The following is a 56,207-nucleotide window of genomic DNA, read 5'->3' as shown; positions in this document are numbered from 1 at the left end:
ACAGATCGTCGCCTTGGTAGGCCTTTACCCCACCAACTAGCTAATCCGACTTAGGCTCATCTATTAGCGCAAGGTCACAAGAGAGCCCCTGCTTTCTCCCGTAGGACGTATGCGGTATTAGCATCCCTTTCGGAATGTTGTCCCCCACTAATAGGCAGATTCCTAAGCATTACTCACCCGTCCGCCGCTAGCTCAGTTACCGAAGCAACCTCGCCCGCTCGACTTGCATGTGTTAAGCCTGCCGCCAGCGTTCAATCTGAGCCATGATCAAACTCTTCAGTTAAAATCATTTTGAAGTTTTAATCTAAACTTCCAAATCTGGCTCATCAATTTTCTGACTTAAATTTCGCTCAAATAAACTTCGAGTAATTTAAACCAATCAATCAATGAAAATAATTTCGATTAATCAATCAGTAAAAATCCACACAAGTTGTTCTTCATAATCTCTTAATGATCTTCTCAACGCTTCGTCAGCATCAAGCTAGGTCGGCTATATTACGCTTTATTTCTAAAGTGTCAACTGGTAATTTAAATTATTTTAAACTTACTTTCTAAAACTCAACCCAATCAATTTCAATCAAGCCATTGTTTTATCAGAAGTTTTAATCTGCATCACCGCCGATGGATGTGCATTATAGGCCAATTATTTTAACAAGCAACCCCTCTTTTTAAGTTTTATGCGTTTTTCAGTTCGAGTGGTTATTTATTCAGCAAAAACTTCACTTTTCTACATAATATTGTTTATTTCTTTTTCTTGATCATAAAAGGTTCCGGATTCAGGACTACATCTGGCATTTTTTCTGGCTGATCATATTCTTGCCACTTCAGTGCGCGGCAGTCGATATATTCACAATAGCCGCCTTCACCTTGTTGTTGATCACCATTTATAGCCAACTGATATTGAAAACTTCCGACATAACCTGCCGCAGCCCCAAATTTAAAATCACCACGACTCTGCGCTTGTAGATGAATTGAGGTGCCATCTTCATCTTGATAGCACCATTCAAACTCACGTGGCAAATACATGCACTGACCTGTTGGGGTTTTTATTCTTGGATAAACCCGTTGAATATTAAATTGTACTTGCACATCAAATACTTGAGTTTGCTCCGTGTTCGCATCTCGCAGATAGATTCGAGATTGCAAAATTCGATTCAACACATCACGGCTTTGTAGCAATATCATTTGTTGCTGATCATTCAGATTAATCACCTGATAGCAAAAAAATGCCACAGCGAAATAAGGAAACTGGATGGAACGGGCAAACTCAAAACTGCCCAATTGCTCAATCTGGAAATGCTGATCTTTATAGCGCACACTTCCCTGACACTGACATAACAAAGACCAATGTTCTGCCAAATTCATTCGCAATTTGGTGAAATATGAAATTGTAGAGCTTGTGGTGATCTTTAAATCAAAGCTGAGTTCGCTATCTTCACGTTGCATATGAAATTGCGGAAAATGTCCTGTAATGCGTTCTTTATTGGCAAACTGAAAATACTGTGCGGTAAATACGCAATCGTGTTGTATTGAATAATGATTGGACTGCCCCACCATGTGTGGGCTGCTACTACATAAGATACTGGCCGTATCTAAAGCTGAAGTTGTAATCACATTTTCAGGGCGCAGCATTGCAGTATTTAGACTGCCCAATAAGCCGATAAAGTTGAGATAATGTAAAGGTGAAGGCAAGTTAGGAAGAATTAAGCCCTGATAGATAAACTTATAATGATGTTTTAGGGCGTGATAAGGCAGTTTGGCAGTTGCCGCAGGAGTTTGATTGAGTTGTTTGGAACGATCGAGAAAATCTTGAAACAGCTGCATATCAAACTCCTTGTGAGTTGATGCTTTTATGAAAGCCTAATTAACTCACTGCATTTTTTCTTGCCATAAAAGTGGTCACAAAACCCGAAAGCGCATAAACAATTGAAATCACTAAAATTCCTACAGGGATATTGTACGTCATGGCTGCAAGGATAAATACTGCGATTGGCAATACAAAAAACGGCACACGCTTACGGTCAAAAGTTTTAAATGAATAATATTTAATATTGGAAATCATCAATAATCCTACTGCAATAATAATCACAGCATTGATAATTTGTAGTCCAGTTTCACGAATATCATACAGTTCAGGAAAGTCCCGACCTACCCAAACCAACGACACGATAATCAGTGCAGCCAAAGGACTTGCCACACCAATAAAGTAGCGTTTATCGACCACACCAATTTGCACATTAAAACGCGCCAAACGGAATGCGGCACAAGCCGTATACACAAAGCAGGCCGCCAAGCCAATACGACCTAAATCGTGCAAACTCCAGCTATACATCAAAATCGCAGGCGCAACACCAAAAGCGAGCATATCGGATAATGAATCAAACTGTTCGCCAAATGGACTTTGAGCACCAATGGCACGTGCCACACGACCATCTAATCCATCAAACAATGCCGCTAGAAATATGGCATAGATGGCTTGGCTAAATTCGCCATTCATACTCGCAATAATGGAGTAAAAGCCCGACAGCAAGGCTGCCGTGGTAATCAGGTTTGGCCACAGATAGATACCACGACGTTTCACCTTTTGCCCTTCACGGGTATGTTCTTCTTCCACCACTTCAAATGTAATTCCGTCATGCTCAAGATCACGGGAACTATATTCTCCTTCGGGCTTGGATGTGTTTGTCATTATTTTGTGTCCTAACTGTAACCTGAACGTCAATTTAAATTTTTATTCGCCAACTAACCAACGCACTGCAGCATGTCCACCGTGTTCTTGCATACGCAAGTGTGGGAACAACCATTGCAAGGCTTCATCTGCATCTTCAGAGAATTTCCACGGTGGATTAATCACCAACAAACCACAACCGTTTAAACCCACAGGAGTATCGTCAGGCCATACACAAATTTCACAAATGAGTTGACGGCGAATCCCTGTTTTAAACATTTTCTTTTCAAAACGCTCAATCATGGCGCGGTCTTTAATTGGATACCACACCGCAAATACGCCTGTTGGCCATTTTTTATGTGCAGCTGCCAATAATTCTACCAACTGTGGGAAATCTTTACGTTCTAATTCATACGGTGGATCAATCATCACTAAGCCGCGTTTTTCTTTCGGTGGAATGACGCCCAATAAACCTTCGTAAGCATCACGCTCATGTAAACCTGCGCGCTTGTCACGAATGTTATGACGTAATTGCTGGAATACATCGCGCTGCATTTCAAAAATAGTCGCTTTATCGATGTCACGCATACCTTGTAAAGCAAACCACGGCGAACCTGGATATGCACCTTGCCCATCCACTTCACGCATTGCTTCAACCAGTTTTAAATACTGCTGTACACCTTCTGGTGCCTGACGTTTGATTGAATCATCTAGTTTCACTAAACGATGAATACCATTTAAAAATTCACCCGATTTTTGTGCAGGTGCTAAAGATAAGTCGTATTTACCCGCACCGCCATGTGTATCGACATAGCGATAAGGTTTATCTTTGGCATTTAAACGTGTCAAAATTTGCAGCAATAAAACATGCTTCATGACATCGGCAAAGTTGCCCGCATGGAAATGGTGACGATAATTCATGTTTGGTTCATTCCTAAAATCAACCGCTATTTTAGCATGAAAAAAAGTTTCATTCAGGAGCTTGTATTCCTCTAAAATAGCCAACTCTCAATTTCATCTTTTTCTGAGTATTTTATATGGACGCTACACTTCTCCCAAAGTCCTGGAATGTTGATCGAATTCTTGAAGATTTGGATCAACATGGTTTTGCAATAATTGATGATGCTTATTCACCCGAATATCAACAACAAGTTCTAGCAGAGTGTAGTCAAAATTTAGATCAATTTCGTGAAGCAGCCATTCAAAATGGTGTGGTCAGCAAAATTCGCAGTGATCATATTTTATGGATTCACGAAAATTTAAGCATTGCACAACAACATACCCAAACCCTTTTGACTTTGGCCGAACAATTCAATCAGGCATTTTATTTAGGGATTCGTGTGGTCGAAGCGCATTTTGCCAGCTACCAAGCAGGTTCTTTTTATGCCTTGCACCGCGATAACCCACAACAAAAAAATGATCGGGTGATTTCTGCTGTCTATTATTTACACCCTGAATGGCAGACAGATTGGGGTGGACAACTACGTTTACAAGACAAACATGGAGCATGGCAAATTATAGAACCACGCCCAAATCGGATTGCAATTTTCCAAAGTGATTTATTGCATGAAGTTTTGCCTGCGACACAGCAACGACTTTCTATTACTGCATGGCTACGCAGCGGCAACCAACTTTGGTAAAGATAGACCGCTTTTTTAAATTATTGGCTTTAAAACTGTAAATTTGCCCCGATGTAGAGCAAATATTGCTATCAGGAATTCACCCATGCGCAACTCGACTCAACAGCTTATTCAACGTATTGGGGAAACCGACCAACTTTTTTTACAAGGTAATACGCCTGAATTGGCATTAGAACGTGCCGATTTACGCTTACAATTGGTGAGTTTGAGCGAGTTACGCCAAGAACAGATTTACTTTTTGCAAGAAGCCATTGTGCTGTTAGAACAAGGTCGGGTTGAATTTGAAGAAATGCCAGTGACGTTATATATCAATTTGTCTTTGCATTTGGCCAAAGCCTATATGATGTATTTTGAGCTGACCCGCGATGCAAAATACGCCTTAATTACCCAACAAATTTTAAAAGCCATGACTCATTATGCACATGGAGATATTTTCTTTTTCTTGGCTTATGCCAGCGCCAGTAAAAATGAAAGTGCACTGTGTCGCCACTGGTTAGGCAAGTACAGTAAAACTGCCGAATTTGATTTGGAACTCTTACAAATTCACCCTGCCTTTAACGCCTATCAAACCGAAGTCTGGTTTAAACAAATTCTCAAAAGCAGAATGCATTAAAAAAACGCCTCGTTCTGAGGCGTTTTTAATGAAAACATATTAAATATGACGATGACTTAAACCTAAACAGCTTGTAAACGATAAGCATCTAAATGCAATTGTTGATTGAGTTCATCAATCCAAATGGCCCAATCATCGTCTTGTACCAAATGACTGATTAAAAATTCACGTTGTGATTTATTCCAAAACGGCGCTTCATGTAAATTAATATGTGCAGGTAATTGATGCGTACGTACATACAGTTCAATGGCTGCAGGGCTGCTGGCTAAACCGAGTTGGCTGAATAACATGGCTAATGATGGAGTATTTTGCATGAGCACCTTGCCCCCTTTTATTAGTTTCGTTGTAATTCCTTATTCAACCAACTTATAACACTTTGTATAAAAAACCCAGTCTTCCGACTGGGTTTGTTGTATCTTTTTGTGAGCACGCAGTTTACTGGCGCTTTTTAGATGAAAAGTATTTGATTTAACTTAAATACCGATTAAACACTCGGATGTTGATCGCTATGTAATTGCTCATTTAAGGTTTCAATCACAATGGCCCAATCATCATCTTTTTTCCAGTGACTTTGCAAAAATTGGCGCTGCCCTTCCGTCCAAAACTCAGCACAGTGTAATTTGGTTTCTGCAGGTAATTGATGCTCACGAATAAATTGATCAATTGCTGCATCGTCAGCATCTAGACCCAATTGTTGAAATAACAGTTCTAAAGTCGGTTGTTGGTCAAACATGGCATCCTCCTTTGATTCGTCTTGTACTTTTAATGACCTTAACCTGCTTCGAGCCGCAATTCAGCAGCAGCCGAGTTGCAGCATGTTATTTTTTGTACGATGCGATATACCTAAAGCATCCCACTCAATATTCTTAACACGATGACAGGCAACAAAAAAGCCAGTCAATGTAAACCGACTGGCTTTCATCTACTTAAATTAAAAGTTAGCAACCTGTTAGTTTTTCAGGCTGTAGCTTTTCATTTGGAAAGAAGATTGGGCGCAATTTCACACCAATGGCATTCCCCATAAATGCAAATACTAGCCATAACCAACCATGCACACTGCCCGAAGCAATTCCGCTAAAGTATGCGCCAATGTTACAACCGTAGGCCAAACGTGCACCATAACCAAGTAATAAGCCACCTATAACAGCCGCAACCAGTGAACGGCGTGGAATATTAAAGTTCGGGGCAAATTTTCCAGCCAAACTTGCAGCAAGCAATGCACCCAACATAATGCCAAAATTCATCATAGAGGTGATGTCATGCCACAATGAATTTGCCAATGCTTTAGCATTGCCTGACTGCTGCCAATAATCCCAAGCGCTTACATCTACACCCGCAAAAACAGCAACTTTTGCAGCCCAAACTGCAAGCGCAGAAGTCACGCCCCACGGACGACCAGCCAATACCAAGGTAGCAAAATTCAGCAGCGTTAAAATAAGCCCACCCCAAATTAACGGCCAAGGACCTTTGAGGAAACGCTTCCAACCATGGTACTGACTTTGCGGCTCGACTTCTAAACTGCCATGACGTTTCTTTTCAAAAAACACGGTTGCGGCAGCAATCACAGCAAAAATAACAAAGCTTAGAATAAGTGCAGGAATCACCCCAAAACTTTCGACAATCGAGATTGGCGCCAAATGCGGCAGATTAAACCACCAATCTAAATGCGAAGTGGCAATCAGTGAACCTAAGCAGAAGAAAAATAGCGTAACCAACATACGCGCACTGCCACCGCCTACCGTGTATAGCGTACCCGATGCACAGCCACCCCCAATTGCATGCCAATACCAAAAATAAAAGCACCAATCATGACCGACATCGACACAGGATTGACATTGCCCTTGACGGGATTGCCAAACAACTCACCTGCACCTAAAGCAGGAAAGAACAAAAACACCGCCAAGCCCAGCATAATCATTTGAGCCCGCAAACCACGACCACGACGTTCTTTAATAAACACACGCCAGCTAGAAGTAAAACCAAAAGAGGCGTGATACAACGTCATCCCCAAAGCACCACCAATTAAAAATAACAGTGCTTGATTTAGACCCACGATTTGATAGGCGCCGATAGTACCGACAACAAGTAAGATAAAAGCCACCCAAACCGAAACATTCGATCTATGGGCACTTGCAACAATAACTGACATGACAGAGAGAAGATTTAAAAAAGGAAACCCGCGTATTCTAAGCAATTTCCCCTACCGTGCAGGTCAATCGACCTATTTTATAGTCGCTTATCCATTCTGATATTTGATAAGCAATATGAGCTTAGCTGATGATAGGCTTTTAATTGCAAAGATAAAATCAAGCGCAAAAAAAATGCCAGTCAACTTTTAGGTTGACTGGCATCACTCCCGAAGGAGTTTTAACTTAATCTAGCAGATTAAATTATTTAATCATGTCAGCAATTGCTGCGCGTTCTTCTTCAAGTTCGTTTAACGTGAAGTTGATACGCTCACGGCTGAACTCGTCGATTTCAAGACCTTGAACGATTTTGTATTCGCCATTTTCGCAAGTTACAGGGAAACCGAACATTACGCCTTCAGGAATACCGTAAGAACCGTCAGAAGGAATACCCATAGTTACCCATTCGCCGTTTGTGCCAAGCGCCCAATCACGCATGTGGTCAATTGCAGCGTTTGCAGCAGATGCAGCAGAAGATAAACCACGTGCTTCGATGATCGCAGCGCCACGCTTACCAACTGTAGGAAGGAATACGTCTTTGTTCCATTCAGCATCGTTGATTTTGTCTTTTAAGCTTTCTCCATTTGCAGTTGCAAAACGGTAGTCAGCATACATTGTTGGAGAGTGGTTACCCCAAACTGTCATTGTTTTGATGTCAGAAACAGCAACGCCAGCTTTTTGAGCAAGTTGAGTTAACGCGCGGTTGTGGTCAAGACGTAACATTGCTGTGAAGTTTTTCGCTGGAAGATCTGGAGCAGATTTCATTGCGATGTAAGCATTCGTGTTCGCTGGGTTACCAACAACTAGAACTTTAACATCACGGCTAGCAACTTCGTTAAGTGCTTGACCTTGACCAATAAAGATTTCACCGTTTACTTTAAGAAGGTCAGCACGCTCCATACCAGGACCACGTGGACGAGAACCAACCAATAACGCGTAGTCAGCATCTTTAAATGCCACTTTAGGATCATCAGTACCGATCATGCCAGCCAATAATGGGAAAGCACAGTCGTCAAGTTCCATCATTACGCCTTTAAGCGCAGCTTGAGCTTTCTCAAAAGGAACTTCTAATAATTGAAGGATAACTGGTTGGTCTTTACCCAACATTTCACCGCTAGCGATACGGAATAATAGGCTGTAACCAATTTGACCAGCAGCGCCAGTAACGGCAACGCGAACAGGTTGCTTCATGTAATTATCTCCAATTGAGAGGATAGTCAATGCGATTAAATAGCTGTTCTATCTAATCTTAATAATCATAAACGCGAAAGATTGTACTCCAATCATTCAGCGGATGCATGCAAAAGCGCATCAAATTCCACAAAAGTCTGATAGAAAATATGAATAAAATTTCTCAAAAAGCTTAAAATTCAGAAATTACAGTCACCTAGCAAACTAGTAAGAACCTTTAATGACAAACTGATTCGGGCAATTTGATTCAATCGCTGCACCGCACTGCTTATAGCGTCCTGCGGTGTTATAACAAATTTTGATTTCAGTTAAATAACTTTTACCTTGATGGTTAGAGCACTGAAAATGCACGCTTTTTGATGACATACCTGAATTGGACTTGAGAAACAAACTCCGTAGTTGTGACAATTGCACCGTCTGCGTGTCTTGGCCTGTCAATACCGAAGGCACGTTCATCCGATCTGCATTATTAATAATCATGCGAAAATACTGACTGGCATTCATGGGCACACAGCCGCCAATACCTTGCCACAATTGTATCCGTGCAGCTTCATCAGGCATGACTCGCGCCACCACTTTAGCTTGTAAAGGCGGCAACTTCGCCGATGACTGAGTGCTGCACTCACGCGCAGCAACTTCAGGATATAAGCCTTCAATATTCAGTGAGTAGCCTTCTAAACATTTACGCTTTTTGCTTTTGGTAGAATCAATCAAACATACGGCTGGAGTCATTTGAACCGACATCACATAGCCTTGCACAGGAGCTGAAAATGCGTTTTGTGTACACATGACCCAAGCTGCACCACCCAAACTGAGCAATGCAAAATGAATTGGCTGTAAAACTGTACTCATCCACATTTTCAATGCTTCAGCCCCCTAAATTCTTATACACCCAATGACTCACGCATCTATATATCAACACGCATGATCATCTAACTGTATCACTTGTAACATTTTCCTAAGGTGTATTCCGAGATGGAATATGTTGCATACGGCTACTCATTGATTGTCCACCCTGCCCCAACAGCACACCATAGTGCGTGGCATTGGTCATGACATGTTTCACATAGTCACGTGTTTCCAACAAAGGAATGCTTTCAGTATATTGGTCTGCCGCAATTTGCTGAAACTCTGGCTGCCAACGGCGTGCACGATTTGGCCCGGCGTTGTATCCTGCTGTGGCCAGCACAGGGCTATTGCTTAATTGTCTATGAATGGTCGACAAATAAAATGTGCCATAACGAATATTGGTATTCATATCACTCAGCGCGGCAGGATTATAAGTTTCACCCATTTGTCGTGCAACCAAACGTGCCGTATCGGGCATGATTTGCATCAGTCCACCTGCGCCGACATGCGAACGTGCAGTGGTATTAAAACGGCTTTCCTGACGCATCAATCCATAAGCCCAAGCAGGATCAATACCTGCATTTTGACTATGACTCACCACATAATTACGGTGTGGCATTGCATAACGGTAACTGTAGTTGTGCTTATTCACAGTACGGTCTGCCGCATAAATCGCACGGTCGTACCACCCCATATCGGTCGCACGTTTGGCAGCTGCCAAAATCAAACCATCATCCTGTCTTAAATAAGCCTGACGTACTGCCCAGTTCCATTCACGATTCACATAATTGGCGGGCGCATTAATTTCACGTAAGGCAAAAGCACGGTTAAAGTGAATATCCTGATTTAAACGCTGTAAATCATTGGTTGTCGGCTGGCTATTTACTGGAATGGCATTGTAACGCTGCCCAAGACGATCTTTTGCTAATAAGTTGTGATAATCATCGCCCTGTGCCAACTGTTTATAAATATTTTGCGCGCTGCGTTTCGATGCTGCATCACCACGTTGTTCTGAGGCACGAGCCAACCAGTATTGCCAACGGTCTTCTTGTTTCTGAGTCACACTCATGCTGTCTACTGCACGAATCACACTTTCCCATGCACCAAAGCGGATGGCCTGTCGGGCATAGATTTCTGCTTCTTCGGGGCTAAATGGCAAGCCATAACTGGCATCTAAGGCGCTTAACACTTCACGGTTGAAATTATTTTTCATCACCGTGGTGCCACCAATATAGCCTACTGCACGGTGCAACGCTTTTTGTACGGCATCGGGTGTACCCTCTGCACTCCGTTTTAGTGAAGACAAGGCCGAATCCAGATCACTGTCAGCCAAACGACCTATGGCATAAATTAAATAAGCGTGATCTTCATTGCTGGCTTTTGGGGCCGACCATAAATAATTCAGTGGATTGGCCTGAATACTGTTCAGTTGTGCCAAACTCAGATTCATACCTAAACTTTGCGCAGTCGCCAAAGCTTGCCCGGACTGCCCTGCACGCAGTTGTCCCCACAAACGCTGCTGCTTGTCTTGCTGAGTCATAATTGGACTAGAGAGCATCATTCGACCTAGACCTGTACAAGATTCAGGTTGTGAGTTCGTGGTCAACCAAACATCTTTAAATTCCGCGACCACCAAAGGATCACCCGAACGGGTACGAACTTGTGCCATGGCACAGCTTTCGGCCTGATCAGCATTACTCACATAGGCAAGCACAGGTTGTGCACTGCTAAAATCGGCCTGTTTCACTTTTTCTTCGATGTAATCGGCTGCGAGTTTTTCTGCCATCGCTGATTGTGGATGGCTCTGTGCAAACTGGATAATAGCAGTGGCAGGCTGCATACCAAGGTTGGTATTTAATGACCAATATTCAGGATAATAGCCCAATACATCATTTTGCATGGCATATTGATACTGCTGCAATAAATCGACATCACCTGAATTGGCTGCACGCAGTGCATCATTAAACTGTTCATTTGCGGCATGCGTACCCGTCATCACGGCAAGCGAAACCAGACTTAGCACAAGCTTTTTCGTTAATTTATTATTTTGTTTCATCATTTGCAGCATTCGCTTGCCTTCAGTCATTTACTTCCGCCTCGAGGTCCGCATCTCATCTTTAGGTTTAGTTTAATTAGTCTAGAACCGCAGTTGTGTTCTGTTATGTAACCTTCTGATTAGACACTATTAATCTTAGAACTCATGTTCAAACAAATTTCTTCATATTTCAATCAGCTGTTGTGCTGATTTAAGGCTGTCAGTTTAGCGTGAATTCCTGCTAAAATATGCGCCTTTCTTTTGTCTAATGACGTTTATTTTTTTAAACGATTTAGTGAACTATCTCTTAGGAGCCTACATGACGGTTCAAACCTTCATCCCCAATGGTGCCCAAGCTGCCTCAGAAAACACTGTTACCCAGCCACAGCACACCCCAGCCGACGGTTCAGTCAAAAAACTGTATATCGAAACGCAAGGGTGTCAGATGAATGAGTATGACAGTCACCGTATGGCAGACCTTTTAGGCGATTCTCACGGCTATGTACTGACCAGCAACCCTGCTGATGCCGATATTCTGCTCATGAACACCTGTTCGATTCGTGAAAAAGCGCAGGAAAAGGTGTTTTCTGAATTAGGTCGCTGGCGTAAGCTGAAAGAAAAAAATCCTGATTTGGTGATTGGCGTAGGCGGTTGCGTCGCTTCTCAGGAAGGTGACAACATTCAAAAGCGTGCCCCGTATGTGGATATGATTTTTGGCCCACAAACCTTACACCGTTTACCGCAATTGCTTGATCAACACCACGATCAGGTCGAAAAACCAAAGAAAGAAAAAATCAAACTGGTGGATATTTCTTTCCCAGACATCGAAAAATTCGACTTTTTACCTGAACCGCGTGTTGAAGGGTTTAAAGCTTTTGTGTCGATTATGGAAGGCTGTTCAAAATACTGTTCTTTCTGCGTAGTGCCTTACACGCGCGGTGAAGAAGTTTCACGTCCTTTAGATGATGTCTTAGCTGAAATTGCGACTTTGGCCGAAAAAGGCGTGCGTGAAATTAGCTTGCTCGGTCAAAACGTAAATGGCTATCGCGGTGAAACTTTTGACGGTAAAATTTGTACTTTTGCCGATTTACTGCGTTTGGTTGCCGAAGTACCTGGCATTGGACGAATTCGCTACACCACATCACACCCGCTTGAATTTAATGATGATTTGATTCAATGCTACCGTGATTTACCGCAAATGGTGTCGCATTTACACTTGCCTGTGCAAAGTGGTTCGAATGATGTGTTACAAGCCATGAAACGTAACCACACCATTGATGTGTATATCGACAAGATTGCCAAGTTACGTAAAGTACGCCCAGACATGCACTTATCTAGCGACTTTATTATTGGCTTCCCGGGTGAAACCGATCAAAACTTTGAAGAAACTTATCAGTTTATTCAAGATATGGATTTTGACCATTCTTATAGTTTTATCTACTCAAAACGTCCGGGAACACCTGCATCGGAACTCGAAGACACCACCCCTGAAGATGTTAAAAAGGAGCGTTTGGCCAAAGTTCAGCAATGGATCAAACAATCTAGTATTGATAAGACCGATGCCATGCTTGGGACGGTACAACGTGTCCTAATTGAAAATGTTTCCGACAAAGACCCGAACATTTTAGTGGGTACGGCCGACAATACACGTTTAGTAACATTTATTGGTGACCCTGCTTGGGTCGGACGCTTTGCGGAGATTGAGATTACCGAGATTAAAACTTTGAATTTAGTTTACGGTGAACTCTTGAATCTTGAGCCTGACGTGGCGTAATGTAGGAGCTAAAGTCCAATAACAGATTAAGGAATTCTCTTGACTGCAGCGATTCGACGTACAGTAACTTTTCCTGGCATTTCAATGGAACGTCTAAAAAGCATGCTCGGTGCTTATAACGGACATTTGAAACAAATCGAACAACGTCTAGACGTCCAAATTTCTCATCGTGGTGACGCCTTTTTTATAGATGGGGAAATTGATGCAGTTGAACGAGCCGAAACGCTCTTGCAACGCCTGCATGAAGAAGCGGAAAGCTCTGCACAAATTAGTGCAGACACGCTCCACATGATGATTCAGGGCAGTCAGACTGACCGTGAATTACAATCGGATGATGGGCAAGAGCATACTGGATTGGATGCTGTTTGGTTGCAAACCCGCAAAGGGCGCATTAATCCACGCGGTGCCAACCAAAAGCGTTATGTGCAACGTATTTTGCAAAGTGATATTTCATTTGGTATTGGCCCTGCAGGTACGGGTAAAACCTATTTGGCTGTTGCCTCTGCCGTAGATATGTTGGAACGCAATGAAATCCAGCGGATTCTATTGGTGCGCCCTGCGGTTGAAGCGGGTGAAAAACTGGGCTTCTTACCGGGTGATTTAACCCAGAAAATTGACCCGTATTTGCGTCCCCTTTATGATGCCCTGTATGAAATGCTCGGCTTTGAAAAAGTTGCTAAGCTGATTGAACGTCAAGTGATTGAAGTTGCACCACTGGCGTATATGCGTGGTCGTACCCTCAACCACTCTTTTGTGATTTTGGATGAAGCCCAGAACACCACGCCTGAACAGATGAAGATGTTCCTGACCCGTTTAGGGTTTGGTTCACGTGCAGTGATTACTGGTGATGTGACTCAGGTGGATTTACCACGTGGTCAGCAGTCTGGTCTGGCACATGCCTTACGTGTGATTGATAAAATCCCTGAAATTCATATTACTCGTTTCCATTCTCGTGATGTCGTGCGTCACCAGCTGGTTCAGAAAATTGTTGAAGCCTATGAAGGCTGGGACAGTGAGCAACAGCGTTTAAGTGCCGAAGCGCGTGCAGAACGTAAAGCGCGCCAGGAAGCATTAATTGCGGAAAATGATGCCGCAGCAGATGCACAGCACTAATCGCTGTGCGCTCTGCAACCTACTGAAGTATTAAGGATTCATTTTGAAATTAAGTCTCAGCCTGCAACAGGACATTCAAGCGCCTGAGCTGGTGTTAAAACGTGCCTATCTGAAAAAAGTAGTCGAAACCACTTTAAGACATATAGACACTCAAAGTGATTGTGAAATTGGAATTGCCTGTGTCGATCATGCCGAAAGTCACAAGCTCAATCTGGAATATCGCAAAAAAGACAAATCTACCAACGTCTTGTCTTTCCCAAGCGATTTACCCGATGAAATGGCACAAGTTTTGCCGAGCTTCCCTATTGGGGATTTGGTTATTTGTATTCCTGTGGTTTTGCAGGAAGCTGCAGAACAAGCCAAAACACCATTGGCGCATTTCACTCACATGTTGGTACATGGCACGTTACACCTTATGGGTTATGATCATGAAACATCAGATACAGATGCCGAAGAAATGGAAGCTTTAGAAATAGAGATTCTTGCCAAGTTGGGTTTGGATAATCCATACATGGAAAGAGATTGAATTTTAAGTTTTAGAAAATCATAAAAATAGCGGGCTAAGGCTCGCTTTTTTGTTTAAAACTACTCCCTCCCAATGGGAGGGAGAACATTCATTAGAGTCCCATGATTGCTAAATACCAGAAGAACATTGCTGCGTAAAGCAGAGAGTAGATTCTTATTACTTGTCCACAAAGTCCTCTCTCCCTTTGGGAGAGAGCCAGAGAGAGGGAAAAACTAGCGCACCTCAAACTCAGCTTCGGCAGGGTCAAAACGCCACGTTCGCACAATCCGCAATTCCGAAATATCTTTCATTTTCGCATCAAATGCACCAAAAGGTGCAGCTTTGCGTACCGAAGTTTTGGCTGCTTCATCCAACATAGCATGACCTGAACTTTCAATTAAACGAATGGCACGAATCCCGCCATTGCTGTTTAAAACTACCATTAAACGCACCTCACCCGCTAAATTCTGTGCTTTGGCCTGTTCGGGGTAATAGCGGTTGCCATAAAACTCGACTTTTTGACGGAATTTTTCCATATAGCCCGCAGTGTTGTCTTGCTTGGCCTGAATTCCATCAATGGTTTTAATTTTTTGCTGACGGCTAAAGTTTTGTTGGCGTTGTAAATATTGTGCCTCAATACTTGCAACCATGGCCGCCTTGGCCTGAAACTGACTATTCAATTCCTGCATGGCTTTTTTACGCTGATTTTCTGCCGCCTGTTTCTGCCAACTGAGCGTGGTCATCAACACTTTTTCTTCAAAGTTTAATTCACGCTGTTGCTGCATACGCTCTAAACTTTCCAATTCCTGCTCCCCTGCACTTTGTTCGGTCATGGGCGCAGGCATGTCACTCGAGATGCGATGTTGTTCACGGAATGTACCTGAACCTTGCTGGTCGGCTTGAGCTAAGAAATCTGCATCTTCAACTTTTGCATCGCTCATGCGTACCGATACCGCAATTTCCTTGACCGCAGCATCGCTTTGTTGTGGTGCAGCAAACTGCACTGCCAAAATTAATGCGTGCAGTACAGCAGCCACCAGCAACGCTGCAGCAAAAATAGGATCTTTCCACCAATCTTGCGTAGAAGGCATCAATTGAATTTTTTTTAGCATCACATTAATCCGACAAAACGTCTGATTCCCCAAGCCGCCAAATGCGGTATAAACTAAAGAGCATTATAACTTTGCTTAGTTTTTGCTTTAATGCAAAACTGCAAAGTTCATCAAAAACTGACTATTGAGCTTTAAATCTTAAAAATGGTGCAACTTATTTTGTTAAACTGCAAGCTTCTATGCCTGTATTTTTAATACAATTCGACAAAATATTTGTATCTGTAAAGAATAAATGACCGACTTGGACTGCCGTATGCAAACCCTGATCACCAATATCTCTCAACGTATCCGTCAAGTGTACCAAAAAGCTGAAGGATTTATTGAGGATGAACGTGAAATTCCATTATCTCAGGTCTTTTTAAATGCGACTTTTCAACGCTTTGTGACCGATAATGTGAAAATGTTGCAAGATCTGCACGCAGACTTACACGACGATTGGTTACGTCTTTACGCAACCCTAGATTATAACGGTTTGAATATTACTCTATCTGTCGATTTAAAATTGGTGCTGATGGAATTGAATAAAGATACTCAGCTCATCGTGTTTGAACAAATTAGTGACACGCAGGTCATTGAGGCGAGTTATCCAAGCTTTTTACATAAAATTGTGGTTAAGTGTGCTTTATTTTACTATCAAAAAATACGCAATGATGACCCTTTGGGCATGATTTTGGAAAAACTCAAAGTTATTAAAGTCAAAGATGATTTACTGCATTTAGACTTAAATCGCTGGTTAGGTAAAAACCGCTCTATCATTGATACACTCAGTAAAGTTCATGTGAATCATGCGGTATTACGCGAAGCGGAATTGGTCCTGACTGGCAACGTCAATTTGACCGCATTGTTCCGCAAAATGTCTGAAGAAAAACTAGATAATGTGGAAGACTCTCTTGCAGATACCCAAGTCACACCGCTGAAACAAAAATAAAGCGAGACTAAAACTTTGCAAGAGAATTCGTACAGAAAAACGACACTTACCGCATATTTCCTAATCTTCTCTTCATATTCAACACCTATAATGGCAGTAAGCAAGTAAATTGCATCTCCCTATTTACAGAGGAAATATCTCAGCAATGGCAAATCATGTATTGAAAAAAATGGGTATGGCAGCCAGTGTGTCTACAGCACTGTTCATGGCTGGTTTCTCTAGCCAAACATTTGCCATGAGTCCTTTCCAAGCCAGTTATCAATTTAATTACAATGGTAAGAACTTAGGTTCTGCAACACGAACTTTAAGCAAAACAGGTAACCAATGGAGTTATGTGTTTGCTGCTAAAGCTGGCGTAATCGCTTCTGCCACAGAAACTAGTCGTTTTAGTTTTAATGATGGCAAAATTGGCTCATCTAGCTTCAGCCGCAGCAGTAAGATTTTAGTTCATAACAATACCATGAGTATTAATTTCAATCCTTCGGCGAAAACTATTAACACCAAAAAGGACGGCGATACCCGTTCTTTTGCGTGGAAAGCGGGCGTGTTGGATGAGTTGAATGCAGAGCTGCAAATCCGTGAAGATTTAAAAAGTGGCGGTTTAAAATCGAGCTACTATATTGCCGACCATAGCGAGGTTGAATCACGTCGCTTTATTAAACAAGGTGCCGAAAAGATCAAAACCAATTACGGTACTTTTGACACGATTAAAGTGGTGCTAAAACACAACAAACCGAACCGTGATACGATTTTCTGGTTGGCACCTAAACTTGACTACTTGCCTGTAAAAGTCACCCACCAAGACAAAGACAAGTCTTATGGCTTATTGCTCACAGGCTATAAAGGTCCAACCAGCTAATTTAGAATATAGCGGCTGAGCACAGCATGGCAGCTATTCATCCTTTGATAAATTGTTCTTGCATTTTTTCAGGTGCTTTTTAAAATACGCTTTTGCTTTAAAAAGCACCTGCCCTTGAGGATTCTCCCGTGCATGCACTAGAACAGAAAATTTTAGCCGAAGGTATCGTTCTATCCGAAGCGGTTCTAAAAGTCGACTCTTTCTTAAACCATCAAATTGACCCAGTGATGATGCAGCAAATTGGTCAGGAATTTGCGCGTTTGTTTAAAGATGCAGGCATCACCAAAATTATTACTATCGAAGCTTCTGGCATCGCACCAGCTGTGATGGCAGGTTTAGAACTTGGCGTTCCTGTCATTTTTGCACGTAAATATCAATCTTTAACCTTAAAAGATGATTTATATCGCTCTAAAGTATTTTCATTTACCAAGCAAACTGAGAGTACGATTGCCATTTCAAACAAACATATTAGCGCTAGCGACAAAGTCTTGGTGATTGATGACTTTTTGGCAAATGGTCAAGCTGCACTCGGTTTAGCAGATTTAATCCATCAAGCTAATGCAGAAGTCGTAGGTATTGGGATTGTGATTGAAAAGTCATTCCAGCCGGGTCGTGAATTACTGCTTGAAAAAGGCTATCGCGTTGAATCATTGGCACGAGTAAAGTCTTTGGCAAACGGTACAGTTGAATTTGTACGCGATTAAGGTCGATTAAAACTGATGTTGGTTCATCATTTAAACCCGATGATCAAAGAGTGCTTAGGCGCTCTTTTTTTATGCTTTTTTTAAACTTAAACAACTCATTTACATATATTTTATTTACAAAACTGTGGTGCTACGCCATGCTGCACTTGAAATAACAGTATTTCAGCAGTCTAGTTTTTCTGATTGCAGCTCTAGACAGCACTTTTTAGATCGTCTGCGTGCATTGATGCATGCGGCATGAGCAGAAGGCAATTTACAGTCATGACACAAGACAATCCGTTGATGCAACACAGTATCACCTGTCCGAAATGTGGTTCAACTCAAGTTGAAAAACGCAACCATGAACAAAACTTACAAAAAATTGGTGGCGTATTATTAGGCTCTGCAGGTACGGCAGCAGGTACAGTAGGCGGCGCAGCTTCAGGAGCTTCTATTGGTGCGGCAATCGGTACTGCCGCAGGACCATTGGGCGTAATTATGGGCGGCACGATTGGCACGTTTGTCGGGGCAATTAGTGTGGGAATCACAGGCGGTTTTCTTGGGCATCGCTTTGGTAAAAAAGCAGGTGTAATTGTCGATCAGAATATTTTTCTGGATTTTCAATGCCTCAAGTGCAAACACCGCTTTAAAGAAAAAATTCAAACAGCCAAGCCACTCTAAGCAACCCAAATCAATTTCAAAAAAAGTGCTGCACATGGCAGCACTTTTTTGATTACATCTTTTTTTATTTTGCAGTACTGCTTGCAGAAGTCATCACAGGCTTTTCTGCCGCTAAATACTGTGCTTCCGCAGCTTGTTTTTCAATACGTTGTTCTTCTGGAAAGCTCAGACTATGCACAATTTCAGTCGCAGCAACACTCGACCATGAGTATCCTAAACTCAATAGACTTAACCCAATCAGCATCCACTTATTCATTTTCACTTTTCCTCAATCTCTCATTTTTACAGCAGTCCGTTGTGCTCAATACATCTGTCTGCACAAAAATTGCTGCGTGAACCGTGACAGAAAACTCTGCTTTTAAAGCGGTTATTAGACGTGAAAAGAAAAAAACTGAATATCACTGCAAATAGTGATTTTAAGTGAAAAGTGAACTTATTTTTAGCAGGCTCAATGCTACATAAGCCAATCGAATTTAAGAAAAAAAAGATAAAAGCGTAAAACGATATCCACATTTTACGCTTCATTTTGATCAAAAAAAGAATCTCACATGCCCTGTAATTTTTTTACCATTTCACCTAGGCGTTGTCCTTGCGCTTCACAGAGGATTTTTTCATCCTGACTCAACGCCTGATCGTGGCGTGGGCCGCTCACATGCGTTGCACCATACGGCGTGCCTCCCGTTTTCGTATTCGATAAAGCAGGATGTGCATTATGCAGTCCCATAATCATCATCCCGTGGTGAAATAATGGCGGTAACATGGTCAATAAGGTACTTTCCTGTCCCCCATGCATCGAACCCGATGAGGTAAAAACACAGGCAGGTTTATTGTGCAATGCGCCATTCAGCCAGAGACTGGTGGTTTGATCCCAGAAATATTTCATTTCTGATGCCATATTGCCAAAGCGTGTAGGCGAACCCAAAGCCAAACCTGCACAATTTGCTAGGTCTTCTAAAGTGCAATAAATATCACCTTCGGCAGGAATACTTGGCTCTGCTTGTTGCACCACTGTAGAGATATTGGGCACAGTTCTAATTTTAACGGGCATGCCACTGGCTTCTACCCCGTTGGCAATTAAATGTGCCATTTCTTTGGTAGAACCATATTTACTAAAGTACAAAACTAGAATATATGCTTGCATCATGCTAAGAAATCAGACTAAAAATGAAAACTATACGGTATTTTGCTGCTTTTTTGGTTAAGCTTAACCATGAAAACAGATAAAGATGATTAAAAAAGTTGAGACAGCCACTGTATGATCGTTGAATATTTAAAGAAACTGCCTTTTTATGACAAACAATGGTTTCAATTTGTCTTATTTGTGCTGCGTCGCTTTGAAGCAGATCGCTGCCGTGAACAAGCAGGCTCTTTAACCTACACCACCCTGTTTGCCGTTGTACCCATGCTCACTGTGTTTTTGGTGATCATCTCATCCATTAAGGCACTCGAACCCGCACGGCAACAATTACAACAATTGATTTACAGCAATTTTTTACCTAAAACCACCATCGCCTTTGATAAAGCCCTAAATGCCTTTACCGACAAATCCAGTAATTTAACTATCATCGGGATTTTGTTTTTATTTGTGACCACGGTGATGATGCTGACTAGTATTGAAACTGTGTTTAACCGAATATGGCGGGTGAAGGAAACCCGTGGCGGCATTGTAGGTTTTATGCGTTATTGGACCATTATCTCACTAGGCCCTATTTTACTAGGCAGTGCTTTTGTCATTTCCTCAACTTTGGCTTCTATGAATGTGCTGAGTAATAACTTTGCAGGTTATGAGCTCAATGGCGCATTTATTTTATGGCTGATTTCATTTGCACTGACCATTTTGGGTTTTTTTATTCTGAACTGGACCATTCCCAATCGCAGCGTACCTATTAAAGCAGCATTAATTGCAGGAATATTCAGTGCTGTTGTATTTGAATGTTTGAAAAACCTGTTTGGTTTTATTATGTCCAACTTCACCAGTTATGAAATTATTTATGGTGCATTTGCTGCCGTACCTATTTTCTTACTGTGGATTTTTCTGTCTTGGAATATTGTGCTTTTGGGTGTTGAAATTAGTTTTGCCCTGACCGCTTTTGAAGCCAGACGCGAGAAAAAATGCCACCCGTTGCTCATGTTAATGGACTTGCTGGAATTGTTTTATAAAAAGCAAATGCGCGGAGAAAGTGTCTCTGAAGCTGAAGCCTTAGATGTATTGGGACGTAATGAAATTGGGCGCTGGCCGTCTTATGTGCTGATGCTAGAACAACAAAATTTAATTAAACGTACTGAAAATGATGAATTTGTTTTGGTGCGCAATTTATCTCAGGTAGATTTTTGGAGTTTTTATTCACAGCTACCGTATTCATTGCCACGTCGTCAGGACTTGGCCAATGTCTATCCTGATGATGAATGGATGCAAAAACTTGGCCCCGTACTCAGTGAAACCGATGACTATTTGGCTGCCAAATTGTCGATTCCGCTCTCTAAGATTTTTGAAGAAAAATAATCTTGTACGCGCTCGCTAGATTTTAAATATCACCCATCTTCAAATTTAAACCCGTATTGAGCTACTAGGTTATTTGAAGATGATTTTTACATGACAACATTGCTGATGTTGAGTCTTGCTCAAGTTCATGGAAAAGCTGCAAATACTTATTTTCTTTTTAGTACTTGGGTTTTATGTTTAAACCAACATTGAGCATTCACCATCAACACCCCCAGCATGACCAAAACAGCCCCAATCATAAAACTTTGGCTCAAGCTTTCATTCAACAACCATACACCAAACAATACGCCAAATAATGGCGTTAAAAATGAAAACACGCCTAAACTGGATGCTAAATATTGTTTCAGCAACCAAAACCAAGCGAGATAGCTAATAAACGAAATCAATACCGCATGAAAAATCAAACTGCCTATGGCTAAAGCTGTCCAATGAATTTCAGCCTGTCCCATCCACCATGCCATCGGCAGTAAAATCAAAAAACCACCCATCAATTGGTAAAACAAAGTTTGTGTTGCAGGGGCTTCCGATAAACTACTTAGACGTACCGCAACAGTTGTGGCTGCCCAAAGTATGCCTGCACTCAGCGCAAGTAAATCGCCAAAAAGCATCTGGCTGAAGTTTTGGTGGCTCTCTTGTTGCACAGTATCACGCCATAAAAAAGTCACCGCTATGCCAGCAAAAGACAACAGAATCCCGCCCCATTGCAAGCGAGATAAACGCTCTGCAGGTAGTTTCCAATGCAACGCTAAAGCCACAAAAATAGGCGCGGTATATAGTAAAACCACCACATGCGACGCAGAAGTATATTGAATCGCCTGCCCTAACATAAAAAATTCTGCGGCAAATAAAATACCCACCAATATGCCTGCAGGCAGATATTCAGTCGAAGCCCATTGTGTATTTCTTGCAAGCAATAACAAAGGCAACACCATCACAGCAGACAAGCCTGAACGCAGTGCCAATTGCATCAAGGGTGAAATATCTGCCGCAGCAACTTTTAGCACCACTTGTTGCAGACCCCAAAAAACACACAAAATTAGCATCATACTGCTGGCTTTTGCATCAAGTGCTTGGCGTGAACTCATGGCTGAACCTGATCTGAGATAAAAAATAGACTTTAAAGTAAGCAGCGGACTCAACCTAAATCTTTTGGATATTCAACATCATTGAGTACTTGAGGAGTTTTGGCATTATGTGCGACTTTGCATAAAAAAAGCGACCTAAATAGATCGCTAATTTTTAAGGATTAACTTAATCATCTGTTGCGAAAGCAATATCACTGAGTCCGGCTTCACTCGCACGTGACATCACTTGCGCCACAGTATCATAACGCGCATCTTTATCTGCTCTTAACACCACGGTTGGCTGTTGAGCTTGCTGACTAGCATCATTAAAGCGGGTTTGCAACTCATCTAAACTAATGATTTGATCATCCCACGCCACTTCACCATTGGCATTGATACTGACCTGAATTTGCTCAGGCGGTAAATCAACAATTTCTGCGCTGGTTTGCGGTAAGGTTAATGGTATAGATGGGTTGGCAACGGTCGCTGTCACCAAAAAGATGATCATCAATACCAACATAATGTCGATCAGGGGAATAAGGTTCATCTCATTCATGCCTGAATCGTTGTCTTCACCCAATTGAAAAGCCATTAAACCTGACCTCCCACTAAACTTTGTTGTGTTGCATTCACTTCAGTTCTTTGAACAGAAGAATCTTGTTGCAACATGGTGTCAATCAACAAACTATGTGCATGATCTTGCAAATTTGTAGATAAGGTACGGTTCACACGCGAACAAATGTTGTAAGCAATCACGGCAGGAATCGCCACCGCCAAACCGAAGCCCGTCATAATCAACGCTTCACCAACAGGCGTTGCCACTTGAGCCAATCCCGCCTGACCGCTTTTTCCAACCGCAACGAGTGCATGGAAAATACCCCAAACTGTACCAAACAAACCCACAAACGGTGCTAATGACGCAATTGTACCCAGTACCGATACGCCTTTTTCTGCCGATGCTTTTTCTACCGAAATTTGACGCAATAAGGCTTGCTCAGCAACCGCTTTACGCTGCTCAAAATTTAAGGGCACCAGTTTTGCTTTAAGCTGATTTAAAGCCTGTGACAGTTGAGCATAAGCTTGTTGCTTCAATTGGCGCGTGCCTATCAAACGTAATGCGAAGATGGTCCATGTCGCAATCGACATCGCCAATAACACGAAATACAGCGTTTTGCTGACTGCATCTGCGTGTTGCCAATAGACGGAAAAGTTCATACTCGAACTCCTGTTGAAGGTTAGCCGTTAGGGTTCAATGTCAATTCAAAAGGCTGCTCAGCACGAATTGGATAAGCCACGCCATTTTCTTTGTACGGTTTGAATTTTGCACTACGCACTGCGCGTAAAATCTTTTGATCTAAAGCAGGTACACCACTAGAACGCGTAATTTGAGCATCGGTGATCACGCCTTTTTCATTGGCTTCAATCCGAACCACCACGTTACGGGTTTCTCCCTGTAAATCACGATTGGTATAAGAAGGTTTTGGAGAACGACTCCATTGCACGCCTGAGCCGCCAATCGACACTGTTTTTGGAGCAGAAGGTGCGACAGGAGCAGGTGCTGGCGCAACAGGTGCAACTGTCGGTTTCGGTGCAGGCTGTACCACTTTAGTTTCAGTCACCGTTGCTACAGGTGCAGGTTGCACCACACGTTCGACTGGTTTTTCTACGGGCTTCGCCACGGGTTTAGGGGCTTCTGCTTTTTTAACTTGCTGTACTTTTTCTACTTTTTTCGGTGGCGGTGGCAACAGTTTTTCTACCACAGGCACTTCTTTTACAGGCTGAGGCTTGGGTTTTTCAAGCTGTGGTTCAGCCTTAGGTTGCGGTGGCAACGGTTTAGGCTGTTCTTGAATTTTTACAAAGCGTACTTTTAAAGGTTCTTTTTCTATGGGCTTTAAGGTCGGAGTTTGCATTTGCCCCAATGCCCACAACACACCGACATGACCTAATGCAACAACAGCTAAAGCCGTCACAACTTTCTTTTTCATGGCATTGGGCATTTGTAGCATAGCGTTGGGAGATTGGTTCATTAAAGTCAGCGACCTTCAAAAGCAATTGCCAAACCATCACAATTCCGAACGATCAAACTGATCGGTTAGCACAATTAAAGTAACGCAATAATAAATGAGAAGTGTTTTCATTTGCAACTATTTTTTAATAACAAACGTGAATCATCCAATAAATTTGCTATTTTAAAAACAGTTTAAATAAATGTTATAACATTACAATTTTAGCATAAAAAAACATGCCATGTCGGCATGTTTTAATTCGATTTTTAGATAGCTTTTACCCTATTGAAATACAACAGTTTTGTTGCCATCTACAATAATACGGTCTTCCAAATGCCATTTAACTGCACGTGCCAGTACATTACGTTCCACATCCTGACCCAATTCACGCAGTTGATCTACCGTAAAGTCGTGGTTTACACGCTCTACATCTTGCTCAATGATCGGACCTTGATCTAGGTCTGCTGTTACATAGTGTGCAGTTGCACCAATCAGTTTTACGCCTTTTTCATAAGCTTGTTTATATGGATTTGCGCCCACGAAAGCAGGCAGGAATGAATGGTGAATATTGATCACTTTCATTTCCCACTTAGAGACAAACTCTTCATCCAAAATTTGCATATAACGCGCCAATACCAACAAATCATTGTCTTGCATCAATTCATCAATTTTAGCGTAAGCTTCACGTTTATTTTCTTTATTAACAGGCACTACTTCAAACGGAATACCAAAGTTTTCTACCGCTTCACGCAAGGTGTCATGGTTCGACACCACTTTGGTAATTTCACATGGTAAACCACCACGTGAATGACGCCATAATAGTTCGAGCAAAGCATGATCAACTTTAGACACCAAAATGCCGACTTTTTTCACATCGCTGACCAAAGCCAAACGCCATTGCATTTCATAACGCTCTGCCACGTTAGAAGCAAAGGTTTGCAATAAGCTTTCTTTACGGCTTTGCAAGTGATCCAGTTCAAACTCAACCCGCATGAAATAACGCCCGCCCTGAGCTTCTGTTGCGTATTGATCAAGCGCGGTAATGTTGGCTCCTTGATGATACAAAAAGCTCGATACAGCCTGCACAATACCTGGCTTATCTTCACAGGTAATCAGTAAACGTGCAGTATTCGCAGTCGTCATATTCATGTTGTTTTTAGTCACTACTTGGTTAAATTGAAAAACAAGCCGAGTATTCTAGCGCGTTTCTCAGACATTCTAAATAGCCATTCTCAGTCTCTTAGTCGGCTTGAGTATTTTTACTGGATGATAAACTCTCAAACAGTTCAGATGTGCCTAGTGTTTCTAGTAAACGCTCATAGGTTGCACGACTTTCACCCCGTAAATATGCCCCTTCAAGGAACAGCATTTGACGTAAAGCCTGCCAAATCCATTTTTCTTCCAAATGGTTTGAATCGGTAATGTGACCCGACATATATAAGAAGTTCGTCCAGTTGGTCAGCACAATCCAAATATTGATAATCAAGGCTTCAATTTCTGACTCAGTCATTTGCATCAGACCCGCATCCACAAAGGCCTGATAAATTTTTTGTCCCTGCTGCATGACCTGTCCTGCAAAACGTGGATACATTTTGCGGAAATCTTCATTGGTTTCGACCAAATGATAGACATCGCGATGCAAAAAACGATAAGCCCACAGCTGACTACTGAGAACCTGAAAATAACGAATTTTGTCATTGGCATCTAAGCCACGATTTTCAGGCAAAGCCAGCATTTCTAAAGTTTCTTGCTGATATTGTTCCATCAGCTCTTTAATAATTTCGTTCTTATTGCGGAAGTGGTAATACAAGTTTCCTGGGCTCATGCCCAGTTCTGCCGCAATATGATTGGTTGTTACCGAACGCTCACCACGCTCGTTAAACAATTGCAAACTCAATTGCAAAATACGTTCTTTGGTTTTCAACGTTTTGGTTTGAGACATCCTAAAAACAACCATTCTTTAAAATTTGGGGGGCATGAAAACATAAAGTCACTTGACTGATTAGAGTAAATACTCTAAAAATTAACTTATATTGCTTTTATTGAATGGTAACATGCCATGAACAGTCAAACAAAAACAACTTCAATGACCCCACATTCACCCGATTTACAACGTCTGGATGATATTTTGGCATTGCAGAAATATGCCTATCAGCGTCATCCTGTCCCAAGTGCCAAAGAACGCATTGAACGCTTAGCCCGCTTAAAACGTGTGATTGTGAAATATCAGGATCAATTTGCCGAAGCCATTAACCGTGACTATGGCAACCGCGCCATTGCAGAAACCAAAATTGGTGAATTACTTACCTGCTTGGAACATATCAAATATTACAGCAAAAACCTGACCGACTGGATGAAGCCATCTAAACGTCAGGTTGGTATTATCCACCAACCTGCAAAAGCATGGGTACAGTATCAACCTTTAGGGGTAATTGGCATTATTGCACCTTGGAACTATCCGCTGCTGTTGTCTTTAGGCCCACTGATCTGTGCTTTGGCTGCAGGCAACCATGCCATGATCAAAATTTCCAGTGCTTCTGCGCATTTTGGTAAAGTACTGGAAAACGCCATGAGCGAAGCATTTCCACAGGAATTGGTGGCAGTAATTAATGGCGGCGGTATTATTTCCGATGCGTTCTGTCATTTGCCTTTTGACAAAATTATTTTCACAGGCTCTACCGAAGTCGGCAAAACTGTAATGGCTGCCGCGTCACAAAACCTTGTGCCTGTCATTTTAGAACTAGGTGGAAAATCCCCTGTTTTGGTGCATCCATCTAGCGATATGGTCGATGTAGCGCAGCGTATTGCGGTAGGTAAACTCTGGAATGCTGGACAAACCTGTGTTGCACCCGACTATATGTTCTTGCCTAAAGGCAAAACTGCCGAATTTATGGAGCATTTCGAGCAATTTGTGACCGAAATGTATCCGCATATTCGTGATAACCAAGACTACACTTCTATTATTAATGACAAACAATATCGTCGCTTACAGGGCTATTTAGAAGATGCACGTGAGCGAGGTGCAAATATTATTGAAATTAATCCGCAAAGTGAAAATGTGGCTGCAACCCGTAAAATGGCACCAACGGTACTGACCAATGTCAGTCCAGACATGCAAATTATGCAAAATGAGATCTTTGGTCCAGTCCTGCCAATCTTAGAATATGAACAAATTGATGATGTAATCGAGTTTATTAATAGCCGACCGCGTCCTCTTGCTTTATACTATTTCGACTTTGATCAGGCGCGTGCCGACTATGTCGCACAGCGAACCCATTCAGGGCATTTCGGACTCAATACTGTATTGACCCACGTTGCACAAGATGACTTACCATTTGGTGGTGTTGGTGCATCGGGCATGGGGAAATATCACGGTCCAGAAGGTTTTTTCAGCTTGTCACATGAACGGTCGGTAATGTCTAATCCGAAGCTTTACAGCTTGAAGTTCATTCTCCCCCCATTTGATAAGCCGATTCATCGATTGATTTCGAAGACGCTTCTTCGTTAACTGATCAAGGCATGAGCTATCAAACACGCTCATGCTGTTTTTGAAGAAAATCGCTTGTCTTTTAAGCGTATTTTTGATATAAAACGCCCCTTGAATGAATTCATCCGTTTATTTTTGACTGGCCATACAGATTTGCTGTTGGCTAAATCAATGGAGTTACACCATGTCTAAGGTTTGCCAAGTTACCGGCAAGCGTCCAGTCGTTGGTAACAACGTCTCACACGCCAACAACAAAACTAAGCGCCGGTTCGAGCCGAACCTGCACAACCACCGTTTCTGGTTAGAAAGCGAAAAACGTTTCGTACGTCTTCGTTTAACCACTAAAGGTATGCGTATTATCGACAAATTGGGCATTGAAAAGGTTGTTGCTGACCTTCGTGCTCAAGGTCAAAAGATCTAAGTAAGGAGTCAGGACAATGCGTGATAAGATTCGCTTAGTTTCTACAGCTGGTACAGGTTATTTCTATACCACTACTAAAAACAAACGTACTATGCCGGAAAAAATGGAAATCAAAAAATTTGATCCAAAAATCCGTCAACACGTAGTTTTCAAAGAAGCTAAAATCAAATAATTTTAGCTTTTTTAAAAAACGACCTTATTCAGGTCGTTTTTTTTGCACTTTTTTTGCCTCACTTGTTAAAATTTCCTCGTTTTCTTTTTTGGCACTATTTGTGCTTGTCTTATTTCAGTCTTTTGACCGCACCTTCACCATGGCTTAGGAGTTTCTCGTGCCTCATGATGTAGAACTCATCATCTTACTTGCCGTTGGTTTTAGCTTGGCACTGATATTTGGCTATATCGCTGCGCGCTTACGCCTTCCACCGCTTATGGGCTATCTGATTGCAGGTGTCATCATTAGTCCCAACACACCGGGCATTGTGGCAGATATTCATCTTGCCAACCAATTGGCAGAACTTGGGGTCATGTTCCTCATGTTCGGTGTTGGCATGCATTTCTCGCTAAATGATTTAATGCAGGTACGACGCATTGCTTTGCCTGGTGCAGTATTGCAGATCGCCGTGGCGACCCTGCTCGGTGTAGGCGTGTCGATGATGTGGGGTTGGAGTTTTGGTTCTGCCTTAATTTTTGGCTTAAGTCTGTCTTGTGCCAGTACCGTTGTGCTCTTAAAAGCATTGGGTGATCGTGGCCTGCTCGACTCCGTGAACGGTAAAATTGCCGTAGGCTGGTTGTTAGTTGAAGACTTAGTGATGGTCTTAGCATTGGTGCTTTTGCCTGCCACAGCTGTATTACTGGGTGGACAAGCTATCGACAATGCCAGTGATGAAAATATTTGGCTAACACTCGGACTGACTTTATTAAAAGTTTCAGGCTTTATTGCCTTTATGCTGATTGTTGGCAAACGCCTTGTGCCCTTCATTATGCAAATTGTGGCTCGCTTAGGCTCGCGGGAACTGTTTACCCTGACTGTGGTCGCTGCTGCGGTATCAATTGCCTTTGGTGCTTATAAAATCTTTGGCGTGTCGATGGCACTTGGGGCGTTCTTTGCGGGGATGGTGGTGAAAGAGTCTGACTTTAGCCATCGCGCCGAAGAAGAAACTTTACCCTTACGTGAAATTTTCTCCATCCTGTTTTTCGTTGCTGTGGGCATGCTGTTTGACCCGCGTATTCTGATAGAAGAACCACTGCATGTTTTAGCTGTCGTCGGCATTATCATGGTGGGTAAAACCATTGCAGCAATGGCTTTGGTGCTGTTCTTCCGCTACCCACTCAACACGGCCTTAACTGTAGGTGCAAGCTTAGCGCAAATTGGTGAGTTCTCCTTCATTTTGGCAACCTTAGGCGTATCGCTACAACTGTTGTCGCTGGAAGGCCAAAACCTGATTCTGGCAGGAGCACTCATTTCTATTACGCTCAACTCTTTTGTTTTCTCTGCAATTGAACCCGTTCAAAACTGGATTCGGGAACGCTCTTACTTGGCACGTTTACTGGAACGTAGCAGCGACCCATTAGCGATGCTACCCGATGAAGTCTCACAGGACTATTTACGTGATCAGGTCGTGATTGTTGGACATGGTGAAGTCGGACGTCGTATTACCCAAAACCTCATGGCTGAAAATATTAAGGTCGTGATTGCGGAAGAAAACCGTGAAATTGTCGAAGACTTACGCGAAAAAGGCATTGCTGCAGTCAGCGGCATTGCCACAGAAGCGGGTGTACTGATTCAGGCACATATTCAACATGCACGACTACTCGTTCTCTCGCCTATGGACATTTTGGATATTCATAAAATTGTGGATATTGCCAAAACCCTAAACCCTGAAATTCAAGTCTTAGTGTGTGCAGAAAGTAAAGCTGAAGCCGAAGTGATTCGTAAGGACAACATTGGTGAGGTGTATTTCGCCAAAGAAGAAATGGCGAAAAATATGAGCAATTATATTTTAAATCAAATTGAAATTGCGCATCATCAACCACCAACGCATTAAGCCAAGTTTGGACTTATGGCGATCTAAGCCAGATATAAAACAAACAAAAAGCGCACTTTAAACAGTGCGCTTTTTATATGAACGATTGCTTTCTCTGCTGATCTAGCAAGTTCACTGAAGCATACAGATCAACTCATAAATTTTGGCTGCTCATCCACAATTTCTGCATGCCACTCATTGACCTGTTTTTCCAACAAGCCAAATAATGCCGCCTGAATCATGTGCTGGGCAACAACAGCAGTCTGATCACCCAATAAGGCTTTGACTTCGTCATTGAACTGGATTTTCACTAACGGCTCTTTCTCTGAGCCTGCATTACGCAATGCCAACTCACCACCTTCAAGCTGCACCAGCTCCAAAATAGCTTCCTGATTACCAAATAATTCTTTCAATTGCTCTATAGACATATATCCTCCATGCTCGACATGGCGGCAAAGGCGCTTGCACTTTGCATCGTTCAGAATATTTATATCGGGCTGATCAAAAATTTTTCAAGGGCTATTGGTCAGCTTAAAACTCCACCATCTCATTGCGAAAACCATCAATTAATTGGGTTAAATCTCGATGCCATTCGCGTAAAATTTTCGTATCTGGCAACCATGCTTGCGGCGTTTGCGTGACTTTAATAATTAAATTAGATGATGTTTCATCTTCAGGTTCAGGCGCACTCGGTTCTGGTGTGTACTGACACAAGCGATACGCTCGCTTTAACTCTGCAATAAAGCCCGATTTACTCAGTTGCTGTAAAATAGCCACTTCAGGGGAAATCTGCCCTTTTGCGGCCATTAATTCTTCAATCGATTTAAGGGTCGGATTGCTGTCATTCAGGCGATAATAGCGTACCAATTCCTGCAAAAAAGCCAGTACTGCACCATGCAAATGAAATACCGCAGCTTCACGATGCGCCTGTGCTTGCTGAACGTGTTCGGTTTGTTCTGCCTGTTGGCACGAAAGGCGTGCGAAATATAATTTCTGATTGGTACGATCTGCATGAAAACGAGCAACACGAGACATGAGTCTTTCCTCAATTTAGCGGTCTAAGAGCTTTAGATTAAACCGATTTTTACACGATTCCCAATAAAAAAAAGACTGTTTTTATACAACCTAAAATGCGCACCAATACAGTGCCCATATCAGAATTTACATTAGAAAATGCGCATAAAAAAGGAGCATTTTTTGCTCCCTTTGAACTATTTTGATGCAGGTTTATCTTCTGCTGCTTTGACACGTATTCCATGACCATGCAGACGCAAAGTATTCAGCGCTTTAATGGCTTTTACTGCCTCACGTGCATGTGGCATTTCTACAAATGCAAAACCTTTAGATTTTCCTGTTGCAGCATCCAACACCAAATTACAAGATTCTACAGTGCCATATTCCTGAAAAAGCTTTAACAATTCTTCTTCAGTCACTGTACGCTCTAAACTACGAACTAAAATTTTCATCTTACAACCTTAAAATAGGTAAAAAACATCAAAAAGCACTCGCCTACTCTACTTTTTGCAGGAAACCTTGTGGCATAGTTTAATCGAGATCAATGCCAAAATCTAAATTAATCGCTTGGCGTTCCACCAAGGCACTTTTCACAGTTTGCTGACGGGTACGGTGATGAGTTTCCATCGCACACAACTGCCGTGTCAGATCATTCAAAAAATAACTGTCCAGTTTGCGCCCTTGTTCATCTACCGTATCACGCGCCCATAAATTAAAATTTTGCTTGGTTAAAATCAGTTCATTTTGGGCACGGGTCAAAGCCACGTACAGCACTCGACGTTCTTCTTCAATATCATCAAAACTGCCCTGCGCCCGTGCATGCGGGTACTGCCCTGCAGTCACATTCGCCACATAACAGACTTTTTGCTCCGTACCTTTGGCAGAGTGAATGGTGATTAAAGTGACCACATCGGTATCAGACTGGCGTTCAATTTCAGAAATAGACACAGGATCGAGCACATATTCTTCTAAAAACTCACTTAACTGCGCATGCTTACCCGCCAGTTGTTGCACCAACTGAAAATCACCCTGACGACGATTCCAGTCTTTTTTATAGTTATCAGCCAATTGTTCCTGAATCGCTTCAATGCCTAAACCGACGCAAGCTGCAACTTCATGGCGTAAGACATCCATTTGCTTCATGATCAATAAAGTTTTTTCTGGCAAGCGTCCAAATTTTTCCAGCTTTTCAATCACCTTATCCATTGTGGGTTCAAGTAACAATTGCTGCGCCAACTTACTCGCACCGACATCACCCACGCCATTCCATAAAGTGAGAAAACGCATCCATGCAATATCATCTAAAGGATTGGCAATAACGCGCAATAAACTAAGTAAGTCTTTCACATGCGCAGTTTCCAAGAGCTTCATGCCGCCAATAAAACGATACGGCACACTTGCCGCAATACAGGCGGCTTCAATATGTCGCGCTGCAAAACTCGAACGCACCAAGACCATGTGATCTGACCACGGCGCGCCTTGCAAGAAATGTCGCTCTTTAATATCAATCGCAATCCATTTGGCTTCATCAAATTCATTCGGGAAAATATGCATTTTGGGTTTGATGCCATCACCACGATGCGCCTGCAACCGTTTGTTATAGCGAATCTCACTTTGATCTAACAACCAATTGGACAGGTCTAAAATTTCCTGCGTAGAACGGTAATTTTGCTCTAATTTGAAAATTTGAGCATTGGGTACGCGCTCTGTGAAATGATGAATATTTTCAAAATCTGCACCACGGAAACCATAAATCGATTGTGCATCATCGCCCACACAAAACAAACTGACCCGATCTTTTAAAGGCTCAAGCAAAGCCCATTGCAAAGGATTGGTGTCCTGCATTTCATCGACCAGAAGATGCTGACAAATTGACGCGACATAATCGACCAGACCTTCCGACTGCGCCAATGCCGATGCCACCACAGCCAAAATATCGTCATAATCGAGAAAGCCACGTGCGCGTTTACGGCTTTCGTATTCCTGCATAATTTCAGCAATTTGATCTTTTAATGCCAAATATTCAGGCTGTTGCTTTTCTAAAGCCACACTCAGTTTTTGACGGGTATTCCGCGCAAAAGAATACAAATCACATAATTCTTGAGGCTTAGGCAACTGACTTGGATTTTTCTTATCATCTTTTCCGCGAATGAGGCGAAACATCATCAACTGATCATCACGATCAATAATAGAAAATTGTTCCAAGCCAAAAGCTTTAGGAATACGTCGTAACAAGTACATACAAAAAGTATGAAAGGTCGAAGCACGTAAGCCTTTGGCTTGCTCGCCCAGTGCCAACTCCACCCGTGCGACAATTTCACTCGCCGCACGGCGGGTAAAGGTCAAAATTTGAATTTGATTGGCTGGAATACCTTGATCAATCAAGTACGCTGCACGTGCCACAATGGTTTTGGTTTTGCCACAGCCTGCGCCAGCCAAGACCAGACTATGTTGATATGCTGTCGTGGCTGCTTGTTTTTGCTGGGGATTCAATTCATCAATTAGGCTGGCTAAACTCATAGTGACTCATCGTACTGGGTGGATGAATAGTTTAACAGATCGGTTTAGGAATAAACCCATGAATATAAATGGCTCGGTTCATGCCTAAACACATACTTTTACACAAGCTCTATTGTAGAGATGTGGATAAGTACATGCTTATCCACATTATTTCCAGCCCAATTCTATGGCAGTGATTTCGTTAATACGTGTCTGTTGTAACGATTCAGGCATTTTACTTTTGCTTTGCGAAAGTGGCACATAACCCGCCATCAGTTCAGCCTGTCGTTGTGGATACAATGGTTGCTGATTTGGGTCTGCATAACCAATCGGATAAATCGGCTGACCTGTGCTCAAATCGTATTTATCTGTGGCACCAAAGGTATGCAGTAATTCATGCACCATCACCATCGTATTACGCTGACTGTGCGCAGCAGAAGCAAATAAATTCACCGAGCCAATTTTGCCTTTTTGCAAAGCGGTGGAATGCTTCAAAATTTGAGTTTGACTCGGATCATAATAATTCAGGTACAGCGTCACTGTTGCTGTACCATCACTGCTTTGTCGTTGCTGCCAAGCGTAAAAGCGGAACTTTAAACTCCAAAGTACAGTGCTAAGCAGCGATGCCTGCTCAGGCACTTTCGGTGGCAACTGCTTTAATTCTCGCCCCTGCTTGAAATAGAGCGCAAGCGGTTGCCCACGATACTGCAAAGAAGCTTGTTTTAGATAGTCTTGAGCTGAATTTAAATTATTGATATTTAATGTATTGATATAGTTTTGGGTGTTTGATCGTCCATCGGCATTGATTGGATGTAACAATACGATGATAGGCTTATTCCAGTCTTGATTCTGATCACGCCAAGCATTGACTGCAACGACCAGTAAAACCAGCAATAAGCATAAAATTCGGATTTTTTTCCACATACTTTAAATATCTTTAGGCAATCACTTTACCAAGTTTAATCTTATTATCTTTAAACTCGACCCAGCCACCCGCAATTGCTAAAACTGCTTCCTCAAGAGAAGAGAATCCGTAAGGAACAATATCGAGCTCTGGATCCAAGCGCTTGATCGCATCTACCACTGAAGCAATACTTACCCAGTTATTTGCATGTGATACCTGTTTCAAAGCTTCTTGCGTCAATTTGATAATGGTCTTAAAAGTTCTTTTTCTTACCAACAATTGACTTCTAACTTCTTTAATTTCAAATAATTCTAACGATTTAATTAAGCCTGAAAATTTAGCTCTTTTATAATTTCTCGAATCAAAATCAGGCTTAACAACATTAATGTATTGATGAACAACCAAAAGGTTTGCCCAACCATGATCATCAGCTTTATCACGTATTGTTTTTAAAATTAGTGCAAGCACATCCTTATCAATTGTAATTTGACCTTGTGTCACCTGCTCATTTGTATTTTCTTTTAAATCTACAGTTTCACCATTGGTGAGGTTTTTCACATCAATGAAACGATCACAAGCGTTTACAAAAGATATTGGTGTTGTGCCCTTACCAAAACCATGAACAAAAAGCCCTTTCTCTCGAATTTTCAAAGCAAGGGGAGTAAAGTCACTATCACTAGAAACTAAGCAGAAACCATCAAATATTCCCGAATACAATAGCTCCATAGCATCAATAACCATTGCAATATCAGTCGCATTTTTTGAAACCGTATAAGCATATTGTTGTACAGGTGTCATGCCACATTTAAGTGATATTTCATACCAGCCCTTTAGTGTTGGGTTGCTCCAATCACCATAAACTCGTTTGACACTTGCTATACCTGATTTGGCGATCTCTTCTAATACAACTTCAACATTCACCATGGATGTATTATCAGCATCAATTAATACTGCTATTTTCTTTGGATTAAGATTCACAAAACCTCTCTGTTTTTTATTTTTCACATTTCAAATTATATGATTTAAAAAAATGCTGACCGAAGCCAGCATTTTCTAATTTGGATAATTAAGCCTCAACCCATTTACCATCTTGGTAAACCAATGACCATTTGGTTTGTTTGCCTTCAGGCGTTTCCGAACCAATATATTGCGCTTGATTCTTACGGCTGAATTTCACCAAGGTTGGATTACCTTCTGGGTCTGCATCAGGTGCTTGCAAAATAAACTGATATTTCGAATCAAGCTGTTCTGCAACTGTGCGTAATTCCGCGACTTTCGGCGCACGGGTTTCACGTACTTTCGGGAACTTGCTGGCTGCCAAGAACAAGCCTGCTGCACCATCACGCAACACAAAGAAATCATCGTGTTTGGTTGAGCGTAAATGTTCCATTTTAATTGGATCAACACGCGGTGGCGCAGGCTGACCATTCTTGAGTACTTTACGTGTGTTTTCGCAACTGGTGCAGGCAAAATAAGGGCCAAAACGACCTGTTTTCAGCTGCATTTCACCATCGCACTTGTCACACGGAATGGTTGGACCATCATAGCCTTTAATTTTGAACTCACCTTCTTCTAGCTCAAAACCTGAACAGTCTGGGTTATTCCCACAAATGTGCAGTTTACGACCGCCATCAATTACATAACTGTCCATGGCTGTTTCACAAATTGGACAGCGCTTTTTAGACATCAAATCTGCGGTTTCAGCGGCATCATCATCGGATAAGGCGGCAAGTGATTCTACAGGTGTCAGGTTCAGCGTTCCCTTACAACGCTCTTTTGGCGGCAAGTTATAGCCTGAGCAGCCTAAGAATACGCCTGTCGTACCTGTACGAATCTGCATTGGTCGTGAGCATTCTTTACAATGTACTGCATCGACCTCTACAGGCAAGTTACGGCGCATGCCTTGTTCGCCCTGTGCATTGGTTAAACGCTGTTTGAAATCGCCATAAAAACTGTTAAGCAAATCTTTCCAGTTACGTTCACCATCTGCAACTTTATCCAGCTGACCTTCCAAGTCTGCTGTAAAATCGTAGTTCATCAGGTTATTAAAACTTTCATCCAGACGATCTGTAACAATCTCACCCATTTTTTCGGCAAACAGACGACGGTTTTCCAGTTTGACATAACCACGGTCTTGAATAGTTGAAATAATCGCAGCATAGGTCGATGGACGTCCAATACCTTTTTTCTCAAGCTCTTTCACCAAAGAGGCTTCGGTAAAACGCGCAGGCGGTTTGGTAAAGTGTTGTGATGGATCAAGCTTCTCTAATTTAAGAATTTCACCGACTTTAACTGCAGGCAGTAACACATCATCATCCGATTTGTTTTGCCCACGCACTTTGGTAAAGCCATCAAAAACTAGCGTACGACCTTTGGCTTTTAACTCGACACCATTGGCATCAACCAAAATGGTCGATGATAAATATTCGGCTGGTGTCATTTGGCAAGCGACGAACTGACGCCAAATCAGATCATATAAACGCTGTGCATCGCGCTCTACACCCACCAAACTGTCGCCTTTAAGCGCAACATTAGATGGACGAATCGCTTCGTGCGCTTCTTGTGCGCCTGCTTTATTGCCATAACGATTTGGTTTAGCAGGCAGATATTTTTGACCAAACTCCGCTTCAATATGCGTACGCACCATATTGACCGCGTCATCACTCAGGAAGGTCGAGTCTGTACGCATATAGGTGATAAAACCTGCCTCATACAAACGCTGTGCTAGCATCATGGTTTTCTTGACTGAAAAACCAAGACGGGTACTCGCAGCCTGTTGCAGCGTTGACGTGATATACGGCGCACTTGGGTTGACTTTGGTCGGCTTATCTTCACGTGCAGATACGGTGTATTGCGCATCTTTAATCAAGTTCAGTAAAGCATCGGTTTCAGCTTTGTTGCGTAACTTGAGGGTTTTACCCGCTTGCTTAACCGCTTCTAGACGAATGTCATCTTTTTCAGATTTAGTATCTGCAAAGACTTGCCAATATTCTTCGGGTACAAAGGCGCGAATTTCACGCTCGCGCTCCACAACCAGCTTCACCGCAACTGACTGCACTCGTCCTGCCGATAAACCACGGGCAATTTTTTCCCAGAGCAGTGGCGAAATCATAAAACCCACCACGCGATCTAAGAAACGACGTGCCTGTTGGGCATTGACTTTGTTGGTATCTAAACGCGCAGGATGCTTAAAGGCTTCTTGAATCGCATTTTTGGTAATTTCGTTAAACACGACACGTTGATAACGTGAGTCATCTCCACCAATGACTTCTTTTAAGTGCCACGCAATCGCTTCCCCTTCACGGTCCAAGTCCGTTGCGAGATAGACTTCATCGACCTGCGATGCCAGTTTTTTTAATTCAGCGACTACATTTTCTTTGCCTGGCAGCACTTCATAGTGTGCTTTCCAGTCATGTTCAGGATCAACCCCCATACGGTTGACTAATGCTTGTTGAGCTTTTTCAGCTTTCTGAGCCTCGGTCAGTTTGGTTCGGGTGGTGGTTTTCTTTTCTGTGGTTTTTGCGCCACCACTGGTTGGCAAATCACGCACGTGACCGACCGAAGACTTCACAATGTAGTCCGAACCAAGATATTTATTGATTGTTTTCGCTTTTGCAGGCGACTCCACAATCACTAAGGCACGTTTGTGACCAGCTTCAGATTTGGCTGCAGTGCTTTTGGATGTGGACCGAGGAGCGTTCGCCATAAGTAACCGTATTTCCTATTTAATGGTTTAAAAATTAATGTTCTGCCAAGCTATGTAAAAAGGCTTTCATCTCATCTAATTGAGTTGCGCGAAGATCGGCTTCTTCATCCCAATAGATTCCTACACAGTTTGCCTGCATATCAATAGCATAAATGCCCTTTAATGCAATGGGTAAGCCTTGGAATTTCTCATCGCCATGCAACAGCTCTAGCTTTTGATCTGTCACTAAAGCACGCATTAACGGTAAACGTGCATCGGCAATGAGTACGCTGTAATACGCCACCATACTGGCACGTGATTCCGTAGCTTTGGGGATTTTTGTCCAATCAGGTGCAACCACCAAACGAGGGTGTAGTCCCATTTTTCGGGCTTTTTCACGCATCAATCCTAAAGCTTTTTCTCTTGGGCTGACACGCAGACCAAAAATAGAGCCCATCACAAATATAATGATGGCAACGGCAACCCAAATTCCAGTATTTTCCATAGTACAACCTTTCTATTCTTATATTAGAGTTGCATAAGCACAATATAAAACGCAAGTACCACCGACTAAAATCAACTGGCTTTATCAGAAGCTTATACTGTTTATGACAAAACTTCCGTATTAGGTTGTTCCATCAAACTTGTCTGAATTATTGTTGTATTCAAACAAGTTTTGTCTAGACTTGCCCAAGCCTCAATCAAGGAATCGTTATATATTAGTTTAGTACTTTCTTGCTTAACAATATTTTGCTTTATTAAAATATTGATAAAGTCTTGAGCCAATTGCTGAGCGTTTAACTTTAATACAGATTGAATCGAATTCAGTAAACTATTTAATTTTGCAGGTTTATTATTGCTAATTTTACTTAGATAATCACAATACTGTTTCACTCTTTGCAAGTGCGGCTTAATCTGAATTTCATCAACTGACGGTAAAGCTTTACTCAAAGCCTGTACCTCACCTTTTTCTCTAAATTTAAGAGCATCTTTCATCCGAGATAGCTCATAACTTACAGTCTGATCTTTAATTTGGATCAATTGATAATCTTTTAACTGCTCAATAATCTTTCTGGTATTGCTTGTATATCCTTTTAACCAAGACTTTAGAGCATTGTTTAATGAATTAAATTGTTTGGGTTGATTTTTTAAAAGTAATTGGATTGCAAACAGTAAAGGTTTCAGTTCATCAGAACTTAAATCAGTTTCTTGATTTATTAATTTGAACTCTTTGCTAGGTGAAGATAAGAGATCCCTTTTTAACTGTTGAGACTTAAAACCCATTACTGTCAATAAATCAACAATATATTCAATTTTCTTGTCATTAGACATTACATCAAATTCAACATTTGATTTATCCATTTGAATAGATAACTGACCAGCTAAGAAAGCTAATCCAAAATCTGCAGCATCTGGGCCAATCTTAGGCATTTTAATAAGAACAAGCTTTTTCTTGCTCACAAAATCAGAAAGCATCTGCAAACCATCTAAGCTTAAATTTATAGGTGATTTTGCATATACCAAATACACGAATTGATATTCAGATAAATATTTTAGAAGTTCTTTTTCTGATTTATGTAAATTTTCAATATCCAACAACAAGACTTTTTTCATACACTCTCACAATCTTTTAACTCAAGAACATCTCATGACTATATAGCACTTCATGTCCATTCCAATAAATATAGCCTTTTTCAATCAGTTCTTTGAGCAATAAACGAATATCAGACTTTGGAAATAACCGCTCTAGTAAATCACGCAACTCATAAATATCTTTCGGTTTTTCACCCTTTAGCTCACGTAACTTTTTGGCAACTTCCCATTGCACAGGGTCAATTTGGCTAAAGTTTTTAAATAAACTGTGCTGAGGATGTACCTCTGCGGCTTCAGTTTGCGCCACGATTGTAGAAGTGACTGTCGCCTCTTGCGTAGATTCTTCCACAGCATCCAAGTCAAGTTGAACCCACTGCTTCAGTACTTTTTTACGAAAGCTAATTTGCTCATCCACCCGCTTTACAATTTTCAGGCTCATCAACATACCAACCACATGCTGCACTTTGTCGGCCTCAAGTTGCAAAATATTGGCAATTGAGTGTTTTAAAGCTTCTAAGTTGGTTGGCTTGCCTGACATTTTTGCCAGCGCATCACAGTACTTTTTTACCAACAGCAATTCAGGTTTGCTGCGAATTGCCATTGGGCTTGGTAAACGATTTTTGCTTTTCCCAGACTGCATTTCAGGCTGAATATGAATCAGGTGACAGGCAATTTCAGATGCTTGCAACATTTCCATTAAAATCTGAATACTGTCAGCCGCAGAAATCACTTCAACTTGTGTTTCTGGCTCTAGCAGTGCCATCAGTTGCCCAACTACCACTGCATATTCAAACTCTTTAAACTCTGCGCGCGGGCTGTCTAAAATCATAAGTTGACCCGTACTGATCCAGCCAGCCAACTCAGTTAAATCCTGCAAGTTATATTCAAATTTTCCTGCACAATTAAACAGATACACACTCGGATGATGCTCAATAATTTCTCGCAACAAAGTCGCGGTAGGCATGTTGTTTTCAAGATCAAGTAACACAACTTTAGAAGACATAAATTTTAGCGAACACGGGTAGATTTTAAGATTTAGGCGCAGCAGCCGAGCATTACAACGGGAAGTATCGTAAAGGTCAAATAAAATTCATGTCTGACATTTTTTGATCTGAACTACCTTTCCCTATATTGATGCGTCTTCAAGCCTTAATAATGCGGTGGACGGTTAGTCAGTGGGTCAAATGGTGCAATGCCTTCCGACAAATCGGCAGACTCAACCCGCTGATACAACAATTGCATTTGTTGCTTTAAACCCGCAATTTCCAGACTTTGGCGTACCACTTGTTCATTCAATTGTTCAACTAAATCGTCCAAAAATGCAATTCGCACTTGCAAATCTTCAATGGGTGCGGAAAATGACGCCTGATCATCTATACTTTGTTTAGTCATTTCAAATCCTCATTTGAGATTTTTTAGGAAACACTATGGCCTATATTACTTTAAGGGATGTCCAGCTTGCATTTGGTGGACCTGCCTTGCTCGACGGCGCGAATTTTAACCTAGAACGTGGCGAACGAGTGTGTTTGATTGGCCGTAATGGGGAAGGTAAGTCTACTCTACTTAAACTGATTGAAGGAAGTTTACTGCCCGATGCCGGTGAAGTATCGCTGCAAAATGGCATCACTATTTCTATGCTGGCACAAGACGTACCGATGTCGTCTGGTAAAGTGGCCGATATTGTGGCCGATGGTGCAGGTGAAGCAGCTGCGGTGCTCAAAGCCTACTATGAAGCCAGCGATGCCTGTGTATTGGGCGATATGGATGCCTGTGATCGCATGGGGAACCTGCAACACAAGTTGGATCAGCTGGATGGCTGGGCACTAGAAAATAAGGTCAATGCCATTTTAAGTAAAATGGGGCTGGATCCGAATGCAGACTTGGCCGATTTATCGGGCGGACGTAAACGTCGTGTGTTGTTGGCACGTGCCCTGCTCACGCAGCCTGATGTGTTGTTATTAGATGAGCCGACCAACCACTTGGATGTAGAAAGTATTGAATGGCTAGAAAAATTCTTACTCGATCAAAATAATTTAACCCTGCTGTTTATTTCGCATGACCGTGCTTTTGTAGACAGTATTGCCACTCGCATTGTCGAGCTAGATCGTGGTGTGTTACGCAGCTATGAAGGTAACTATTCACGTTATTTAGATTTAAAAGCACAGCAACTCGAAGCTGAAGAAAAACAAAACGCACTATTTGATAAAAAACTGGCCGAAGAAGAAGCATGGATTCGCCAAGGCATTAAAGCACGTCGTACCCGTAACGAAGGACGTGTGCGTGCCTTAAAAGCCTTACGTGAAGAATCTAAGGCACGTCGCTTCCAACAAGGCAAAGTCAATATGGCTGCGCAGGAAGCCAACCGTTCAGGCAAACTTGTGTTTGAAATTGAACATTTACAAGTGGCCTTTGGCAATCAAGCTCCGATTATCAAAGACTTTTCAACACTGGTATTACGTGGCGACCGTATTGGTTTAGTTGGCGATAACGGTGTCGGTAAAACCACCCTGATTAAAGCCATTTTAGGTGAAATTGAGCACGGTGGCTCTGTCAAAACAGGCACACAACTGGAAATTGCCTATTTTGACCAATTACGTAACGTCTTAGATTTGGAAAAGTCAGTCAAAGATAACGTATCTGAAGGTTCAGATTTTGTTGATGTGAACGGACAACGTCGTCATATCTATAGTTATTTACAAGACTTTTTATTCTCACCAGAACGTGCACGCACGCCGGTTAAAGCTTTGTCTGGCGGTGAACGCAACCGTATTTTACTGGCAAAATTACTACTCAAACCATCTAACCTAATTGTGATGGATGAGCCGACCAACGACTTAGATATGGTCACTTTAGAGTTGCTTGAGGAAATGCTCAGCGACTATAAGGGTACTTTATTGCTGATTTCACACGACCGTGCTTTTATGGACAACGTGGTGACCTCGACTTGGGTATTTGATGGCAAAGGCAATATTGATGAATATATTGGCGGCTATCAGGACTACTTGCAGCAACGCCCAGACCAAACTGTAGTTGATCAAAAAAGTGATGTTAAAAAAGCCATTGCCAAAGCCGAAGCAGCTGCAGCAGCGCCAACGGCCAAAAAAGTAAAATTGAGCTATAAAGATCAACGTGCTTTAGAGCAGTTGCCAGGTGAAATTGAAGCACTGGAACAGGAACAAACCGAATTGGCTGAAAAACTGGCGGATGGTTCTTGGTTTGTAACAGATGCCAATGCAGCCACCAAAGCCTCACAGCGTTTGGCTGAAATTGATGAAGAACTGCTGAAAAAACTAGAGCGTTGGGACGAACTGGAAAACTTGGCGAATGGTAACTAAGCATATTGGCTTAAGTGATTATTCCTAACTTTTTAAGCACAGGACTTGTCCCCAATACCAAAGCTTTGCAAAACCATTTTAAGCATCTTTCCCATTGGACGTATGCTTTTAAATTTTAAAATCGGTTCGTGCTAAACTGCAACGATACAACACTTTACACGGTCATTATGAGTCAACACACTGAATATCCACCAGGCGAATTTCAATGGTCTTTCCTGTTGCCAAAATATTGGGGCATCTGGATTGGCATTGTCTGCCTGATGATTTTAGCCATTTTGCCGTGGGCGATTCAGTATCGTTTGGCGCAGCTTTTAGGCAATCTTGCCTTTAACAGCATGAAGTCACGTCGCGTAACTACGTTACGCAATTTGGAAGTGTGTTTTCCTGAATGGAGCGAGGCTGAAGTACAAGAAAATGCTCGCCAAGTCTTTGTTGATCAAATGCTGGGCGTATTTGAAACCTTAAATGCATGGTACTGTCCACAGTGGTTTAAAGGACGCACTCAGGTTGAAGGTTTGGAACATATTCAGCAAGCCCAAGCAGATGGTCGCGGGGTTTTATTGTTAGGCACACATTCTACTCTGCTAGATGCAGGTGGCTATGTCTGTGCACAATATTTTGACCCCGATGTGGTCTATCGTCCACAAAACAATCCCTTACTGGACATGCTGATTTACCGTTGTCGCGCCACCATTTACGGTCATCAAATTGACCACGATGACATGCGTGGTTTAATCCGCCACTTAAAAAATGGTCGTGCCATTTGGTATAGCCCAGATCAGGACTTTGGTTTAAAACAAGGTGTTATGGCGCCATTTTTTGGCGTACCTGCAGCGACAGTTACAGCGCATCGTCGTTTACTTAAAATGACCAAAGCCGCAGCAATTCCGTTATATTTCTACCGTACAGGCAAGCTTTCCAACTCGCAATATAAAGTCTTGATTGAGCCTGAACTGCTGGATTTTCCAAGCACAAATGAAGTAGCAGATGCAACGCGCACCAATTTCATTATCGAGCAGCAATTACGGATCGCTCCTACCCAATATATGTGGTTTCATCGTCGGTTTAAGAGCCGCCCCGAAGGTTATGACAGTATTTACTAATCTGTACGGCAGAAGGAAAGATTCATGAAAGTCATGCAGTTATTACCCGAATTAAACAGTGGCGGTGTAGAACGCGGTACGCTCGAAATCGCCCGAGCCTTGGTCGCTCAAGGACATACGTCATTGGTGGTGTCGAATGGCGGACGGATGGTTAACCAACTCGAAGCTGAAGGTTCCACTCATTTAAAGTTAGCCATCCACAAAAAATCATTATCAAGCTTGTGGCAAATCCGTCCTTTACGCCAACTGATTATGCAACATCAACCTGATATTGTGCATGTACGTTCCCGCGTACCTGCATGGCTAACTCATTTTTCCCTAAAAGGTATTCCAGCCGAAAAACGTCCACACTTAATTTCAACTGTACATGGTTTTTATTCAGTTAACCGTTACAGCCAAATTATGACCCAAGCGGAAAAAGTGATCGCAGTTTCTGACAGTGTAGTCAAATACATTCGTGATCATTATCAAAACTGTCCACCTGAAGATATTGTCCGTATTTATCGTGGAATTGACCCTGCTGCATTTCCGCACGGGTATCAACCTTCGGCACAATGGATGCAACAAACCTATCAAGATTTCCCAGAACTTGAACATAAGTTTTTAATTTGTTTGCCGGGACGTATCACCCGCTTAAAAGGTCATGAAACATTGATTGATCTAATTGCGAAATTAAAAACCCAGTATCCACAGATTCATGCTGTTGTTGTAGGCGGTGCAGATGTTAAAAAAGCAGCTTATTTACAGGAACTGGAACGCAATATTCGGGATAAACATCTGACCGAAGCGATAACCTTTGTTGGACACCGTTCTGACATTCGCGAGTGGCTTGCGTTTAGCGATATTGTACTTTCACTTTCCAATCAGGCAGAAACCTTTGGACGCACTGCGCTCGAGGCTTTATCGTTAGGAGCACCTGTGATTGGCTGGAACCGTGGTGGTGTGGCTGAAATTCTATCACAACTGTATCCGCAAGGACTCATCGCGGTAGATGACCAAGTCGCTTTATTCAATGCAGTGCAATTGCATCTGGAAACACCGCAAAGTGTCGCCCCTGTTGAATTGTTCAGCTTGGCAGATATGTGTCATCAAACCTTAGATTTATATCAGCAAGTTTTGCAGTCAAAACACACCTAAAGCCTTAAAACTGAATCGAGCTGATTGAAATTTAATTTGTTTAAAAACAATGAGAATGAAAAAATAAGTCCCCCAAAAATCATCGCCCGAGTTCTACATCCTGTAAAACTCGGGCTCATGAGGTTGTGCTTTCAAAACTTATTGTTATTTTATTGTATGGCGTTCCTTACCTACATCATATCCTTGATGTTTATCCGTCAGCGTCGTCTTCCTTAATGGGATATTCCGTTCCCGAGTCCTTGTGCTGATGAATTAATCTTAACCAGATCAGTCAGAATAAACCATGCGTCATGTGCCTAAATCCGTGTAAGCCATTTCGTACACTTTTCGTTTAATTTCTAAACCGATTTATCCTGTGCTTTATACGGTTGTGCAATTTCATCGGTCACCAGTTTTTCTTCTCGCTCTGCTTTTTCAATCCCCTCCTGAATCGCCTGTTGTGCTTCCTGCTCATCGGCATCAGTTTGGGGCAGCTCTTCCTGAATTCGATCAAACACCCGCCCAGTTTGCAATACCACATACACAGGAAAATGGTCTGAACCGATATGCGCCAAACGCTGCATATCCACCAATGCAAAATCGGTACTATGAAATACATGGTCTAATGACCAACGCAGTAAAGGATAATCGGCATGAAAGGTATTGATATAGTGCCGCCCTACGCGCGGGTCGAGCAAGCCACTGATTCTTTGAAACAAGCGCGTAGTCCGCGACCACGCCACATCGTTTAAATCACCCATTACGATACAGCTTTCATCTAAATCTTTGATTTGATCGCCTACAATCAACAATTCGGCATCTCTTAAAACTGAATCTTTGGCTTCGGTAGGACTTGGTGGTTTAGGATGCAAACAATACAACTGTACAGGCTGCCCCGAAGGCAAAATCACACTGGTATGAATGGATGGAATTTCATCGCTGAGAATAAATTTGATCTCAGTGTCTTTTAATGGCAAACGGCTATACAAATGCATGCCATATAAATTATCTAAAGGCACAGCGACCCGATAAGGATAGTCGGCTTCAATCACAGACAAGGCTTGTTGCCATGCCAAATCAGTTTCTAAAGTCAATACCAAGTCTGGTTTTAAGGCTTGAATATGTTCAATCAACAGATGATATTTCTGATTTGGTGTCAGAACATTGGACACGATTAATGAAATTTGTTTTTCAGGATTTAGCTGTTCTGGACGAACTTGTTTGACCTGTTTTTTCCACAGCAAGGTGTAGGGCAAGACCATTTTGAGCTGATAAGCCAAAGCCGCAATCAGTCCAATTAAAATCACTTGGCTAGACACATCCCACGTCTGCTCCCAAATTAGGAGCAAAACAAAGGCAATGATGCCTAAAACCAAGATCTGTAAACGTGGAAAATCTGCGCCCCGAATCCACCATTCATCACGTGGAATCAGTGACCAAAAACTTAACCAAATGACTAATATTGCAAGCCCTTTTACCCAAATCATCTTGCTTTACTCTTTTGTATTTTTTGTCGTTTTTACATGAAAACCAAAGTTATCAATTTTGTATGTAACACAAACAAGAGATTTCACTCAATAATACTCATGTTTTGTTCATGTAATGCTTGCAGTTGCGCCCCCTTTTGATAGACTTATATTCCTTTATTGTTTTTTAACGCACCGAGGCAAAGTGGCATGAAAGTAGGTCTGGTCGGTTGGCGCGGGATGGTGGGTTCCGTCCTTATGCAACGTATGGTTGAAGAAAATGATTTTGCTCATTTTGAACCATTCTATTTCTCTACCAGTAATGCTGGTGGTGAAGCACCAGCATTTGGTGGTAAGACTGCCCCAGCACTTATGGATGCAACAGATATTGAAAGTCTGAAGCAAATGGATGTCATTATTACCTGTCAAGGTGGTGATTACACTTCTGCCGTTTTCCCGAAGCTTAAAGCTGAAGGATGGAATGGTTACTGGATTGATGCTGCATCTACCCTACGTATGGATGATGAAGCGATTATCGTACTTGATCCAGTCAACATGAATGTCATTAAAGATGGCTTGGTGAATGGCACCAAAACATTTGTGGGCGGTAACTGTACTGTTTCACTCATGTTGATGGGCTTGGGTTCATTATTCCAAAACAATTTGGTGGAATGGGCAACTTCAATGACCTATCAAGCAGCTTCTGGTGCAGGTGCGCAAAACATGCGTGAGCTGATCACAGGCATGGGCTACTTGTATAACAACACCAAAGACTTGTTGGATGACCCACGTTCACCAATTTTAGACATCGACTCTAAAATTGCCGAATTACAACGCGGCGAAGGTTTCCCATCGGCAAACTTTGGTGTGCCTTTAGCGGGTTCTCTCATTCCATATATCGACAAACAGCTTGAAAGCGGTCAGTCAAAAGAAGAATGGAAAGGTCAGGTTGAAACCAACAAAATTTTAGGCAATCAGCAGATTGTTCCTATTGATGGTCACTGTGTACGTATTGGTGCAATGCGTTGTCACTCTCAGGCAATCACATTGAAGCTGAAAAAAGACGTTCCATTGAACGAAATTGAAGATATGATTCGTCAATCAAGCCAATGGGCAAAAGTGGTACCAAATACACGCGAAGCATCAATGACCGATCTTACCCCAGTTGCAGTTACAGGGACTTTAACAGTACCTGTTGGTCGTTTACGCAAAATGAACATGGGTAAAGAGTACCTTGGTGCATTCACTGTAGGTGACCAATTACTTTGGGGTGCAGCAGAGCCATTACGTCGCATGTTACGCATCTTAATTGATTACAAAAATGCTTAAGCCTCGTCTTGAGCACTGAATCATTTTGGATTCTGTGATCAAACTCAACAAGCCAGTCAAATTTGACTGGCTTTTTTATGTAATCAACGTGTTAATATTTTACAATCGACATACAACTCGCTACTCTATCCTTTTCGCCTTGCGATAAATGACCGAGCTAACAATTAAGATGACTGTATATAACAAATTAAAGATCGCCATTTTATCTATTTTGGCTTCACAGCAAATGTATGCAATGAATGTTGACCCGATTCAAATTCAGTCAACAACTGGGGAATTGCTCTATGCCGAAATCAACTTTCGTCAATCGAATGTGAATGAAGCGATTGATGTCAGTTTAGCTACGGCAGAAGATCTGATGTCGATTGGTGCGAGTCACCGTCCGCCTGGTCATCTTAACTTTTTTACACGTCGTAACAGCAATGGTACAGGGGTTATCACCATTACCTCATCTCGACCTCTAACCGAGTCTGAGTTGAATATTGTGGTCAAAATTAAAGAAGGCAATGCAACCCGCCTGCAACATATTCGCACCCCATTAAAACGCAGTGCACCTGCGCCATTGGCCGCTATGCAACGTAGCAATGAACAAGCTTTAATGCCTGTTATGATTGTCAATGAGCAAGATATTGCTTTAAATTTACCTGTAAGTACGGCCTATCAGGTTAAAACACCCAAAGCAATTGAACAACAGGCTTTTGAAGCACCGCTAACCATTAAACGCAATACACCGCCTGCGTTAAACCATCAAGCAGTAACAGTGATTCAAACTGCGCCAAGCCGTAGCGCAGCGAGTGAAAATACGACTGTTGCTGCTCCAAAAGCAGCGCCAGCAAAAACAAATAACAACCCAACACCGACAGCATCTACAGCGACTACGTCAGTCACTGCACAACAATCGGCTGATCCATTGGTACAAAAATTTGCTGAACAGCAACGCACGAAGCAACTAGCACAAACTCAGCCTGCTGCCGTGAAAAAGCCTGCACAAACAGCGGCTGCACAGGCTAAACCAAGCCCTGCCACAGCCATGCCTGCAGTCAATACCCAACACGTGGTGCAATCGAATGAATCATTATGGGCAATTGCCTCACGCATTGCGGGCGAAAACAATCGCCCTGTTGCCGAAGTGATGCAACAAATTAAAGCCAATAATGAGCATGCTTTTATTCAAGGCGATGCCAATCGTTTACGTCGTGGTGCGACCTTAAATTTACATGCACAAGCTAACTCTAAAACAGAGAAAAAAGCCGCAATTCCAAAACCAGAAACGGCCAGTACACCACAATCAGGCAAAGCCAAATATCGTTTAAATCAAGCAGAAATGAGCCTCGTGGCAGAGAATCAACAGGACTCCACCCACGGTTCTGCCAAGAAGAACACACAATCCACACAAACTTCGGGTGACTTGTCATTAAAAGTTATGACATCCCGTGAGAAAACCGTTAAATTACAGAGAAACGTAACAGAATTAGAATTGGCATTACGTCAGAAGGATCACAGAATTCAATTACTCAACGCGCGCCTTGCCGAACTGCAACAACAATTGCAAAAACAACAAGCCGCAAATAAGCCAAAACACTAAATGTTACACACAATGATTTTTTTGGGATAAGGTCAAACAGGGACCACATCCTCAAGGGGTATAAACATGCTGATTTATGTGATTCCGTTTATTTTATTACTGGTGATCGCAATTTTCTTGAAAAAGCGTGAAGCAAGTAAAGAAGCCGAACCAAGCAACAAGAAAACAGCAGCGCCAGCCAAAACCAGTGGCAAGAAAACCACAACTACCAAAAAAGTTGCCCAGAAATCGGTGGTGGTTGAAGAGGTTGTTCCAACTCCACAACACTCTACCCCTGTACCTGTTAAAATTCAGACAAATATTGAAAATCTGATTAAGGAACGCAATTTCTTTGCTGCGGAAGCACAGATCAACCAGGCCTTAAAACGTGATAATTCTTTACACGGTCTGTATTTATTCTTGCTCGACATTCATTTACAGCAAAAAGATGAGTTTGCGATTGATCAATTACTCAATCATATACGCGCTTTGGGCCTTGATGATATTTTGGTTCAAGCAGAAGCTCAAAAACAAGTATTTGATGAGCAAAACAACAAAGCAATTGATGGGATTGATTTTCAACCAACGACTCCAGCGGATTTAGAATCGGCTCCTGTTGAACAAAAATCAACTGCTGATTTTGATGCCCTCATACAATCAAAAGATGATATCTCTTCTGATAGCTCTTCTTTTGACCAGTTACAGCACGAACTAACTTCAAATAAAACAGCAGCACCTGAAGCAGCTTTAGAATTTGATACCTCATCGTTAAATTTCAGCCCTGCTGCTGCACCTGTAGAAAAAGCAGCCGAACCTGAAGTCAAAGCAGAACCTGCTGCACTGGATTTTAATTTCTCACTCGATTCCACAGCAGCAGAAGCAAAAACTGAAGCGCCTGCAATTACAGCTGAACCAAGTGTAAGCCCTGCAGAGGAAGTTAAACCGCTCGACTTCACGTTTGATTTAACACCAAGTCCAGCTGAAACCACAGCAGCACCTGAAACAACAGCCCCAGAATCAACAGTCAATGAAGCTTCTTCAGTCAAAGCCCCAAGTCTAGACTTCAATTTTTCTACACCAGAAAGCGCATCTGCGGTTGAAGCAAAAGCTGAACCTGCAACACCTGATTTTAATTTCACATTTGACAATACGCCTGCTGCGGAAACCAATCTTCAACCTACAACTGAACCAGAAATCATTGCTGCACCAAGTATTGCACTTGAACCTGCTGCAACCGTTGTCAGCACAGATGTTGATCTGAATGATCCATTGGTGAAATCATTCCCAGACTTATCTCAAGTGGATGAAATTCAGTTGAACTTAGACTTAGCGAGCCAATATGTAGAGTTGGGCGCTTATGATGCTACGAAAGCTTTACTTAGCGAACAAGGCGCAAATTATTCTGCTGAACAACGCCAACGTGCCGATCAGTTACTGAATCAAATCGCTTCTTAATTCAAATCAGATTAAGATAAAGCAGTCATTCTTGGCTGCTTTTTTTATGATGAAAAAAATTGCGTTAATCTATATGGGCGGCACTTTTGGCTGTGTCGGTGAACCACTAAGCCCAATGCCTGCGGAGCAATTTCTGCCACGCTTGGCACAGGTCTTACCCCTAAATTTAGAGATTGAATGCTTTGTTGCCCCTGTCATTAAAGACAGTAGTGCCTGCACAGCCGCAGACTGGTTACAGCTCATTCAATATATTCAAAAATTACAACACGATGATTTTCAACATTTCGTTATTTTACATGGCACCGACACCCTCAGCTATGCCAGCGCAGTCTTGGCACGTTTTTTAGCGCAAAGTACCCATGTCATTCTCACGGGTAGCCAATATCCCTTACTCAATGCACAAGGCACAGATACCCGTGAATTTAGTGATGCCTTGGACAACCTGAATTTTGCTTTACAACAGATTCATCAAGTGACTCAGGGAGTATATCTGGCCTTCCATCAGCAACTGATTCATGCCGCAACGGCACTGAAACAACACACCACCGAGTTAAATGCATTTACAGGTCAGTCTGCTTTGGTTTACACGGAGAACAAATCGCAGAATGAGCCAGCATTCAACATTAGCACTCAACATATTGAAAAAGCCCAGCACTTTAACTGCCTGAACTGGATGTTACAGCCAATTGCCATTTCCGCTTTGGTCGATAATTTAAAAGCCTTACAGCAACAGCCACCACACTGCCTCATTTTACAGAGTTATGGTACAGGCAATATGGCCGTCAATGCCGAAGTGATTGAGTTAATTCAGGCCTTACAAGCTCAACAATGTGCCGTGATTCTCACCACCCAAGTCACTTTTGGTGGCATGCAACAACGCTATGCGATCAGCCAGTGGTTACAGGACAGTAAAATTTTAATCAGTGATTGCCAAAGTCACGCAGATCTTTATGCCAAAGCCTTAAAAATGTATTTACAATACGACAGCCTTGCACAGTGGTATGCGCATTGGCAGTCTTCAGTGTGATTTGAGGTGATTATGCAGCGTTTTGCAATCGGAATTGAGTTTTGTGGCATTCGGTATCGGGGTTGGCAAACCCAGCAAGCAGGCGTACCTAGTGTGCAGGAAACCATTGAAAAAGTTCTGAGCAAAATTGCCGATGAACCCATTATTTTACATGGTGCAGGACGTACCGATGCAGGCGTGCATGCAACCAATATGGTGGCACATTTTGATACGCATGCCATTCGCCCTGAACGCGGTTGGTTGATGGGTGCCAACAGCCAACTACCCAAAGACATTGCAATTCAATGGATTAAAACGATGGATATGGACTTCCATGCTCGTTTTAAGGCTCAGGCACGGCGTTATCGCTATGTCGTGTATAACAATCCACAACGCCCTGCCTTGCTGCACAAACAAGTCACTCACGCTTATTATCCCTTAGATGTCGATAAAATGATTGCGGCTGCGCAGAAATTTGAAGGGACACATAATTTTGAAAGCTTTCGTGCCGCAGCGTGTCAGTCCAATCAGCCTGTCCGTCATGTCAGCCATTGCCGCTTAATTCGTCACGGCAATTATTTAGTGTTAGATATTCAAGCCGATGGTTTTTTACATCACATGGTTCGCAATATCATGGGTTGTCTATTGGAGATTGGACAAGGTTTATATGACATTGCGCATATTGACCAAATTTTTGCAGCTCAAGACCGTAAAGCAGCAGGAATTACCGCCCCACCCGATGGCTTATATTTTATTCAGGCACATTATCCTGAACAGTTTGATTTACCGAAAGTTCCCTTAGGGCCACATTGGTTAAATATGCCGGAATAATTTAATCCCTCCCGACCTCCCTTTTCCAAAGAGAGGAGCTCCATTTCGAGGCTTTAAAACGAAAGTCCCCCTTTGAAAAAGGGGGATTTAGGGGGATTCTGTTTAGGAAAGGTTTTAAATTTTCAAACTTAACGCTGCTTGCGCTTTCTATATTCCACTGGGGTTTCATTGGTCCAGCGTTTAAAGGCACGATAGAACGTACTTGGCTCTGAAAAACCCGTTAAGTACACAATCCGCTCCACGCTTTCATTGGTATTCGATAATAATCGTTTAGCCAAACGACATCGATAATCGGACAGAATTTGCTGAAAACTGGTATTGGCTTCGCTCAATTGGGTACGCAAACGGCGTGGCGTGATATTCAATTGCGCCGCTACTGTTTCCAATGTCGTTTCACCGCTTTCTAAAGTTGAACCAATGGCACGGCGTACTTCACCAACCAAGTCATAACGCGCCAGCTCCTGCAGCTTTTCCAATGCCAACTGTTCGTGTAATTGCAATAACTCAGGTTCTGCCTGCCATAGTGGATAATCCAAAATACTCGGATCAAAATACAAACGCGTTTCTTTCTGCCCCAAACTCACAGGACATTCAAAGACCCGAAAATATTCATCATCTGCAGCGCCATCACTGAAGTTAAAGTCGATATAAATAGGCTGAAAACGACCTTCAGTAATAAATTTAAAGAAGCGCAAAACACCCGACATGGCACATTCAGAAAAATGACGATTGACGATATTTTCCGACCACGGCTGCACGCCATTGGTTAAATAGCAGCGTCCATCTTCCACCACCAATTTGGCATCAAAAGCATCACTAATCAGGCGTTGATAAGCCAAAGCGCGTTTTAGGCCTTCACCAAAGTTTTCTGAAGAAATAAACAAATGTTCAATCACCTGCCCGCGATAAAGTGGCAAATGTTCCCCCAGATGTAAACCAATATCAGGGTCTTTACTGACTTCCTCAGCCGCAACCCAAAACGCATATTGTGCATTTAAAGGCGTACGCTCATTGGCTTCGACCTGATTTAAGGCCACACCTGCTTTTGTTAAAATATCTTCGGTTGGCAACCCCGCACGACGAATCGCTTGGTAGCCTAAACGCAATACAACCGATGCATCAGTTAGCTGACCCACGCAAAAACCTTCCTTGTATGTACTTCATTTATACTTAAAAAGATTGAAATTAGATTAACTGCGATTGACCGAACTGACAACCTACCCAAGCCCATTTTTACAGAAAAAGTATAAACCGATGATTCGCTTATTTTACTAACAGATGCGCTGTGTATAGGGTAAAGCATCTTGTTTTTTTCAGAAAAATTGCCTATAATTTGCGCCTTTCCAATTTGATACTCAGGTAGGCTATGGCCAATAAAGAGGAACTCATCGAGTTCGAAGGCGTTGTCACCGAAACGCTTCCTAATACTATGTTTCGTGTACGTTTAGAAAACGGTCATGAAGTGATTGCTCACATTTCTGGTAAAATGCGTAAACACTATATTCGTATTTTAACAGGCGACAGTGTGAAAGTTGAAATGACACCTTACGACTTAACCAAGGGTCGCATCACTTACCGCGCACGCTAAGTTTTAGAGTAAGCTAAAGCCACTTTCGGAGTGGCTTTTTTACGTTCACTTAAAAAAATTCTGTTTAGCCTTTAATTCGTCCCCGCCGCTTATCGAATCACCACATTCTTTTCTTGCATTGCCTTCTACAATAAAGTTTTGAGCAAGGGAGAAAAAGCATGTTATTTCGATCCTGCGTTGCTTGTATAACAGGTCTTTTTGCGCTCAGTTTAGTGGCGTGTAGTAGTAATCCACCGCATTCCACTTTAAACCGCGATGCGTATTTACAGCAATTTATTGGTCAATCTAGCCAATATATCCTGACCCATTTGCAATTAAGCCAAATTGGCTATCAACAGCTTGGTACAGTTCAAGCTACCCCTCAATTGCTACATTACCGTATCATTCGTCCTGTACGTGTTCCGATCCCTATGGCGCAGCATCCCACTACAGGTATTGGTGCTGTTCCGTTAAATATCGGTATCCCGAGTCATGAAAGTTACGATGTTGCACTGACTTGTGATTTGTATTTTCGCCTACAGCAGGGTATTGCTACCGCAGTGTATGTTTCGGGACAACGCTGTTAAGTCGTAAGCGTCCGCTGAATCCCATACCTATTTTTTAATTCGATTTAGGTTTCCAGCAGTGCGGCAGCAATTCTTCAATCTGGGTCACTTTATGTGTCGGCAGCCTTTTCAGCACATCACTTAAATAGGCATACGGATCCAAGCCATTCAGCTTTGCTGACTGGATTAACGTCATGATGTTTGCCGCTCGCTGACCACTGCGCAGCGAACCTGCAAACAGCCAGTTCTTGCGCCCCAACGCCCAGGGACGCATCTGATTCTCGACCCAATTATTGCAAATCGGTAGATTGCCATCATCCAGATAGCGGCTTAAAGCTGGCCAACGCTTCAGAGTGTAATTGATGGCCTTGGCGGTGGGAGAACTCGATGGCACTGTCAGATGATGTTGGTTGAGCCATTCATATAGTTGTTGCATCACTGGTTGACTATGCTGTTGTCGGTATTCGCGGCGGTCTTCCACTGTACCATCGGTCTTTTTCCTGAGCTCTGCTTCTATCGCATACAGTTTCTGAATCAGCACTAATGCCTGTTCAGCGACCTGACTTTTCCCAGTTACATGCAGTTCATGGAATTTACGACGTGCATGCGCCATGCAGCCCACCTCAATGACATCGCCTGATTTAAAGCGTGCTTTATAACCACTGTAATCATCACAGACTAGATAGCCCTGCCAGCCTTTCAAGAACTCTTCAGCATGCTGGCCTGAACGACTATCCTGAAAGTCATAGATCACCGCCTGAACTGGATTGTACTGTGTAGTGGCATAGGCCCAGACATAACCTTTCTTCGGTTTTTTATTATTCTCACCCAT

General features: G+C 42.3%; 54 protein-coding genes, 1 rRNA gene and 3 pseudogenes. 24 read left to right on the top strand and 34 right to left on the bottom strand.

Going from position 1 to position 56,207, the window contains the following annotated elements; translation table 11 throughout:
- The 4 genes from CF596_RS07255 to rlmJ all read right to left on the bottom strand — a co-directional run.
- Positions 1–283 (bottom strand): 16S ribosomal RNA (locus tag CF596_RS07255); the annotation flags it as partial.
- 458 nt (positions 284–741) lie between these two features.
- Positions 742–1,824: a DUF6670 family protein gene (locus CF596_RS07250; RefSeq protein ID WP_096901754.1), complete on the bottom strand. Its 1,083-nt coding sequence runs from the start codon at positions 1,822–1,824 to the stop codon at positions 742–744.
- Positions 1,825–1,864: 40 nt separating this feature from the next.
- Positions 1,865–2,689 carry a CDP-diacylglycerol--serine O-phosphatidyltransferase gene (pssA, locus tag CF596_RS07245; protein WP_096901751.1) on the bottom strand — a complete coding sequence of 275 codons (825 nt, stop codon included), beginning with the start codon at positions 2,687–2,689 and terminating at the stop codon, positions 1,865–1,867.
- Positions 2,690–2,731: 42 nt separating this feature from the next.
- Positions 2,732–3,589 carry a 23S rRNA (adenine(2030)-N(6))-methyltransferase RlmJ gene (gene rlmJ / locus CF596_RS07240; protein ID WP_096901749.1) on the bottom strand — a complete coding sequence of 286 codons (858 nt, stop codon included), beginning with the start codon at positions 3,587–3,589 and terminating at the stop codon, positions 2,732–2,734.
- A gap of 116 nt (positions 3,590–3,705) precedes the next feature.
- On the opposite strand from rlmJ, the gene CF596_RS07235 reads away from it, so the two are divergent.
- Both CF596_RS07235 and CF596_RS07230 read left to right on the top strand, forming a co-directional pair.
- Entirely contained in the window at positions 3,706–4,308 is a 603-nt protein-coding gene (locus CF596_RS07235; protein ID WP_096901747.1) for a 2OG-Fe(II) oxygenase, read from the top strand.
- A gap of 85 nt (positions 4,309–4,393) precedes the next feature.
- Complete coding sequence (locus tag CF596_RS07230; RefSeq protein WP_019836939.1) at positions 4,394–4,921, top strand: hypothetical protein; 528 nt, start codon at positions 4,394–4,396, stop codon at positions 4,919–4,921.
- A 62-nt stretch (positions 4,922–4,983) separates the two neighbouring features.
- Here the strand turns inward: CF596_RS07230 and CF596_RS07225 are convergent, their stop codons facing one another.
- The 6 genes and pseudogenes from CF596_RS07225 to CF596_RS07200 all read right to left on the bottom strand — a co-directional run bounded on the left by CF596_RS07225 (position 4,984) and on the right by CF596_RS07200 (position 11,143).
- Positions 4,984–5,241 carry a DUF2789 family protein gene (locus CF596_RS07225; RefSeq protein ID WP_026438086.1) on the bottom strand — a complete coding sequence of 86 codons (258 nt, stop codon included), beginning with the start codon at positions 5,239–5,241 and terminating at the stop codon, positions 4,984–4,986.
- A gap of 164 nt (positions 5,242–5,405) precedes the next feature.
- Positions 5,406–5,654, bottom strand: a complete 249-nt coding sequence (locus CF596_RS07220; protein ID WP_096901745.1) for a DUF2789 family protein — start codon at positions 5,652–5,654, stop codon at positions 5,406–5,408.
- 205 nt (positions 5,655–5,859) lie between these two features.
- Positions 5,860–7,070: pseudogene (locus CF596_RS07215) on the bottom strand (YeeE/YedE family protein).
- Between the two features lie 241 nt (positions 7,071–7,311).
- A complete protein-coding gene (locus CF596_RS07210) occupies positions 7,312–8,298 on the bottom strand; it encodes a malate dehydrogenase (protein ID WP_019836931.1) in 987 nt (328 codons plus the stop codon).
- A gap of 204 nt (positions 8,299–8,502) precedes the next feature.
- Positions 8,503–9,150 carry a ribonuclease I gene (locus tag CF596_RS07205; RefSeq protein WP_096901758.1) on the bottom strand — a complete coding sequence of 216 codons (648 nt, stop codon included), beginning with the start codon at positions 9,148–9,150 and terminating at the stop codon, positions 8,503–8,505.
- A gap of 106 nt (positions 9,151–9,256) precedes the next feature.
- Complete coding sequence (locus CF596_RS07200; protein WP_171324901.1) at positions 9,257–11,143, bottom strand: lytic transglycosylase domain-containing protein; 1,887 nt, start codon at positions 11,141–11,143, stop codon at positions 9,257–9,259.
- Between the two features lie 358 nt (positions 11,144–11,501).
- On the opposite strand from CF596_RS07200, the gene miaB reads away from it, so the two are divergent.
- Genes miaB through ybeY form a run of 3 tightly spaced genes read left to right on the top strand, consistent with a single transcriptional unit; the run spans position 11,502 to position 14,595 of the window.
- Positions 11,502–12,956 (top strand): tRNA (N6-isopentenyl adenosine(37)-C2)-methylthiotransferase MiaB, encoded by a 1,455-nt coding sequence (miaB, locus tag CF596_RS07195; RefSeq protein WP_096901741.1) that lies wholly within the window; start codon positions 11,502–11,504, stop codon positions 12,954–12,956.
- 39 nt (positions 12,957–12,995) lie between these two features.
- Entirely contained in the window at positions 12,996–14,069 is a 1,074-nt protein-coding gene (locus CF596_RS07190; RefSeq protein WP_096901739.1) for a PhoH family protein, read from the top strand.
- Positions 14,070–14,112: 43 nt separating this feature from the next.
- The gene (ybeY, locus tag CF596_RS07185) at positions 14,113–14,595 is read left to right on the top strand and encodes an rRNA maturation RNase YbeY (protein WP_096901736.1); all 483 of its coding nucleotides are present in this window, start codon (positions 14,113–14,115) and stop codon (positions 14,593–14,595) included.
- A 212-nt stretch (positions 14,596–14,807) separates the two neighbouring features.
- Here ybeY and CF596_RS07180 read toward each other — a convergent pair whose 3' ends face one another.
- The gene (locus CF596_RS07180; protein ID WP_171324895.1) at positions 14,808–15,665 is read right to left on the bottom strand and encodes a TonB family protein; all 858 of its coding nucleotides are present in this window, start codon (positions 15,663–15,665) and stop codon (positions 14,808–14,810) included.
- 274 nt (positions 15,666–15,939) lie between these two features.
- Between CF596_RS07180 and CF596_RS07175 the strand changes: the two genes are divergently transcribed.
- The 4 genes from CF596_RS07175 (at position 15,940) to CF596_RS07160 (ending at position 18,837) form a co-directional block, all read left to right on the top strand.
- The gene (locus tag CF596_RS07175) at positions 15,940–16,614 is read left to right on the top strand and encodes a hypothetical protein (protein WP_096901732.1); all 675 of its coding nucleotides are present in this window, start codon (positions 15,940–15,942) and stop codon (positions 16,612–16,614) included.
- Positions 16,615–16,759: 145 nt separating this feature from the next.
- Positions 16,760–17,473, top strand: a complete 714-nt coding sequence (locus tag CF596_RS07170) for a DUF3108 domain-containing protein (protein ID WP_019836925.1) — start codon at positions 16,760–16,762, stop codon at positions 17,471–17,473.
- A 128-nt stretch (positions 17,474–17,601) separates the two neighbouring features.
- Entirely contained in the window at positions 17,602–18,177 is a 576-nt protein-coding gene (locus tag CF596_RS07165) for a xanthine phosphoribosyltransferase (protein WP_004976172.1), read from the top strand.
- Between the two features lie 261 nt (positions 18,178–18,438).
- On the top strand, positions 18,439–18,837 hold the full coding sequence (locus CF596_RS07160; RefSeq protein ID WP_070155254.1) for a hypothetical protein: 399 nt from the start codon (positions 18,439–18,441) through the stop codon (positions 18,835–18,837).
- Between the two features lie 64 nt (positions 18,838–18,901).
- Here the strand turns inward: CF596_RS07160 and CF596_RS07155 are convergent, their stop codons facing one another.
- The gene (locus CF596_RS07155; protein WP_096901730.1) at positions 18,902–19,093 is read right to left on the bottom strand and encodes a hypothetical protein; all 192 of its coding nucleotides are present in this window, start codon (positions 19,091–19,093) and stop codon (positions 18,902–18,904) included.
- 288 nt (positions 19,094–19,381) lie between these two features.
- Entirely contained in the window at positions 19,382–19,978 is a 597-nt protein-coding gene (gene wrbA, locus CF596_RS07150) for an NAD(P)H:quinone oxidoreductase (RefSeq protein ID WP_096901728.1), read from the bottom strand.
- A 114-nt stretch (positions 19,979–20,092) separates the two neighbouring features.
- Here wrbA and CF596_RS07145 point away from each other — a divergent pair, with 114 nt between their 5' ends.
- Positions 20,093–21,340 (top strand): YihY family inner membrane protein, encoded by a 1,248-nt coding sequence (locus tag CF596_RS07145; protein ID WP_096901726.1) that lies wholly within the window; start codon positions 20,093–20,095, stop codon positions 21,338–21,340.
- Positions 21,341–21,486: 146 nt separating this feature from the next.
- On the opposite strand, the gene CF596_RS07140 is transcribed toward CF596_RS07145, so the two are convergent.
- The 6 genes from CF596_RS07140 to CF596_RS07115 all read right to left on the bottom strand — a co-directional run bounded on the left by CF596_RS07140 (position 21,487) and on the right by CF596_RS07115 (position 26,352).
- A complete protein-coding gene (locus tag CF596_RS07140) occupies positions 21,487–22,425 on the bottom strand; it encodes a DMT family transporter (protein WP_096901725.1) in 939 nt (312 codons plus the stop codon).
- A 166-nt stretch (positions 22,426–22,591) separates the two neighbouring features.
- Positions 22,592–22,996 carry a biopolymer transporter ExbD gene (locus CF596_RS07135; RefSeq protein ID WP_004976158.1) on the bottom strand — a complete coding sequence of 135 codons (405 nt, stop codon included), beginning with the start codon at positions 22,994–22,996 and terminating at the stop codon, positions 22,592–22,594.
- Complete coding sequence (locus tag CF596_RS07130) at positions 22,996–23,619, bottom strand: MotA/TolQ/ExbB proton channel family protein (protein WP_096901723.1); 624 nt, start codon at positions 23,617–23,619, stop codon at positions 22,996–22,998. The genes CF596_RS07135 and CF596_RS07130 overlap by 1 nt, the downstream gene beginning before the upstream one ends.
- A gap of 20 nt (positions 23,620–23,639) precedes the next feature.
- Entirely contained in the window at positions 23,640–24,431 is a 792-nt protein-coding gene (locus CF596_RS07125) for a TonB family protein (RefSeq protein WP_096901722.1), read from the bottom strand.
- Positions 24,432–24,692: 261 nt separating this feature from the next.
- Positions 24,693–25,559, bottom strand: coding sequence for a formyltetrahydrofolate deformylase (gene purU, locus CF596_RS07120; RefSeq protein WP_096901720.1), 867 nt, complete (start codon positions 25,557–25,559; stop codon positions 24,693–24,695).
- 91 nt (positions 25,560–25,650) lie between these two features.
- A complete protein-coding gene (locus CF596_RS07115) occupies positions 25,651–26,352 on the bottom strand; it encodes a TetR/AcrR family transcriptional regulator (RefSeq protein WP_004976150.1) in 702 nt (233 codons plus the stop codon).
- A 117-nt stretch (positions 26,353–26,469) separates the two neighbouring features.
- Between CF596_RS07115 and CF596_RS07110 the strand changes: the two genes are divergently transcribed.
- From CF596_RS07110 to CF596_RS07095, 4 genes are all read left to right on the top strand, one after another.
- A complete protein-coding gene (locus tag CF596_RS07110) occupies positions 26,470–27,918 on the top strand; it encodes a coniferyl aldehyde dehydrogenase (RefSeq protein ID WP_004976148.1) in 1,449 nt (482 codons plus the stop codon).
- A gap of 163 nt (positions 27,919–28,081) precedes the next feature.
- Positions 28,082–28,318 carry a 50S ribosomal protein L28 gene (gene rpmB / locus CF596_RS07105; RefSeq protein WP_004976147.1) on the top strand — a complete coding sequence of 79 codons (237 nt, stop codon included), beginning with the start codon at positions 28,082–28,084 and terminating at the stop codon, positions 28,316–28,318.
- A gap of 16 nt (positions 28,319–28,334) precedes the next feature.
- Complete coding sequence (rpmG, locus tag CF596_RS07100) at positions 28,335–28,490, top strand: 50S ribosomal protein L33 (protein WP_004976146.1); 156 nt, start codon at positions 28,335–28,337, stop codon at positions 28,488–28,490.
- A 157-nt stretch (positions 28,491–28,647) separates the two neighbouring features.
- A complete protein-coding gene (locus tag CF596_RS07095) occupies positions 28,648–30,363 on the top strand; it encodes a cation:proton antiporter (protein ID WP_096901718.1) in 1,716 nt (571 codons plus the stop codon).
- A gap of 128 nt (positions 30,364–30,491) precedes the next feature.
- Here CF596_RS07095 and CF596_RS07090 read toward each other — a convergent pair whose 3' ends face one another.
- From CF596_RS07090 to CF596_RS07040, 12 genes and pseudogenes are all read right to left on the bottom strand, one after another.
- Positions 30,492–30,770 carry a hypothetical protein gene (locus CF596_RS07090; protein WP_004976142.1) on the bottom strand — a complete coding sequence of 93 codons (279 nt, stop codon included), beginning with the start codon at positions 30,768–30,770 and terminating at the stop codon, positions 30,492–30,494.
- Between the two features lie 103 nt (positions 30,771–30,873).
- Entirely contained in the window at positions 30,874–31,377 is a 504-nt protein-coding gene (locus CF596_RS07085; RefSeq protein WP_096901716.1) for a DUF6586 family protein, read from the bottom strand.
- A gap of 176 nt (positions 31,378–31,553) precedes the next feature.
- Positions 31,554–31,808 carry an RNA-binding protein gene (locus CF596_RS07080; RefSeq protein ID WP_004976139.1) on the bottom strand — a complete coding sequence of 85 codons (255 nt, stop codon included), beginning with the start codon at positions 31,806–31,808 and terminating at the stop codon, positions 31,554–31,556.
- 79 nt (positions 31,809–31,887) lie between these two features.
- The gene (locus CF596_RS07075; RefSeq protein ID WP_096901714.1) at positions 31,888–33,876 is read right to left on the bottom strand and encodes an ATP-dependent helicase; all 1,989 of its coding nucleotides are present in this window, start codon (positions 33,874–33,876) and stop codon (positions 31,888–31,890) included.
- A gap of 147 nt (positions 33,877–34,023) precedes the next feature.
- Positions 34,024–34,779, bottom strand: coding sequence for a hypothetical protein (locus CF596_RS07070; RefSeq protein WP_096901712.1), 756 nt, complete (start codon positions 34,777–34,779; stop codon positions 34,024–34,026).
- 13 nt (positions 34,780–34,792) lie between these two features.
- Entirely contained in the window at positions 34,793–34,999 is a 207-nt protein-coding gene (locus CF596_RS14900) for an OST-HTH/LOTUS domain-containing protein (protein ID WP_338150046.1), read from the bottom strand.
- 24 nt (positions 35,000–35,023) lie between these two features.
- A pseudogene (locus tag CF596_RS07065) lies at positions 35,024–35,737 on the bottom strand (NYN domain-containing protein); the annotation flags it as partial.
- 88 nt (positions 35,738–35,825) lie between these two features.
- The gene (topA, locus tag CF596_RS07060) at positions 35,826–38,465 is read right to left on the bottom strand and encodes a type I DNA topoisomerase (RefSeq protein WP_096901711.1); all 2,640 of its coding nucleotides are present in this window, start codon (positions 38,463–38,465) and stop codon (positions 35,826–35,828) included.
- Positions 38,466–38,499: 34 nt separating this feature from the next.
- Positions 38,500–38,949 carry an ammonium transporter gene (locus CF596_RS07055; protein WP_096901709.1) on the bottom strand — a complete coding sequence of 150 codons (450 nt, stop codon included), beginning with the start codon at positions 38,947–38,949 and terminating at the stop codon, positions 38,500–38,502.
- 101 nt (positions 38,950–39,050) lie between these two features.
- Complete coding sequence (locus tag CF596_RS07050) at positions 39,051–40,058, bottom strand: PIN domain-containing protein (RefSeq protein WP_096901707.1); 1,008 nt, start codon at positions 40,056–40,058, stop codon at positions 39,051–39,053.
- Between the two features lie 16 nt (positions 40,059–40,074).
- Positions 40,075–41,040 (bottom strand): hypothetical protein, encoded by a 966-nt coding sequence (locus CF596_RS07045; RefSeq protein WP_096901705.1) that lies wholly within the window; start codon positions 41,038–41,040, stop codon positions 40,075–40,077.
- A 146-nt stretch (positions 41,041–41,186) separates the two neighbouring features.
- Positions 41,187–41,429, bottom strand: coding sequence for a SlyX family protein (locus CF596_RS07040; protein ID WP_096901703.1), 243 nt, complete (start codon positions 41,427–41,429; stop codon positions 41,187–41,189).
- Between the two features lie 35 nt (positions 41,430–41,464).
- Here CF596_RS07040 and CF596_RS07035 point away from each other — a divergent pair, with 35 nt between their 5' ends.
- The 3 genes from CF596_RS07035 (at position 41,465) to CF596_RS07025 (ending at position 45,612) form a co-directional block, all read left to right on the top strand.
- Positions 41,465–43,372: an ATP-binding cassette domain-containing protein gene (locus CF596_RS07035; protein WP_096901701.1), complete on the top strand. Its 1,908-nt coding sequence runs from the start codon at positions 41,465–41,467 to the stop codon at positions 43,370–43,372.
- 167 nt (positions 43,373–43,539) lie between these two features.
- Complete coding sequence (locus CF596_RS07030; protein WP_096901699.1) at positions 43,540–44,475, top strand: lauroyl acyltransferase; 936 nt, start codon at positions 43,540–43,542, stop codon at positions 44,473–44,475.
- A gap of 24 nt (positions 44,476–44,499) precedes the next feature.
- Positions 44,500–45,612 (top strand): glycosyltransferase family 4 protein, encoded by a 1,113-nt coding sequence (locus tag CF596_RS07025; protein ID WP_096901697.1) that lies wholly within the window; start codon positions 44,500–44,502, stop codon positions 45,610–45,612.
- A gap of 338 nt (positions 45,613–45,950) precedes the next feature.
- On the opposite strand, the gene CF596_RS07020 is transcribed toward CF596_RS07025, so the two are convergent.
- On the bottom strand, positions 45,951–47,078 hold the full coding sequence (locus tag CF596_RS07020; protein WP_096901696.1) for an endonuclease/exonuclease/phosphatase family protein: 1,128 nt from the start codon (positions 47,076–47,078) through the stop codon (positions 45,951–45,953).
- 189 nt (positions 47,079–47,267) lie between these two features.
- Between CF596_RS07020 and asd the strand changes: the two genes are divergently transcribed.
- The 5 genes from asd (at position 47,268) to truA (ending at position 53,242) form a co-directional block, all read left to right on the top strand.
- Entirely contained in the window at positions 47,268–48,386 is a 1,119-nt protein-coding gene (gene asd, locus CF596_RS07015) for an aspartate-semialdehyde dehydrogenase (protein ID WP_004976115.1), read from the top strand.
- Between the two features lie 169 nt (positions 48,387–48,555).
- Complete coding sequence (locus tag CF596_RS07010) at positions 48,556–49,971, top strand: hypothetical protein (protein ID WP_197704859.1); 1,416 nt, start codon at positions 48,556–48,558, stop codon at positions 49,969–49,971.
- A gap of 66 nt (positions 49,972–50,037) precedes the next feature.
- A complete protein-coding gene (locus CF596_RS07005) occupies positions 50,038–51,405 on the top strand; it encodes a fimbrial protein FimV (RefSeq protein WP_096901692.1) in 1,368 nt (455 codons plus the stop codon).
- A gap of 46 nt (positions 51,406–51,451) precedes the next feature.
- The gene (locus CF596_RS07000; protein ID WP_004976109.1) at positions 51,452–52,432 is read left to right on the top strand and encodes an asparaginase; all 981 of its coding nucleotides are present in this window, start codon (positions 51,452–51,454) and stop codon (positions 52,430–52,432) included.
- Between the two features lie 12 nt (positions 52,433–52,444).
- The gene (truA, locus tag CF596_RS06995; RefSeq protein WP_004976106.1) at positions 52,445–53,242 is read left to right on the top strand and encodes a tRNA pseudouridine(38-40) synthase TruA; all 798 of its coding nucleotides are present in this window, start codon (positions 52,445–52,447) and stop codon (positions 53,240–53,242) included.
- Between the two features lie 128 nt (positions 53,243–53,370).
- Here truA and CF596_RS06990 read toward each other — a convergent pair whose 3' ends face one another.
- Positions 53,371–54,378: an AraC family transcriptional regulator gene (locus tag CF596_RS06990; protein ID WP_004976104.1), complete on the bottom strand. Its 1,008-nt coding sequence runs from the start codon at positions 54,376–54,378 to the stop codon at positions 53,371–53,373.
- A 230-nt stretch (positions 54,379–54,608) separates the two neighbouring features.
- On the opposite strand from CF596_RS06990, the gene infA reads away from it, so the two are divergent.
- Both infA and CF596_RS06980 read left to right on the top strand, forming a co-directional pair.
- The gene (gene infA / locus CF596_RS06985) at positions 54,609–54,830 is read left to right on the top strand and encodes a translation initiation factor IF-1 (protein WP_001284370.1); all 222 of its coding nucleotides are present in this window, start codon (positions 54,609–54,611) and stop codon (positions 54,828–54,830) included.
- Between the two features lie 158 nt (positions 54,831–54,988).
- Complete coding sequence (locus CF596_RS06980) at positions 54,989–55,396, top strand: hypothetical protein (RefSeq protein WP_096901691.1); 408 nt, start codon at positions 54,989–54,991, stop codon at positions 55,394–55,396.
- A 34-nt stretch (positions 55,397–55,430) separates the two neighbouring features.
- Here CF596_RS06980 and CF596_RS06975 read toward each other — a convergent pair.
- Positions 55,431–56,207 (bottom strand): annotated as a pseudogene (locus tag CF596_RS06975) (IS66-like element ISAba25 family transposase); the annotation flags it as partial.

This window comes from Acinetobacter sp. YT-02 (assembly GCF_002412355.1).
GTDB lineage: Bacteria > Pseudomonadota > Gammaproteobacteria > Pseudomonadales > Moraxellaceae > Acinetobacter > Acinetobacter towneri.
The sequence above is the reverse complement of the archived record's forward strand: the minus strand, read 5'-3'. Positions and strand labels throughout refer to the sequence as shown.

Coding starts and splice junctions, on each gene's coding strand:
- CF596_RS07075 (WP_096901714.1), bottom strand. CDS start 33,876: ATGAGTTTAGCCAGCCTAATTGATGAATTGAATCCCCAGCAAAAACAA.
- CF596_RS07010 (WP_197704859.1), top strand. CDS start 48,556: ATGACTGTATATAACAAATTAAAGATCGCCATTTTATCTATTTTGGCT.
- CF596_RS07115 (WP_004976150.1), bottom strand. CDS start 26,352: ATGTCTCAAACCAAAACGTTGAAAACCAAAGAACGTATTTTGCAATTG.
- CF596_RS07180 (WP_171324895.1), bottom strand. CDS start 15,665: ATGCCTTCTACGCAAGATTGGTGGAAAGATCCTATTTTTGCTGCAGCG.
- CF596_RS07160 (WP_070155254.1), top strand. CDS start 18,439: ATGACACAAGACAATCCGTTGATGCAACACAGTATCACCTGTCCGAAA.
- CF596_RS07035 (WP_096901701.1), top strand. CDS start 41,465: ATGGCCTATATTACTTTAAGGGATGTCCAGCTTGCATTTGGTGGACCT.
- rpmG (WP_004976146.1), top strand. CDS start 28,335: ATGCGTGATAAGATTCGCTTAGTTTCTACAGCTGGTACAGGTTATTTC.
- CF596_RS07020 (WP_096901696.1), bottom strand. CDS start 47,078: ATGATTTGGGTAAAAGGGCTTGCAATATTAGTCATTTGGTTAAGTTTT.
- pssA (WP_096901751.1), bottom strand. CDS start 2,689: ATGACAAACACATCCAAGCCCGAAGGAGAATATAGTTCCCGTGATCTT.
- wrbA (WP_096901728.1), bottom strand. CDS start 19,978: ATGCAAGCATATATTCTAGTTTTGTACTTTAGTAAATATGGTTCTACC.
- CF596_RS06980 (WP_096901691.1), top strand. CDS start 54,989: ATGTTATTTCGATCCTGCGTTGCTTGTATAACAGGTCTTTTTGCGCTC.
- CF596_RS07045 (WP_096901705.1), bottom strand. CDS start 41,040: ATGTCTTCTAAAGTTGTGTTACTTGATCTTGAAAACAACATGCCTACC.
- CF596_RS07175 (WP_096901732.1), top strand. CDS start 15,940: ATGCAAACCCTGATCACCAATATCTCTCAACGTATCCGTCAAGTGTAC.
- CF596_RS07235 (WP_096901747.1), top strand. CDS start 3,706: ATGGACGCTACACTTCTCCCAAAGTCCTGGAATGTTGATCGAATTCTT.
- CF596_RS07025 (WP_096901697.1), top strand. CDS start 44,500: ATGAAAGTCATGCAGTTATTACCCGAATTAAACAGTGGCGGTGTAGAA.
- CF596_RS07205 (WP_096901758.1), bottom strand. CDS start 9,150: ATGAGTACAGTTTTACAGCCAATTCATTTTGCATTGCTCAGTTTGGGT.
- CF596_RS07085 (WP_096901716.1), bottom strand. CDS start 31,377: ATGTCTCGTGTTGCTCGTTTTCATGCAGATCGTACCAATCAGAAATTA.
- topA (WP_096901711.1), bottom strand. CDS start 38,465: ATGGCGAACGCTCCTCGGTCCACATCCAAAAGCACTGCAGCCAAATCT.
- CF596_RS07220 (WP_096901745.1), bottom strand. CDS start 5,654: ATGTTTGACCAACAACCGACTTTAGAACTGTTATTTCAACAATTGGGT.
- CF596_RS07130 (WP_096901723.1), bottom strand. CDS start 23,619: ATGAACTTTTCCGTCTATTGGCAACACGCAGATGCAGTCAGCAAAACG.
- CF596_RS07090 (WP_004976142.1), bottom strand. CDS start 30,770: ATGTCTATAGAGCAATTGAAAGAATTATTTGGTAATCAGGAAGCTATT.
- CF596_RS07135 (WP_004976158.1), bottom strand. CDS start 22,996: ATGGCTTTTCAATTGGGTGAAGACAACGATTCAGGCATGAATGAGATG.
- CF596_RS07155 (WP_096901730.1), bottom strand. CDS start 19,093: ATGAATAAGTGGATGCTGATTGGGTTAAGTCTATTGAGTTTAGGATAC.
- CF596_RS07250 (WP_096901754.1), bottom strand. CDS start 1,824: ATGCAGCTGTTTCAAGATTTTCTCGATCGTTCCAAACAACTCAATCAA.
- CF596_RS07110 (WP_004976148.1), top strand. CDS start 26,470: ATGAACAGTCAAACAAAAACAACTTCAATGACCCCACATTCACCCGAT.
- asd (WP_004976115.1), top strand. CDS start 47,268: ATGAAAGTAGGTCTGGTCGGTTGGCGCGGGATGGTGGGTTCCGTCCTT.
- CF596_RS07080 (WP_004976139.1), bottom strand. CDS start 31,808: ATGAAAATTTTAGTTCGTAGTTTAGAGCGTACAGTGACTGAAGAAGAA.
- rpmB (WP_004976147.1), top strand. CDS start 28,082: ATGTCTAAGGTTTGCCAAGTTACCGGCAAGCGTCCAGTCGTTGGTAAC.
- infA (WP_001284370.1), top strand. CDS start 54,609: ATGGCCAATAAAGAGGAACTCATCGAGTTCGAAGGCGTTGTCACCGAA.
- CF596_RS07140 (WP_096901725.1), bottom strand. CDS start 22,425: ATGAGTTCACGCCAAGCACTTGATGCAAAAGCCAGCAGTATGATGCTA.
- truA (WP_004976106.1), top strand. CDS start 52,445: ATGCAGCGTTTTGCAATCGGAATTGAGTTTTGTGGCATTCGGTATCGG.
- CF596_RS07230 (WP_019836939.1), top strand. CDS start 4,394: ATGCGCAACTCGACTCAACAGCTTATTCAACGTATTGGGGAAACCGAC.
- CF596_RS07070 (WP_096901712.1), bottom strand. CDS start 34,779: ATGTGGAAAAAAATCCGAATTTTATGCTTATTGCTGGTTTTACTGGTC.
- CF596_RS07030 (WP_096901699.1), top strand. CDS start 43,540: ATGAGTCAACACACTGAATATCCACCAGGCGAATTTCAATGGTCTTTC.
- CF596_RS07200 (WP_171324901.1), bottom strand. CDS start 11,143: ATGACGGGTACGCATGCCGCAAATGAACAGTTTAATGATGCACTGCGT.
- CF596_RS07170 (WP_019836925.1), top strand. CDS start 16,760: ATGGCAAATCATGTATTGAAAAAAATGGGTATGGCAGCCAGTGTGTCT.
- CF596_RS07050 (WP_096901707.1), bottom strand. CDS start 40,058: ATGAAAAAAGTCTTGTTGTTGGATATTGAAAATTTACATAAATCAGAA.
- purU (WP_096901720.1), bottom strand. CDS start 25,559: ATGAATATGACGACTGCGAATACTGCACGTTTACTGATTACCTGTGAA.
- CF596_RS07055 (WP_096901709.1), bottom strand. CDS start 38,949: ATGGAAAATACTGGAATTTGGGTTGCCGTTGCCATCATTATATTTGTG.
- CF596_RS07040 (WP_096901703.1), bottom strand. CDS start 41,429: ATGACTAAACAAAGTATAGATGATCAGGCGTCATTTTCCGCACCCATT.
- CF596_RS07125 (WP_096901722.1), bottom strand. CDS start 24,431: ATGAACCAATCTCCCAACGCTATGCTACAAATGCCCAATGCCATGAAA.
- CF596_RS07145 (WP_096901726.1), top strand. CDS start 20,093: ATGATCGTTGAATATTTAAAGAAACTGCCTTTTTATGACAAACAATGG.
- CF596_RS07210 (WP_019836931.1), bottom strand. CDS start 8,298: ATGAAGCAACCTGTTCGCGTTGCCGTTACTGGCGCTGCTGGTCAAATT.
- rlmJ (WP_096901749.1), bottom strand. CDS start 3,589: ATGAATTATCGTCACCATTTCCATGCGGGCAACTTTGCCGATGTCATG.
- miaB (WP_096901741.1), top strand. CDS start 11,502: ATGACGGTTCAAACCTTCATCCCCAATGGTGCCCAAGCTGCCTCAGAA.
- CF596_RS07000 (WP_004976109.1), top strand. CDS start 51,452: ATGATGAAAAAAATTGCGTTAATCTATATGGGCGGCACTTTTGGCTGT.
- CF596_RS07005 (WP_096901692.1), top strand. CDS start 50,038: ATGCTGATTTATGTGATTCCGTTTATTTTATTACTGGTGATCGCAATT.